The 54,816-nt window shown below is 70.8% G+C and carries 58 protein-coding genes and 1 pseudogene (2 of these 59 running past the window's edge); 25 read left to right on the forward strand and 34 right to left on the reverse strand.

Annotated features, from left to right (window positions below; genetic code table 11):
- Window positions 1-670: the 5' portion of a response regulator gene (locus tag Acor_RS22225; RefSeq protein ID WP_155338643.1), read on the reverse strand. It extends 2 nt beyond the left edge of the window; 670 of the gene's 672 nt are visible here — the first part of the coding sequence; it begins with the start codon at window positions 668-670; only part of the stop codon is in view: it crosses the left edge, with 1 base visible at window position 1.
- Window positions 667-2,244: a sensor histidine kinase gene (locus Acor_RS22230; RefSeq protein ID WP_155338644.1), complete on the reverse strand. Its 1,578-nt coding sequence runs from the start codon at window positions 2,242-2,244 to the stop codon at window positions 667-669. Before Acor_RS22230 ends, Acor_RS22225 begins: the two co-directional genes overlap by 4 nt.
- Before the next feature lie 126 nt (window positions 2,245-2,370).
- Here Acor_RS22230 and Acor_RS22235 point away from each other — a divergent pair, with 126 nt between their 5' ends.
- Entirely contained in the window at window positions 2,371-3,738 is a 1,368-nt protein-coding gene (locus tag Acor_RS22235; protein ID WP_155338645.1) for a cation:dicarboxylate symporter family transporter, read from the forward strand.
- A gap of 6 nt (window positions 3,739-3,744) precedes the next feature.
- On the opposite strand, the gene Acor_RS22240 is transcribed toward Acor_RS22235, so the two are convergent.
- From Acor_RS22240 to Acor_RS22290, 11 genes are all read right to left on the reverse strand, one after another.
- Entirely contained in the window at window positions 3,745-4,377 is a 633-nt protein-coding gene (locus Acor_RS22240; protein ID WP_155338646.1) for a response regulator, read from the reverse strand.
- Window positions 4,370-5,620: a sensor histidine kinase gene (locus tag Acor_RS22245; RefSeq protein ID WP_246238953.1), complete on the reverse strand. Its 1,251-nt coding sequence runs from the start codon at window positions 5,618-5,620 to the stop codon at window positions 4,370-4,372. Before Acor_RS22245 ends, Acor_RS22240 begins: the two co-directional genes overlap by 8 nt.
- 20 nt (window positions 5,621-5,640) lie before the next feature.
- Window positions 5,641-6,381 carry an ABC transporter permease gene (locus Acor_RS22250; protein WP_155338647.1) on the reverse strand — a complete coding sequence of 247 codons (741 nt, stop codon included), beginning with the start codon at window positions 6,379-6,381 and terminating at the stop codon, window positions 5,641-5,643.
- Between the two features lies 1 nt (window position 6,382).
- The gene (locus Acor_RS22255; RefSeq protein ID WP_155338648.1) at window positions 6,383-7,288 is read right to left on the reverse strand and encodes an ABC transporter ATP-binding protein; all 906 of its coding nucleotides are present in this window, start codon (window positions 7,286-7,288) and stop codon (window positions 6,383-6,385) included.
- A 97-nt stretch (window positions 7,289-7,385) separates the two neighbouring features.
- Entirely contained in the window at window positions 7,386-8,024 is a 639-nt protein-coding gene (locus tag Acor_RS22260; protein ID WP_155338649.1) for a helix-turn-helix domain-containing protein, read from the reverse strand.
- A 5-nt stretch (window positions 8,025-8,029) separates the two neighbouring features.
- Window positions 8,030-9,106 carry an FAD-dependent oxidoreductase gene (locus Acor_RS22265; protein WP_155338650.1) on the reverse strand — a complete coding sequence of 359 codons (1,077 nt, stop codon included), beginning with the start codon at window positions 9,104-9,106 and terminating at the stop codon, window positions 8,030-8,032.
- Entirely contained in the window at window positions 9,103-10,413 is a 1,311-nt protein-coding gene (locus Acor_RS22270) for an FMN-binding glutamate synthase family protein (protein ID WP_155338651.1), read from the reverse strand. Before Acor_RS22270 ends, Acor_RS22265 begins: the two co-directional genes overlap by 4 nt.
- 16 nt (window positions 10,414-10,429) lie before the next feature.
- Entirely contained in the window at window positions 10,430-11,104 is a 675-nt protein-coding gene (locus Acor_RS22275; RefSeq protein ID WP_218034418.1) for a GltB/FmdC/FwdC-like GXGXG domain-containing protein, read from the reverse strand.
- On the reverse strand, window positions 11,092-11,970 hold the full coding sequence (locus Acor_RS22280; RefSeq protein WP_155338652.1) for a class II glutamine amidotransferase domain-containing protein: 879 nt from the start codon (window positions 11,968-11,970) through the stop codon (window positions 11,092-11,094). Before Acor_RS22280 ends, Acor_RS22275 begins: the two co-directional genes overlap by 13 nt.
- A gap of 11 nt (window positions 11,971-11,981) precedes the next feature.
- Window positions 11,982-13,289, reverse strand: a complete 1,308-nt coding sequence (gene glnT / locus Acor_RS22285) for a type III glutamate--ammonia ligase (protein ID WP_218034419.1) — start codon at window positions 13,287-13,289, stop codon at window positions 11,982-11,984.
- Between the two features lie 88 nt (window positions 13,290-13,377).
- A complete protein-coding gene (locus Acor_RS22290; RefSeq protein WP_155338654.1) occupies window positions 13,378-13,845 on the reverse strand; it encodes a MarR family winged helix-turn-helix transcriptional regulator in 468 nt (155 codons plus the stop codon).
- 83 nt (window positions 13,846-13,928) lie between these two features.
- On the opposite strand from Acor_RS22290, the gene Acor_RS22295 reads away from it, so the two are divergent.
- The 4 genes from Acor_RS22295 to Acor_RS22310 all read left to right on the forward strand — a co-directional run bounded on the left by Acor_RS22295 (window position 13,929) and on the right by Acor_RS22310 (window position 16,827).
- Window positions 13,929-14,804, forward strand: a complete 876-nt coding sequence (locus Acor_RS22295) for a haloalkane dehalogenase (protein WP_308805679.1) — start codon at window positions 13,929-13,931, stop codon at window positions 14,802-14,804.
- 419 nt (window positions 14,805-15,223) lie between these two features.
- Window positions 15,224-15,643 carry a hypothetical protein gene (locus Acor_RS22300; protein WP_155338655.1) on the forward strand — a complete coding sequence of 140 codons (420 nt, stop codon included), beginning with the start codon at window positions 15,224-15,226 and terminating at the stop codon, window positions 15,641-15,643.
- 3 nt (window positions 15,644-15,646) lie between these two features.
- On the forward strand, window positions 15,647-15,871 hold the full coding sequence (locus tag Acor_RS22305) for a helix-turn-helix transcriptional regulator (protein WP_155338656.1): 225 nt from the start codon (window positions 15,647-15,649) through the stop codon (window positions 15,869-15,871).
- A 272-nt stretch (window positions 15,872-16,143) separates the two neighbouring features.
- Window positions 16,144-16,827, forward strand: coding sequence for a DUF4386 domain-containing protein (locus Acor_RS22310; protein WP_218034420.1), 684 nt, complete (start codon window positions 16,144-16,146; stop codon window positions 16,825-16,827).
- 439 nt (window positions 16,828-17,266) lie between these two features.
- Here the strand turns inward: Acor_RS22310 and Acor_RS22315 are convergent, their stop codons facing one another.
- On the reverse strand, window positions 17,267-18,322 hold the full coding sequence (locus Acor_RS22315; protein ID WP_155338658.1) for a saccharopine dehydrogenase family protein: 1,056 nt from the start codon (window positions 18,320-18,322) through the stop codon (window positions 17,267-17,269).
- A gap of 81 nt (window positions 18,323-18,403) precedes the next feature.
- Between Acor_RS22315 and Acor_RS22320 the strand changes: the two genes are divergently transcribed.
- Window positions 18,404-18,985: a TetR/AcrR family transcriptional regulator gene (locus Acor_RS22320; protein WP_155338659.1), complete on the forward strand. Its 582-nt coding sequence runs from the start codon at window positions 18,404-18,406 to the stop codon at window positions 18,983-18,985.
- Window positions 18,986-19,129: 144 nt separating this feature from the next.
- On the opposite strand, the gene Acor_RS22325 is transcribed toward Acor_RS22320, so the two are convergent.
- On the reverse strand, window positions 19,130-19,423 hold the full coding sequence (locus Acor_RS22325) for a hypothetical protein (protein WP_155338660.1): 294 nt from the start codon (window positions 19,421-19,423) through the stop codon (window positions 19,130-19,132).
- On the opposite strand from Acor_RS22325, the gene Acor_RS22330 reads away from it, so the two are divergent.
- Both Acor_RS22330 and Acor_RS22335 read left to right on the forward strand, forming a co-directional pair.
- The gene (locus Acor_RS22330) at window positions 19,418-19,687 is read left to right on the forward strand and encodes a hypothetical protein (RefSeq protein ID WP_155338661.1); all 270 of its coding nucleotides are present in this window, start codon (window positions 19,418-19,420) and stop codon (window positions 19,685-19,687) included. The genes Acor_RS22325 and Acor_RS22330 overlap by 6 nt on opposite strands.
- Before the next feature lie 1,452 nt (window positions 19,688-21,139).
- Window positions 21,140-22,555 (forward strand): xylulokinase, encoded by a 1,416-nt coding sequence (locus Acor_RS22335; protein ID WP_155338662.1) that lies wholly within the window; start codon window positions 21,140-21,142, stop codon window positions 22,553-22,555.
- A gap of 71 nt (window positions 22,556-22,626) precedes the next feature.
- On the opposite strand, the gene Acor_RS22340 is transcribed toward Acor_RS22335, so the two are convergent.
- Both Acor_RS22340 and Acor_RS22345 read right to left on the reverse strand, forming a co-directional pair.
- Complete coding sequence (locus Acor_RS22340) at window positions 22,627-22,848, reverse strand: hypothetical protein (RefSeq protein ID WP_155338663.1); 222 nt, start codon at window positions 22,846-22,848, stop codon at window positions 22,627-22,629.
- Window positions 22,849-23,169: 321 nt separating this feature from the next.
- Window positions 23,170-23,547 (reverse strand): hypothetical protein, encoded by a 378-nt coding sequence (locus Acor_RS22345; protein ID WP_155338664.1) that lies wholly within the window; start codon window positions 23,545-23,547, stop codon window positions 23,170-23,172.
- A 53-nt stretch (window positions 23,548-23,600) separates the two neighbouring features.
- Here Acor_RS22345 and Acor_RS22350 point away from each other — a divergent pair, with 53 nt between their 5' ends.
- On the forward strand, window positions 23,601-23,888 hold the full coding sequence (locus Acor_RS22350) for a hypothetical protein (protein ID WP_155338665.1): 288 nt from the start codon (window positions 23,601-23,603) through the stop codon (window positions 23,886-23,888).
- Here Acor_RS22350 and Acor_RS22355 read toward each other — a convergent pair.
- Together Acor_RS22355 and Acor_RS22360 are read right to left on the reverse strand one after the other, a co-directional pair.
- A complete protein-coding gene (locus Acor_RS22355) occupies window positions 23,874-24,767 on the reverse strand; it encodes a serine hydrolase (RefSeq protein WP_155338666.1) in 894 nt (297 codons plus the stop codon). The two genes, Acor_RS22350 and Acor_RS22355, sit on opposite strands and share 15 nt — an antisense overlap.
- Window positions 24,764-25,657, reverse strand: a complete 894-nt coding sequence (locus Acor_RS22360) for a LysR family transcriptional regulator (RefSeq protein WP_155338667.1) — start codon at window positions 25,655-25,657, stop codon at window positions 24,764-24,766. Before Acor_RS22360 ends, Acor_RS22355 begins: the two co-directional genes overlap by 4 nt.
- Window positions 25,658-25,825: 168 nt before the next feature.
- On the opposite strand from Acor_RS22360, the gene Acor_RS22365 reads away from it, so the two are divergent.
- Entirely contained in the window at window positions 25,826-27,967 is a 2,142-nt protein-coding gene (locus Acor_RS22365; RefSeq protein WP_155338668.1) for a transglycosylase domain-containing protein, read from the forward strand.
- On the opposite strand, the gene Acor_RS22370 is transcribed toward Acor_RS22365, so the two are convergent.
- A complete protein-coding gene (locus tag Acor_RS22370) occupies window positions 27,894-28,319 on the reverse strand; it encodes a hypothetical protein (RefSeq protein ID WP_155338669.1) in 426 nt (141 codons plus the stop codon). The genes Acor_RS22365 and Acor_RS22370 overlap by 74 nt on opposite strands.
- Window positions 28,320-28,417: 98 nt before the next feature.
- Between Acor_RS22370 and Acor_RS22375 the strand changes: the two genes are divergently transcribed.
- Entirely contained in the window at window positions 28,418-29,380 is a 963-nt protein-coding gene (locus Acor_RS22375; RefSeq protein WP_155338670.1) for a GlxA family transcriptional regulator, read from the forward strand.
- On the opposite strand, the gene Acor_RS22380 is transcribed toward Acor_RS22375, so the two are convergent.
- A complete protein-coding gene (locus Acor_RS22380; RefSeq protein ID WP_155338671.1) occupies window positions 29,309-30,193 on the reverse strand; it encodes a helix-turn-helix transcriptional regulator in 885 nt (294 codons plus the stop codon). The genes Acor_RS22375 and Acor_RS22380 overlap by 72 nt on opposite strands.
- Window positions 30,194-30,283: 90 nt before the next feature.
- Entirely contained in the window at window positions 30,284-31,372 is a 1,089-nt protein-coding gene (locus Acor_RS22385; RefSeq protein WP_218034421.1) for an AbrB family transcriptional regulator, read from the reverse strand.
- Between the two features lie 208 nt (window positions 31,373-31,580).
- Between Acor_RS22385 and Acor_RS22390 the strand changes: the two genes are divergently transcribed.
- Window positions 31,581-32,369, forward strand: a complete 789-nt coding sequence (locus tag Acor_RS22390) for a neutral zinc metallopeptidase (protein WP_155338673.1) — start codon at window positions 31,581-31,583, stop codon at window positions 32,367-32,369.
- Between the two features lie 277 nt (window positions 32,370-32,646).
- Here Acor_RS22390 and Acor_RS44580 read toward each other — a convergent pair whose 3' ends face one another.
- The 8 genes from Acor_RS44580 to Acor_RS22425 all read right to left on the reverse strand — a co-directional run bounded on the left by Acor_RS44580 (window position 32,647) and on the right by Acor_RS22425 (window position 39,826).
- Window positions 32,647-33,468: an ASCH domain-containing protein gene (locus Acor_RS44580; RefSeq protein WP_246238956.1), complete on the reverse strand. Its 822-nt coding sequence runs from the start codon at window positions 33,466-33,468 to the stop codon at window positions 32,647-32,649.
- Window positions 33,365-34,108, reverse strand: coding sequence for a hypothetical protein (locus Acor_RS22395; RefSeq protein WP_170317031.1), 744 nt, complete (start codon window positions 34,106-34,108; stop codon window positions 33,365-33,367). The genes Acor_RS44580 and Acor_RS22395 overlap by 104 nt, the downstream gene beginning before the upstream one ends.
- Before the next feature lie 7 nt (window positions 34,109-34,115).
- Window positions 34,116-34,688: an AAA family ATPase gene (locus Acor_RS22400; RefSeq protein WP_155338674.1), complete on the reverse strand. Its 573-nt coding sequence runs from the start codon at window positions 34,686-34,688 to the stop codon at window positions 34,116-34,118.
- Window positions 34,685-35,620 carry a hypothetical protein gene (locus Acor_RS22405; RefSeq protein WP_155338675.1) on the reverse strand — a complete coding sequence of 312 codons (936 nt, stop codon included), beginning with the start codon at window positions 35,618-35,620 and terminating at the stop codon, window positions 34,685-34,687. The genes Acor_RS22400 and Acor_RS22405 overlap by 4 nt, the downstream gene beginning before the upstream one ends.
- A gap of 365 nt (window positions 35,621-35,985) precedes the next feature.
- Window positions 35,986-36,408 (reverse strand): hypothetical protein, encoded by a 423-nt coding sequence (locus Acor_RS22410; protein ID WP_155338676.1) that lies wholly within the window; start codon window positions 36,406-36,408, stop codon window positions 35,986-35,988.
- 211 nt (window positions 36,409-36,619) lie between these two features.
- The gene (locus Acor_RS22415) at window positions 36,620-38,809 is read right to left on the reverse strand and encodes a hypothetical protein (protein WP_155338677.1); all 2,190 of its coding nucleotides are present in this window, start codon (window positions 38,807-38,809) and stop codon (window positions 36,620-36,622) included.
- A 91-nt stretch (window positions 38,810-38,900) separates the two neighbouring features.
- Window positions 38,901-39,302 carry a hypothetical protein gene (locus tag Acor_RS22420; RefSeq protein WP_155338678.1) on the reverse strand — a complete coding sequence of 134 codons (402 nt, stop codon included), beginning with the start codon at window positions 39,300-39,302 and terminating at the stop codon, window positions 38,901-38,903.
- A gap of 8 nt (window positions 39,303-39,310) precedes the next feature.
- Window positions 39,311-39,826 (reverse strand): DUF2231 domain-containing protein, encoded by a 516-nt coding sequence (locus Acor_RS22425; RefSeq protein WP_155338679.1) that lies wholly within the window; start codon window positions 39,824-39,826, stop codon window positions 39,311-39,313.
- A 111-nt stretch (window positions 39,827-39,937) separates the two neighbouring features.
- On the opposite strand from Acor_RS22425, the gene Acor_RS22430 reads away from it, so the two are divergent.
- Window positions 39,938-40,642: a helix-turn-helix transcriptional regulator gene (locus Acor_RS22430; protein WP_155338680.1), complete on the forward strand. Its 705-nt coding sequence runs from the start codon at window positions 39,938-39,940 to the stop codon at window positions 40,640-40,642.
- Between the two features lies 1 nt (window position 40,643).
- Here Acor_RS22430 and Acor_RS43365 read toward each other — a convergent pair whose 3' ends face one another.
- The 3 genes and pseudogenes from Acor_RS43365 to Acor_RS42320 all read right to left on the reverse strand — a co-directional run bounded on the left by Acor_RS43365 (window position 40,644) and on the right by Acor_RS42320 (window position 41,203).
- The gene (locus Acor_RS43365; RefSeq protein ID WP_218034422.1) at window positions 40,644-40,799 is read right to left on the reverse strand and encodes a hypothetical protein; all 156 of its coding nucleotides are present in this window, start codon (window positions 40,797-40,799) and stop codon (window positions 40,644-40,646) included.
- Window positions 40,800-40,827: 28 nt separating this feature from the next.
- Window positions 40,828-41,025, reverse strand: a pseudogene (locus Acor_RS46350) (hypothetical protein); the annotation flags it as partial.
- Window positions 41,026-41,053: 28 nt separating this feature from the next.
- Entirely contained in the window at window positions 41,054-41,203 is a 150-nt protein-coding gene (locus Acor_RS42320) for a hypothetical protein (protein WP_170317032.1), read from the reverse strand.
- Between the two features lie 189 nt (window positions 41,204-41,392).
- Here Acor_RS42320 and Acor_RS22440 point away from each other — a divergent pair, with 189 nt between their 5' ends.
- A complete protein-coding gene (locus Acor_RS22440; RefSeq protein WP_155338681.1) occupies window positions 41,393-42,424 on the forward strand; it encodes a DUF4331 family protein in 1,032 nt (343 codons plus the stop codon).
- A gap of 4 nt (window positions 42,425-42,428) precedes the next feature.
- On the opposite strand, the gene Acor_RS22445 is transcribed toward Acor_RS22440, so the two are convergent.
- Window positions 42,429-43,160 carry an SRPBCC family protein gene (locus tag Acor_RS22445; RefSeq protein ID WP_155338682.1) on the reverse strand — a complete coding sequence of 244 codons (732 nt, stop codon included), beginning with the start codon at window positions 43,158-43,160 and terminating at the stop codon, window positions 42,429-42,431.
- Window positions 43,161-43,338: 178 nt separating this feature from the next.
- On the opposite strand from Acor_RS22445, the gene Acor_RS22450 reads away from it, so the two are divergent.
- The 11 genes from Acor_RS22450 to Acor_RS22500 form a co-directional block, all read left to right on the forward strand.
- Entirely contained in the window at window positions 43,339-44,253 is a 915-nt protein-coding gene (locus tag Acor_RS22450; RefSeq protein ID WP_246238958.1) for an N-acetylglucosamine kinase, read from the forward strand.
- Window positions 44,250-45,734 (forward strand): glycoside hydrolase family 3 protein, encoded by a 1,485-nt coding sequence (locus tag Acor_RS22455; RefSeq protein WP_308805680.1) that lies wholly within the window; start codon window positions 44,250-44,252, stop codon window positions 45,732-45,734. Before Acor_RS22450 ends, Acor_RS22455 begins: the two co-directional genes overlap by 4 nt.
- Before the next feature lie 5 nt (window positions 45,735-45,739).
- Window positions 45,740-46,618 carry a MurR/RpiR family transcriptional regulator gene (locus Acor_RS22460; RefSeq protein ID WP_155338684.1) on the forward strand — a complete coding sequence of 293 codons (879 nt, stop codon included), beginning with the start codon at window positions 45,740-45,742 and terminating at the stop codon, window positions 46,616-46,618.
- 109 nt (window positions 46,619-46,727) lie between these two features.
- On the forward strand, window positions 46,728-48,509 hold the full coding sequence (locus Acor_RS22465) for an ABC transporter substrate-binding protein (RefSeq protein ID WP_155338685.1): 1,782 nt from the start codon (window positions 46,728-46,730) through the stop codon (window positions 48,507-48,509).
- The gene (locus Acor_RS22470) at window positions 48,506-49,507 is read left to right on the forward strand and encodes an ABC transporter permease (protein WP_155338686.1); all 1,002 of its coding nucleotides are present in this window, start codon (window positions 48,506-48,508) and stop codon (window positions 49,505-49,507) included. The genes Acor_RS22465 and Acor_RS22470 overlap by 4 nt, the downstream gene beginning before the upstream one ends.
- Window positions 49,504-50,400: an ABC transporter permease gene (locus Acor_RS22475; RefSeq protein ID WP_155338687.1), complete on the forward strand. Its 897-nt coding sequence runs from the start codon at window positions 49,504-49,506 to the stop codon at window positions 50,398-50,400. Before Acor_RS22470 ends, Acor_RS22475 begins: the two co-directional genes overlap by 4 nt.
- A gap of 7 nt (window positions 50,401-50,407) precedes the next feature.
- On the forward strand, window positions 50,408-51,418 hold the full coding sequence (locus tag Acor_RS22480; protein ID WP_155338688.1) for an ABC transporter ATP-binding protein: 1,011 nt from the start codon (window positions 50,408-50,410) through the stop codon (window positions 51,416-51,418).
- Window positions 51,415-52,422, forward strand: coding sequence for an ABC transporter ATP-binding protein (locus Acor_RS22485; protein WP_155338689.1), 1,008 nt, complete (start codon window positions 51,415-51,417; stop codon window positions 52,420-52,422). Before Acor_RS22480 ends, Acor_RS22485 begins: the two co-directional genes overlap by 4 nt.
- Entirely contained in the window at window positions 52,419-53,294 is an 876-nt protein-coding gene (locus Acor_RS22490) for a GNAT family N-acetyltransferase (RefSeq protein ID WP_155338690.1), read from the forward strand. Before Acor_RS22485 ends, Acor_RS22490 begins: the two co-directional genes overlap by 4 nt.
- A complete protein-coding gene (gene murQ / locus Acor_RS22495) occupies window positions 53,291-54,187 on the forward strand; it encodes an N-acetylmuramic acid 6-phosphate etherase (RefSeq protein ID WP_155338691.1) in 897 nt (298 codons plus the stop codon). The genes Acor_RS22490 and murQ overlap by 4 nt, the downstream gene beginning before the upstream one ends.
- 125 nt (window positions 54,188-54,312) lie before the next feature.
- A protein-coding gene (locus tag Acor_RS22500; protein ID WP_218034423.1) for an AraC family transcriptional regulator crosses the window boundary here: on the forward strand, window positions 54,313-54,816 show its 5' portion. 390 nt of this gene lie beyond the right edge of the window; only the first 504 of its 894 coding nucleotides appear in the window; its start codon is at window positions 54,313-54,315; its stop codon lies beyond the right edge, outside the window.

The raw sequence follows: 54,816 nt of genomic DNA on the forward strand, positions 1-54,816 counted from the left end.
AGATGAGCTGGTAGAGCAGCTCGGGCCGGCCGAGGTTGCCGTACTGGGGGAGCCGCCGGGTGACGCCGGTCTCGGTGAGGTGTTCCAGGTAGCGGCGGGCCGTCACCCTCGACACCCCGACGGAGGCGGCGACCGCCTGGGCCGACAGGCCGTCGGTGGTGTTCCTGAGTTCGGCGACCACGGCTTCCAGGGTCGGCCGCGTCAGCCCTTTCGGCAGGTGCGAGCGGGTTGGGCCGCGCAGCGCCGCGAGCGCGTCGTCGACCTCGCCCTGGCCGCTCGCCTCGCCGGACACGTCGACCGAGGAGCGGAACCGCGCGTACTGCCGGAGCTTCTCGCTGAGCGCGGCGAAGGTGAACGGCTTGAGCAGGTACTGCGCCACGCCCGCCGACACCGCCGACCTGACCACCGACAGGTCGCGGGCCGAGGTGATGACGATGACGTCGCAGAGGATGCCGGCGCCCCGGACGGCGCGGCAGACGTCCAGCCCGTGCATGTCGGGCAGATACAGGTCCAGCAGGATCAGGTCGACCGGACGCCGGCGCAGGAAGCGCAGCGCCTCGCCGCCGGAGCGGACCACGCCGGCGACCTCGAAACCGGGCACCCGCTCCACGTAGACGCGGTTCGCCTCGGCCGTGATCTCCTCATCCTCCACCACCAGCACCGAGATCATGACGTGCTCCGTTCCGGCAGCGGGAGCCGTACCGTGAAGACGGCGCCGGGATCGCCGGTCACCTCGATCGTGCCGCCCAGGCGGCGCACGGCCTGCGCGACCAGGGACAATCCGAGGCCGCGCCCGCTGCCCTTGGTCGTCCAGCCGCGCTGGTACGCCTCCGTGACCGCGGCCGGGTGGAGTCCCCGGCCGCTGTCGGCGACCCGGATCAGGCAGCTCCCTTCCGACGCGCCCAGATGTACGGTCACCCGGGCGGGCGGTGTGCCGGACATGGCCGCCTCCACCGCGTTGTCGATCAGGTTGCCGAGGATCGCCACCAGGTCGTGCGCGTCCAGCCCGACGTCGTCCAGCTCGCTCTCCTGGCTGATCGACAGCTCGACGCCGCGCTCGCCCGCCTGGGCCGACTTGCCGAGCAGCAGCGCCGCCAGCACCGGCTCGCGGACGGCGGCCACGACCCGGTCGGTGAGTTCCTGGGCGGCCCGCAGTTCCTCGGTGGCGAACGCGACGGCCTGTTCCGGGCGGCCCAGTTCGACCAGGGTGATCACGGTGTGCAGGCGGTTGGCCGATTCGTGCGCGGCCGAGCGCAGCGCCTCGGCGAAGCCGCGTTCCGCGTCGAGCTGGCCGGTCACGGCCTGGAGTTCGGTGTGGTCGCGCAAGGTGACCACCGTACCGAGGGAGCGGGCGCCGGCACGCACCGCCGCGACGCTGACCAGCAGGACGCGGTCGCCGGTCAGGTGGATCTCGTCGGTGCGGTCGCCGCCGGAGGCCAGCTGTTCGGTGAGGGACGGCGGCAGGCCCAGGGCGGTGACCTGGCGGCCCTCCGCGTCCGGGGGGAGGGCGAGCAGTTCGCGGGCGCCGTCGTTGCACAGGGTGAGCGCGCCCCGGCTGTCGACCAGGAGCAGTCCTTCGCGGACGGCGTGCAGGATCGCCTCGTGGTAGTCGTACATCCGGCCCAGTTCGGTCGGCCCGAGGCCGTGCGTGTGCCGCCGCAGCCGCCGCCCGGCCAGGTAGGTGCCCGCCGTCCCGGCCGCGAGGCCGAGTAGCGCGGCGATCCCGGCCGCGCCGACCTGCTCGCGCAGCCTGTCGCTGATCTTCTCGACCGTGATTCCGGCGCTGACCAGCGCCCTGACCCGGCCCTCGGCGTCCCGGACGGGCGTGACCGTGCGGATGGAGGGGCCGAGCGTGCCGGTGTAGGTCTCGCTGACCGTCCGCCCCTCCCGCGCGGGCGCGATGGTGCCCAGGTAGCGCCTGCCGATCTCGGCCGGGCGTGGGTGGGTGTAGCGGATGCCGTCCGGGCTCATGATGGTGATGAAGTCGACCTTGGTCTCCGCCCGGACCCGCTCCGCGTACGGCTGGAGCGCCGCGGACGGATCGGGATCGGCGAGCGCGGCCAGCACGGACGGGGAGCCGGCCACGCTGACCGCCACCGCCCTGGTCACCGCGGTGGCGTCCGCGGCCACCAGATCGCGCGCCTGGAAGAAGCCCATCGCGGAGCCGGCGGCCACGGTCACCGTCACGACGATGATCTGGAGGGCGAGCATCTGCCTCGCCACACTCCACTGCCGCAACCGCATCCGCCGGCTCACTTCCTCGGGCTCACTTCGGTGATGAACGAAATGTACGCAATGGTGACCGCTGTCAGCGCCCGGGCGCATAGTCGCTCAACTGACCACCCCTTCTCCACCGGGAGAGTGAGCGCCATGTCCGCCCCCACGGAAGCCCCCCAGGCCCCGGTCCCCGAACGCCGGGACCGGACCCGCTACCTCTACCTCGCCGTCATCGTCGCCGCCCTCGCCGGGATCGCGGTCGGATTCATCGCCCCCGACCTCGGCAAGGAGCTGAAGCCGCTGGGCACCGCGTTCGTGGCGCTGATCAAGATGATGATCAGCCCGATCATCTTCTGCACCATCGTGCTCGGCGTCGGCTCGGTCGCCAAGGCCGCCAAGGTCGGCCGGGTCGGCGGCCTGGCGCTCGGCTACTTCCTGGTGATGTCCACGGTCGCGCTCGCCATCGGCTTGGTCGTCGGGAATCTCGTCGACCCGGGGCAGGGGCTGCAGCTGACCGACGAGCTCCGCCAGGCCGCCGCCGCCGAGGCGGCCAAGGGCGGCGAGAGCGACACGACGGCGTTCCTGCTCGGCATCATCCCGGCCACCATCGTGTCGGCGTTCACCGAGGGGCAGGTCCTGCAGACCCTGCTGGTCGCCCTGTTCGCCGGTTTCGCCCTCCAGGGCATGGGGGAGCGGGCGGCGCCCATCCTCACCGGCATCGGGCACATCCAGCGGCTCGTCTTCCGCATCCTCGCCATGATCATGTGGGCGGCCCCGGTCGGCGCGTTCGGCGCCATGGCGGCGGTGGTCGGCGCGACCGGCGTGGACGCGCTCACCAGCCTCGGCGTCATCATGCTCAGCTTCTACGCGACCTGCCTGCTCTTCGTCTTCCTCATCCTGGGCCCGATGCTCCAACTGGTCGCCCGGATCAACGTGCTGTCCCTGTTCGGGTATCTGCGGCGCGAGTTCCTGCTCATCCTGTCCACCTCCTCCTCCGAGTCGGCGCTGCCACGACTGATCGCCAAGATGGAGCACCTGGGCGTCAGCCGCCCGGTCGTCGGCATCACCGTGCCGACCGGCTACTCCTTCAACCTGGACGGGACCGCCATTTACCTGACCATGGCCACCCTGTTCGTGGCCAGCGCCACCGGCGCCCCCCTCGCCATCGGCGAGCAGCTGTCCCTGCTGGCCTTCATGATGATCGCCTCCAAGGGCGCGGCCGGGGTGACCGGCGCGGGCATGGCGACCCTGGCCAGCGGCCTCCAGTCGCACCGCCCCGAACTGGTCGACGGAGTCGGCCTCATCGTCGGCATCGACCGCTTCATGTCCGAGGCCCGCGCCCTGACCAACTTCGCCGGCAACGCGGTGGCCACCGTCCTGGTCGGCAGCTGGACGGGCGAGTTCGACCGCGCCAGGGCCGTGGAGGTCCTCGCCGGCCGGGACCCGTTCGACGAGACGACCCTCCTGGACGAGCACGACTCCCCGGCGCAGGAGCCGGTGCCCGCGTCCCACCCGGGCTGAGCCCGGTCAGCCGAGGACGCCGCGGTCGTAGGCCGCGGCCACCGCGGCGGCGCGGTCCTTGACGCCGAGCTTGGCGTAGATGTGGGTGAGGTGGCTCTTGACGGTGGCCTCGCTGATGAACAGGATCGCGGCGATCTCGCGGTTGCCGGTGCCCTTGGCGACCAGGTGCAGGACTTCGCGTTCGCGGCCGCTGAGCGCGGCGCTGACGGGGGCCCTGACCCGGGAGACCAGGCGGGAGGCGATGGCGGGGGACAGGACCGTCCGGCCTTCTGCCGCGGCGCGGACGGCGGTGAACAGTTCGTCGCGCGGGGCGTCCTTGAGCAGGTATCCGGTGGCGCCGGCCTCGATCGCGGGGATGGTGTCGGAGTCGGTGTCGTAGGTGGTGAGCACCAGGACCTTGGCGCGCAGGCGGCGGCGGGACAGTTCCTTGATGGCGTCCACGCCGCCGCCGCCGGGCATCCGCAGATCCATCAGGACCACGTCGGGGTCTAATCGGGTGGCCAGGTCGACCGCTTCGACGCCGTCCTGGGCCTCGCCGAGGACGCGGAAACCGGCCGAGGAGGCGAAGATGCCGAGCAGGCCGTGCCGGACGACGGGATGGTCGTCGACGATCAGGAGGGTGATGACGGGTTCAGTCATTGCGCAACAACGGTACCCGGGCCGAGACGGCGGTGCCCGTCCCCGGCTCCGACTCGATCTCGACGGTGCCGGCCACGCGTTCGGCCCGGGCGCGCATGCCGTCCAGACCGAAACCGCCGAGGCTGCCGCGCGGGGGGACCGAGCGCGGGTCGAAGCCGCGGCCGTCGTCGCGGACGTCCAGGCTCACCTCGTCGTCCATGTAGGACAGGGTGACGCCGACCCTGGCCGGGCGGGCGTGCCGGCCGGCGTTGGCGAGCGCCTCCTGGGCGATGCGGAGCAGGGCGGCCTCGATCTCGTGGTGCAGCTGTTCCGCCGCTCCGGTGACGGTGAAGCCGGCCCGGACGCCCGTCGACTCCGACCAGGCCACCACGATCTTCTCCAGCGCCTCGGGCAGCTCGTCGTGCTGCAGCGGGGCCGGGCCGAGGTTGTGGACCGAGCGGCGGGCCTCGCCGAGGCTCTGCCTGGCCAGGACGGCCGCCCGCTCGATGTAGTCGCGGGTGGTGGCGGGCTCGGCGCTGTCGGCCGCCGCCTGGAGCTGGGTGACGATGCCGGCCAGCCCCTGGGCGATGGTGTCGTGGATCTCGGCGGCCAGGCGGCGCCGCTCGTCGTGCACGCCCGCCTCCCTGGCCTGGACGAGGAGCTGCGCGTGCAGGCCGGCGTTCTCCAGCAGCGCCTGCTCCAGCTTGGCGTTGGCGCTCCGCAGTTCCGCGATGGTGTCGGTCTTGGCCTGGGTGTTCTCGCCCGCCTTGACGGAGAAGTGGTGGAGCAGCAGGACGAACGCGCAGCTGATCGCGAAGAGCGCGGCGAAGCCCGCCCACTCGTTCGCGCCGGTCAGCGGGAATCCGCCGACGGTGGCCCCGGCCATCGGCACCGCCGTGGCGAGCAGCCCGGCCCGCACCCGGCGGGGCGGCAGCCAGCGGTCGGCGTCGTAGTAGCCGATCAGCGCGTAGATGGCGAAGATCGGGTTCAGCCAGGAGAGGGTGAAGGAGAGCATGTACCGGATGGCGTAGTACGCCTGGCTGGCCGCCCCGATCCCGGCCCGGCCCGGGGCGGTCCTGCTCCACCACAGTTGCAGCGCGAGCGCGGCGCCCGCCAGCGCCACCGTCCAGTTCCGCTCGGCGCCGGCGCGGAGCAGATCGGTGGTGGCCGCCGTGGCCACGGCGGCGATGCCCAGCAGCAGGTACGGCGCCCACCGGTAGAACTGCTCCCAGCGCGCCTCCACCGGCACCGCGTCACTCGTCACCGGACCAGTCTGCGGGCTGATCATTCCCAGCGGAACCATCGGACGGCGGCGGCGATCAGGACGACGGTCCAGCCCGCCATCACGCCCAGCAGCGACCAGCTGGGCCAGCCGCCCCGCATCGCCTGGTCGAGCGCCTGCGCGGCCGCCCCGAACGGGGTGAGCTCGATGATCCGCTGGGCGATCTCCGGCAGGACCTGGACGGGTCCCCACAACCCCGCGGTGATGACCAGCGGGAAGAAGGCGATCGTGCCGGCCGTGGTGGCGAGCCGCGTGGTCGGGACGATCGCGGCGATGATCGTGCCCAGCGCGAGCGCCACCAGGACGGCGAGCACGAGGGCCACCAGGTAGCCGGGGAGGTGCCGGGGGAGCGGCACGCCGTGCAGGATCCCGCCCAGGGCGAGCACGAGGACGGCCGAGCCGAGGGCGATCCCGGTGTGGACCAGGATCTGCGCCGTCAGGAGGGTGAGCGGCCGTACCGGTGTGGTGGACATGCGCCGCAGGATTCCCTGCTCCCGGTAGCCGACCAGGAACCCCGGCATGACCTGCGTCCCAGACATGATCACGGCGAGCAGCAGCAGCGCGGGGACGTAGGCGTCGACCATGCGCAGGCCGCCCAGCGCCGGGTCGGCCGCCCGGAAGGACGGCAGCAGGCCGAGGACGGCCAGCAGCAGCGGCGGGAAGGCCACGACCCAGAACACCCCCGCCCGGTTGCGGCCGATCAGGCGGGCTTCTGTGGTCAGTACGGCGGTGGCGGCGGACATGTCAGTTCTCCCGCTCGGTGAGGTGGAGGAAGGTGTCGTCGAGGGTCGGCGTGGTGACCTGGAGCTGATGTGCCGTGATCTGGTGCCGGGCGAGCAGGGCGATCAGCGTCCCGACGGTCTCGTCCGTGCCGCGTACGGTCACCTGGCCGTTCTCGGCCTGCCGGACGGACACGACCGCGGGCAGCGCGGCCAGGTCGAGGTCGCCGACGGGCTGGGAGGGGGTGAAGGTGATGACCGTGACTCCGTCGGTGTGGCGGATCAGCCCGGCGGGTGTGTCGAGGGCGACGACCTTGCCGGCGTTGATCACGGCGATCCGGTCGCAGAGGTGCTGGGCTTCCTCCATGAAGTGCGTGACCAGCAGGACGGTCACGCCCGAGGCCCGGACGTCCTCGACCAGCTGCCAGGTGTCGCGGCGGGCGCGCGGATCCAGCCCCGTGGTGAGCTCGTCCAGCACGACGATCCTGGGGGAGCCGATGAGGGCGAGCGCGATGAACAGGCGCTGCTTCTGCCCGCCGGAGAGTTTGCCGAAGCGGATGTCGAGCCGGTCGGTCAGGCCGAGCGTCTCGGCCAGCGTCCGCCAGTCGGCCGGGGCCGGATAGAAGGCGCTGTAGAGCACCAGCGCCTCGCGCACGGTCAGGTTCTCCTGGAGCGCGCTCTGCTGGAGCTGCACGCCGAGGAGCTGGGTGACCCGCTTGCGGTCGGCGAGCGGGTCCAGCCCGGCCACCCGCACCCGCCCGGCGTCGGGCACCCGCAGCCCCGCGACGCACTCGACGGTGCTCGTCTTGCCGGCGCCGTTCGGGCCGAGCACGCCGAAGATCTCGCCTTCCTCGACCGCGAAGGAGACCCCGTCGACCGCGGCCCGGCCCCCGTAGGACTTGCGCAGTTCGGTGACTTCGATGATGGGCATGCGTCAATGATCACGTCCGGCGTCCCGGCCGCGCATCGGCCATCGCGCTCGCCCCGGCATCATCCGATCGGATGATCGCGGGGTACGACCCGGGCGGTCAGCCGTTCGGCTGGTCGCCGTAGGCGGTGACGGAGAGGAAGCGGATGGGGAGTTCCACGAGTTCGTGCGGGCCGTGGGCGCCCTCGCCGTCGAGCTGGAGGGCGTCGCCGGGGCGCATGGTGTACTGGGCTTCGCCGTGGCCGTACACCATGACGCCTTCCAGCAGGTAGATGAGTTCGGTGCCGGGGTGCTGGAAGAGGGGGAAGACCTCGCTGGACTCGGTGAGGGTGACCAGGACGGCTTCCATGCGTTTGTGGGGGCCGCGGAGCGCGCCGAGCAGTTCGTAGAGGTGGCCGACCCTGCTGCCCTGGCGGACGATGCGCGCGCCGTGACCGGCCGGGACGAAGACCGCTTCGCGGGTGGTGTCGACGCCGCGGAACAGGGCGGTGACGGGGATGTCGAGGCCGGCGGCCAGCCGGGCGAGCGTGGTCAGGCTGCACGAGGTCTGGGCGTTCTCGATTTTGGAGAGCATCGCCTTGGAGATGCCGATGCGGGCGGCCATCTCCGCCACCGACAGCCCGGCGGCGGTCCGGTAGCGGCGGACCTGCTGGGCGATGGCGGCCTCCAGGCTGGCCGGTCCTGTCTCCTGATCGGGGTCGATCTCGCGGGAGTCGTGGGGCTGACGGTCGGTGGCCATGGCCCTCATCCTGCCGTTCCCGCCCGGAAGCGGCGCAACGCGAAGCGGGGGTGCGGGTCGGTGTCGCCGAGGGCGAGGTCGGCGGCGAGTGCGCCGATCAGCGGGGCGAACTTGGCGCCGTGCCCGGAGCAGGGGGAGACGATCACGATCGGGCCGGTGCGGTCCAGGATGAAGTCCTCGTCCGGGGTGGTCGTGTACAGGCAGGTCGCTTCGGCCACCGGCCTGGGGTCGAGGCCGGGGAGCCGGTCGGCCACCCAGGCGCTCACCAGCGCCCGCGAGGCCGGGCTGACCACGCCGTCGCGGGTGGCGGCGGTGGTGGGGGTGCCGCCGTCGTGCTGGGCGACCTTGTAGGCGGGGGCGGTGCCGCCGTCGGCGCCGGACGGGAGGCCGAAGATCTGGTCGCGGTCCTTGGAGACCAGGATGGGCCAGGCGGTCGTGGGGTCGCGCAGGGGGAAGTGGAAGACCTGCTGCTGGGTGACGGTGAGCGGGATCTCCGGCTGGAGGTCGGGGAGCCAGGATCCGGCGGCGACGATCACGCGGTCGGCCAGCAGGTCCTCTTCGCCCAGGTGAAGCCGTACTCCCTGGCCGGCTCTTTCGATCGCGGTGACCCGCGTTCCGGGACGGAATCGCGCGACGCGCCGCACGCAGGCCGCCACCATGGCGTCGGGGTTCACCACCCCCGCCTCCGGGTGGTGGAGCACTGGACCGTCGAAGCGGATCTGCGGCCAGCGTTCGGCCGCCGCCGCGGCCGTCAGTAGTTCGTGCGGAACCCCGCCCGCCGCCAGCACCCGGGCCAGGCCCTCCGGGTCCCGGCCCGCGCCCAGATCCAGGCCGCCGGTGACCTGGAGCAGTTCCGCGCCGGTCTCGTCCTCCAGTTCCCGCCACGCGTCGCCGGCCCGCCCGGTCAGCTCCACGTAGAACGGGTCGGCGTACGCGCGCCGGTAGATCCGCGACGTGCCGTGCGAGCTGCCGTGGCGGTGGCCGGCGTCGAAGGCCTCGATCAGGGTGACCTCGTGGCCGCGCCGGGCGAGCTGCCAGGCCGCAGCCGCGCCCATCAGGCCCGCGCCGACGACGACGATCACCGGGTTCTCCCCGGAATCCAGTCGGTGCCCGCCAGCGGGACGCGCGCCATCGCGGCCGACTCGATGGTGAGCGCGACCAGGTCCTCCGGCTCCAGGTGGTGCAGGTGCGCCTTGCCGCAGGCGCGCGCGATGGTCTGCGCCTCCATGGTGAGCACCCGCAGGTAGTTGGCCAGCCGCCGCCCGCCCTCCTCGGGGTCGAGCCGGTCGGCCAGTTCGTCGTCCTGGGTGGTGATCCCGGCCGGGTCGCGGCCGTCCTGGAAGTCGTCGAAGAACCCGGCGGCCGAGCCCAGCGCCCGGTACTCGGCGTCGTAACGCGGGTGGTTGTCGCCGAGCGCGATCAGGGCGGCGGTGCCGATGGCGACCGCGTCCGCGCCGAGGGCGATCGCCTTGGCGACGTCGGCCCCGGTCCTGATGCCGCCGGAGACGATGAGCTGGACCTTCCTGTGCACGCCCAGTTCCTGCAGCGCCTGGACGGCCTGGGGGAGGGCCGCGAGCGTGGGGATGCCGACATGCTCGATGAAGACCTCCTGCGTCGCGGCCGTGCCGCCCTGCATGCCGTCGACCACGACGACGTCGGCTCCGGCGTGCACGGCCAGCTTGACGTCGTAGTACGTACGGGTGGCGCCGACCTTGACGTAGATCGGCTTCTCCCAGTCGGTGATCTCGCGCAGTTCGACGATCTTGATGGTGAGGTCGTCGGGGCCGGTCCAGTCGGGATGCCGGCAGGCGCTGCGCTGGTCCACGCCCACGGGCAGGGTGCGCATCCCGGCGACCCGATCGGTGACCTTCTGGCCGAGCAGCATGCCGCCGCCGCCCGGTTTGGCGCCCTGGCCGAGCACGATCTCGATGGCGTCGGCTTTGCGCAGGTCGTCGGGGTTCATGCCGTACCGGGATGGCAGGTACTGGTAGACCAGGTGTCTGGACTGGCCGCGCTCCTCGGGGGTCATGCCGCCGTCGCCGGTCGTGGTGGAGGTGCCGGCCGCGGTCGCGCCCCGGCCGAGGGCCTCCTTGGCGTTGGCGGACAGGGCGCCGAAGCTCATGCCGGCGATGGTGACGGGGATGTCCAGGTGGAGGGGGTGTCTGGCGTGGCGGGTGCCGAGGACGACGTCGGTGTCGCAGCGTTCGCGGTAGCCCTCCAGCGGGTAGCGGGACATGCTGGCGCCCAGGAAGAGCAGGTCGTCGAAGTGGGGCAGGCGGCGTTTGGCGCCCCAGCCGCGGATGTCGTACACGCCGGTGGCGGCGGCGCGCTGGATGGCGTGGATGGTGGCCCGGTCGAACGTGGCGGACTCCCGCAGACCTTCGTTCACGCGTGTGCTCCCCGGATCAGTAGGCGTTGTCGATCTTGAAGTGGTAGAGCCGGCGGGCGGAGCCGTACCGGCGGAAGGCGGCGGGGTCCTCGTCGAACTCGGCGGCTTTGAGGAGTCCGGCCAGTTCTGTGAGGTGTTCATCGCGCATCGGCTTTTCCACGCAGTCCGCGCCCAGGGATTTCACGGCGCCTTTGACGTAGAGGCGTGCCTCGTACAGCGAGTCGCCGAGGGCGTCGCCGGCGTCTCCGCAGACGACCAGGCGGCCGGCCTGGCCCATGAAGGCGCTCATGTGGCCGACGTCGCCGCCGACCACGATGTCGACGCCCTTCATGGAGATGCCGCAGCGGGCGGCGGCGTCGCCCTCGATGACCAGCAGGCCGCCGTGCGCGGTGGCGCCGGCCGACTGGGAGGTGTTGCCGCGGATCCGGACGGTTCCGGACATCATGTTCTCGGCGACGCCGACTCCGGCGTTGCCGTTGACGGTGACCGCGGCGTGCTGGTTCATGCCGGCGCAGTAGTAGCCGACGTGGCCGTCGATCTCCACTGAGAGCGGCCGGGTGAGGCCGCAGGCGATGGCGTGCGCGCCGCGGGGGTTGCGCACCCGCCAGCGCTGTTCGGGTTCCGGGGCGTGGAGGGCCTGGTTGAGGTCCCGTACGGGGGTGGCGGCCAGGTCCACGGTCATCGGGTCCACACGTACACCTCTTCCGGTTCCGGTTCGAAGATGCGGGCCGCGTCCACGCCGGGGAGGACCGCGAGCGCGCGGTATTCGGAGGCCATCGCCACCCACTGGGGGGTTTCGGCGATCAGCGCGGGTTTGCAGGCGATGGCGTCCCGTACCACGGCGAAGGAGTCGGCGGTGGACACCAGCAGGGTGTAGAAACCGTCGAAGCGCTCGCACAGCAGCCGCAGCGCTTTCTCCAGGTCGGCGCCCCGCGCCAGCTGGTGGGTGACGAAACGGGCGCCCACCTCGGAGTCGTTCTCGCTGTCGAAGACGACGCCGTCGGCGCGGAGCTCCCGCCGGATGGTGGCGTGGTTGGCGAACGAGCCGTTGTGCACCAGGCACTGGTCGGGGCCGACGGAGAAGGGGTGCGCGCCTTCGGGGGTGACGGCCGATTCGGTGGCCATCCGGGTGTGGCCGACGCCCTGCCAGCCGGTCATCCCGGCCAGGCCGAGGCTTCTGGTGAGGTCGGCGGGGTGGCCGGTGCCCTTCATCACGGCGACGCCGGTGCCGGAGCCGATGACCGTGGCGCCGGGGAGGGTCGCTGTGACGGCTGTCAGCAGTGTGTCGGTGGTGACCGGGGCGTGCACGAGGGTGGTCTGTCCCAGCGGGATCGTTTTGACGTCCGGCAGGTGTTCGCTGAGCGGCGTGGTGTCGGATACGTGCAGCAGGGAGACCGTGCTGCGGCCCGGTGGGGTGAGCACGGGGTCGCCGTAGACGGCCACGCCCGCCGAGTCCGGGCCCCTCTCGGCGAGCTGCCCCAGCATGGCGGCGAGCAGCTCGCCCAGCCGCGGATGGAGCGTTGGTTCCCGCAGATGGAGTCCGACGATGCCACACATTCCTGTCTCCTTCAGAAGGCGGTCAGGTAGCGGTCCAGTTCCCACTGGCCGACGGTGCCGTGCCAGTCGAAGAACTCCTCCCGCTTGGCCTGGCCGAAGTAGTTGCTGACGCCCGGACCCGCGGCGTCCAGGGCGCCGCTGACCACGGAGTCGGCGGCCAGCGCCTCCACCGCGTGGAGCAGCGTCTGCGGCAGTTCCGTTTTCCCCGCTCCAGGGTCGCCGGGGTCGAGGGCGTTCAGGACGCCGTCCAGGCCGGCGGTCAGGGTCGCCGCCATCGCCAGGTACGGGTTGGCGGACCCGTCGCCGCCGCGTAGTTCGACCCGGTTGCCGTCGGGGACGCGGATGAAATGGGTTCGGTCGTTGCCGCCGTACCCGGCCCGGCGGGGGGACCAGGTGGCGCCGGAACGGGTGGAGGCCGCGCCGGTGCGCTTGTACGAGTTGACGGTCGGGGCGATCACCGCCTGCAGGGCGGAGGCGTGCTCCAGGATGCCGCCGATGAACGCGTACGCGAGGGGTGATAAGCCCAGCTTGCGGGGGTCGGCCTGGTCGGGGAACGTGGGCTGGCCGTCCCGCCAGAGGGACAGGTGGAGGTGCATGCCGGTGCCGGTGCGGTCGCCGAACGGCTTGGGCATGAACGTGGCGATCATGCCGCGCTGCTCGGCCAGTACGGAGATCAGGTAGCGGAGGGTGATGACGCGGTCGGCGGTGGTCATGGCGTCGGCGTACTTGAAGTTCTGCTCGAACTGGCCGTTGCCGTCCTCGTGGTCGTTGGCGTAGTTGCCCCAGCCGAGGGCGTTCATGGCTTTCGAGACGGTGGCCAGGTGGTCGTACATGCGGGTCACGCCGCGCGCGTCGTAGCAGGGCTGGTGTGCGGTGTCGCGCGGGTCGGCGACGGTTAGTGTGCCGCGTTCGTCGCGGTTCACCAGGAAGTACTCGATCTCGGCGCCGACGGCCAGGGACAGGTTGCTGCTGGCGGCCAGGTCGATGGCCTTGCGGAGGATGACGCGCGGGGCGTACGGCCAGGGGGCGCCGTTGACGTGCGGGTCGCAGTGGACGAGGGCCAGGCCCGGCCGGACGAAGGGGATCGGGGTGTAGGAGGAGACGTCCGGGATCGCCATGATGTCCGGGTCGCTCGGCTGCTGCCCGATGAGCCCGGCGGCGTAGCCGGCGAAGCCGACGCCCTCGTCACGGAGTTCTTCTACGGCCTCGGCGGGGACGAGCTTGGCGCAGGGTTTGCCGGCCAGGTCGACGAAGACGGCCAGGATGAATTCGACGTTGTCGGCGCGGACCAGCTCCGCCAGATCAGAGGTTGCCTGCACTGGGTTTCCCATCGTGAGACATTGTCTCTTGGGAGTAGACAGCCCGAGTGTTACCGCCATATTGCGCCGACGCAAGGAGCCTGTGTCGTCAGTTCGGGCGGTGGGTCAGGAGCCGGGTGAGGAGGTCGACGAGCTGGGTGCGTTCCGCCGGGGTCAGGGGAGCGAGCGCTTCGTCCTGGAGGGTGGCGAGCACGTCGTCGAGCCCGCGCAGCCGGCGGATGCCGGGCTCGGTCATGGTGATGACGTTGCGGCGGCGGTCGGCGGGGTCCGGCGCGCGCTCCACGAAGCCGCGCCCGGCCAGTTCGTTGATGACCGCGACGATGTCGCTGTGGAAGATGCCGGTACGGCGGCTCAGTTCCGCCTGGCTGGACGGGCCGAACTCGCGCAACGTCGCCAGTACGGCGTAGTGCCACTTCCGGGCGTCCTCGCGGGCCAGCCCGTCGTTCACCAGGCGATCGCACTGCATCGCGGCCAGGGACAGCAGCCGGGTCGGCATGTTCCGCAGCCGGGCCGGGACGGCGTCCATGTGGTCGCCCGGGTGGGTCTCGCCGTTCATGCCCGCGATCCTATCCCTTTGCGTTAGTCGCACTAACGATGTATTTTTGTTAGTGGAACGAACGTTAGTGTGACTAAGGATTCATGATGCCCTCGATCGATGCGCTCGACTCGACGATGTACTACGAGGAGACCGGCGGCGGCACGCCGTTCGTCTTCCTGCACGGCAACCCCGGGTCGTCCCGGGTCTGGCGGAACGTCCTGCCCGCGCTGCCAGGCCGCGCGCTCGCTCCCGATCTCATCGGCATGGGCCGGTCGGGCAAGCCCAGCGTGCCGTACCGGTTCGGCGACCACGCCCGCTACCTGGACACCTGGTTCGACCGGCTCGGCCTGGACGACGTCGTGCTCGTCGGCCACGACTGGGGCGGGGCGCTCGCCTTCGACTGGGCGGCCCGCCACCCCGGCCGCACCCGCGGAGTGGTCTTCTTCGAGACCATCGTCCGCCCGATGTCCTGGAGCGAACTGGGGGACGGGCCCCGCGCCCGCGCCGAGACCATCCGCAGCCCCGCCGGCGAAGCACTGGTCCTCGACCAGAACTTCCTCGTGGACACCGCCTTCACCGGCGGCGTCCTGACACCGCTGAGCGAGGAGGAACTGGCGCACTACCGGGCCCCATACCCCACCCGCGAAAGCCGTCGCCCCCTCCTGGAATGGGCCCGCTCGCTACCCCTCGACGGCGAGCCCGCCGACGTGGCCGAACGCGTCGCCCACTACGGCAACTGGCTCGCCACCAGCCACGACGTCCCCAAACTCCTCCTCACCTTCGACTCCTCCCCAACCCTGCTCATCACACCGGAAGTCACCGCCTGGTGCGCCGCGAACATCGCCGCCCTCGAAATCAAACACTGCGGCCCGGCCGGCCACCACGCACCGGAGGACCAGCCCGGGGCCATCGCCGCGGCGATCCTCGCCTGGACGTCCCGGAACCTCACCCGAACGCCGGACTCACGACCCATCTGAGCCCGGCCGCGATTTTGTTGATGCAGGCGTGCAACCTCGAAGGCGTTAGGCGCACACTCCGCACCGCCTCGCCCGCGATCACCGCCGCCCGCCAGGTCGCCACACCCGCCCGCCGTGCTGCCCAGGCCCCGACACCGAGGTCGCCACCCAGCACCTAACCCACGCCCATCAGGGACTGGACAAGTTCGACGAACTGGCCGAACCGCCAGCCGCCGACTAGCCCGCGCCATCGGTGCCCGAAGACGGACCGGCCCCGCGTGGCTCCGCGAGGTGTGCCGGCACGGCGAGTTCATCGTCCCGATCTACCCTCGACCGCCGGGTGGCAGACTCGCGCCGGAAGGCGGAGTAAAGAATTGTTGACATCGCGTCTGTGCTGCTTTACCTTGGCTATGTCAAGTTTGTTTGACATGGGAGCGGTCATGTCCTCCGAAGAGAAGCGCACGTGGATCTACGTCGTGGTCGGGGTTGGCGTAGCCGTGGTCTACTTCGCGACCGTCCTGTCAAAGGTGCCGGGAACGGACGTGGCGACGATCGCCTACGTGTGGCCGATGCTCACCGCGATCGGTGTCGGGATCGCCGCGAATATCGTCCTGAACATCATGGCCGCGATCCTCGCACCGAGGGAGGCCGACAAGACCGACGAGCGCGACAAGCAGATCAACCGGCTGGGCGAGTACGTCGGGTTCTACGTCATGAGCGTCGCCGCGATCGTCCCGCTCGGCCTGGCGATGGCGAAGATCGAGCAGTTCTGGATCGCCAACACGCTCTACCTGGCGTTTGTCCTGGCCGCCCTCGCCTCCTCAATCGTGAAGATCGTCGCGTACCGGCGTGGCTTCTAGCCCATGGTCAAGCCCACCAGGGTCACCAACGCGATCCGAGCCCTGCGGTTCGCCCACGGGGAGATGACGCAGGCCGAACTGGCCGACCGCATCGGCGTAACCCGCCAGACCATCATCGCCATCGAGCAGGGCCGCTACTCGCCGTCATTGGAGATGGCCTTCCAGATCGCCCAAGTGTTCAGGGCACCGCTCGACGACGTCTTCCAGTACCCCGACACCGAGGACTAACCGCCACACCACTACCACCGGCGCGCGGGGACACCGCCCCGCGGCCTTCCTCCGTCACACCCAAACCAAGGGAGAATCATGGACACCCCTCAACGCCTCGCCCGGATCACAGGCCTGTTCCGTTTAACCGTTGCCCTCCGCGCCATGGTCGACAGGCCGGTGGCCGCCGACACCGTCGCTGAGTCGGGGGTCGTCGGATGATCATGGGACCCGCACGAGCCGACGCGACAGCTGAAGGGGCCGGCACGGCCGAGATAGTCCGCACCGCCCGTATGACCGGGCTGTTCTATCTCGGTATGGCCATCACGGGCGTGCTTGGATTTCTGGTCATCCGGCCGCGGCTTTTCGCGGCCGACGATCCCAGTGCGACGCTGGCGCACCTGGTCGGGAACGGGTCGCTCGTGCGCGCCGGGGTCGTGCTGGAGATGCTTATGGTCCTCACCCAGGCGCTCACCGCCATGTGGTTCTACCGCCTATTCCGCACCGTGGACGCCTTCGCCGCCGGCGGCATCGCCGCCTTCGGCCTGGTCAACGCGGTCATAGGCCTCGGCAGCGCGGCGTTCCTGGCAACGGCGGCCGAGATCGCGTTCGGCCCGGTCGGCGACGCGCCGACAACCGTCTACCTCCTATACCTGGTGAGCGGCAACCTGTGGGGCGTGGGAGCGATGTTCTTCGGCCTGTGGCTCATCCCCATGGGCTTGTGCGTGCTCCGCTCGGGGTGGATGCCCCGGCCGCTGGGCTGGGCGCTCATCGGAGGCGGCGCCGGCTATCTGCTCGGCGCGTTCATCGTGTACCTCGCTCCCGAGGCACAAGTCGTCGCTGAACTTGTCGCGATACCCGCGCACGTAGGCGAGTTCTGGATGGTCGGCTACCTGCTGGTCCGCGGCGTCCACCGTCGCGCGCTCCAGGAAGCACCGCGAGACGACGCCCACATGGCGCTGCCTGCGGCGACGTGACCTTCATACATCGATCCTCGATACCCTTCGCCCTTCCCGCACTGGCACGGAAGCGACTTGGGACGCCCTGCTCGTCCAGGTTCCGGCGCCGGTTCACCGACAGGCGCTGCGCGACAGGGGGCTGACATATAGCGCGTTAGCGAGGAACGCGGGTTGAGTGAGATGCGTGCGAAACCGCTATCGGTTGATCTTGGTAGGTGGGCTGCTGTCGAGGTCAGTGGGGGTGTTAGCTCTTGTGGAGCATCGGAGCGTCGCTTTGGGAACGCGCCGATACTCAGAAGTGCGGGCAGAGGTGCTGCTTTCGGTCCACGGGCTGTCGCTGCCTTGCCGGTATCGCTCGTAGAAGCCCTTGGCATGTCGTGCCCTTGATGGACATGCTCACCGAGACCTGCCTGCAGACGGGCTGCCTGAACATTCTCACCCCGGTCGGGACCGCCCTTTAGTCCGTGACCACGAACTCGGCGCCGGCGGCCAGCGCCACCTCGGGGCCGAAGAGCCTGGCCGGGGTGAACGCGCCGGGGTGGCCCTCGCCCTTGGCCAGGCGCTGGGCCACCTCGGTGACGGCGCCGACCGTGAACGCCATGCCCTCGCCGGTGCGTAGCCAGCCCTCACGCACGCGACCGGACGGCCATTCGACTCGGGCGCGGGCCCAGGACGATCGGCGCGGGCGTTCCTTGGCCGTGGTCGTCGTGATGCGGGCCAGCCGCCGAGTGGCGAAGCCGGCCAGGCCGGGCAAACGCAGCACGCGAATGATCGCCGGCAGAGCCGCTCGGACGGCCGGGCTGGCCGGGACGAGGGCCGAGGCGCCGATCACCGACGGGGCGCCGCTGGCCTGCCAGGCCGCGAAGAGCTCGCCGCTGCCCAGGGAAGCGGTGGTGACCACGTCGCCGTCGGGGGTGGTCAGTCGCTCGGCGGAGCCGCCGGCCCGGGCGCGTACCATCCGGCCCTGCCGCACCTCGCGGCCGCCGTCGAGCAACGTGTGCACGATGGTGGCGGCCAGGGCTTCGCCGAGGGCGCCGGGTTCGATCGCGACTGAGGCGACGGCGTCGACGCGTACGCGCGAAGGCTTTTCCTCGCCCGCCAGCAGATGCAGCAGGATGCTCTCGGTCGCGAGCACGCCGAAGCCCGCTCCGGAGACCAGCGTGCGGCCGGTCGCCGCCGCCTCCCGGTCCATGCCGTGGAGCAGTTCGAACGCGCTCAGTTCGTTGGCGACGTCGAGGTAGTGGGTGCCTGGTGGGCAGGCGCGCGCGACCTGCGGCGCCGTGACCGCAAACGGGCCCACCGTGTTGATTACGACGGTCGGCGCCTCGGTGGCCAACCGTGCGCAGACCTCCTCGAGCGAGCCGGTCACGGCCCGGGCGTCCGGACTCATCTGGGTCAGCCGCTCCCGATTGCGGCCGGCCACCACCACCTCGGCGCCCGTCTGCTGCAGACGCTCCACCGCCTCCCGGCCGACCCGTCCGGTCGCGCCGAGCACCCAGATATCACCCGTCATGTTCGCCTCCATCAGTCATGGCACGTCGTGTCATCACTATCGCATGGCACGACATGACGTGTCATCACTAGAATGTGCCGCATGGGTCGATGGCAGCCGGGTGCGCGAGAACGGCTCGAGCAGGCCGCGCTCGATCTCTTCCTCGAGCAGGGCTTCACCGAGACCACCGTGCCGCAGATCACAGCGCGGGCCGGACTCACGACCCGTACGTTCTTCCGGCACTTCGCCGACAAGCGTGAGGTGCTGTTCGCCGGCGAGGAGTCGGTGCCCGAGCGGGTGGCCCGCCTCATGGCCCAGGCCCCGCCCTCGCTCGGCCCGATGGAACTGATCACCGAAGGCCTGGCCCCCGCCGCGGCCGAGATCTTCCAGGGCCGCAGCCTCGACTACCTGCTACGCCGACGGGCCGCGATCGACGCCGAACCCGCCCTGCATGAGCGCGAGCTGCGCAAGTTCTCGCTGATGTCGGCGGCTCTGGAGCAGGGCTTCCGCGACCGCGGCGTCGACGACTTGACCGCCCAGCTGGCGGCCGAGATCGCCGTGACCGCGTTCCGGATAGCGGTGACCCGCTGGCTCAACCAGCACGGCGACCCCGACCTCCCGGCCACCATCAACCAGACCCTGGCGGCGATGAGGCATCTGACGAATACGCCGTCGCTTGGTTGAGGGGCAAGAAGCCATGGGCCAGGGCTGTCGAGGACAGGCATTCAGACACTTTCGACATCCGACGTCGCCAGAGCTCCCCACCCAGGCCGACCTCGAAGACGCCGGCAACCGACCAGTAGGGCACCGCTGGTTCGTCCAGGGCCCCTACATCGCCGACGGGATCGCCGCCGACACCCTCATCCAGCTGGCCCAGATCGACGACACCACGCTGTCGCCCCTCGACCTGGGCGAGCCCTGCCCGCAACCGACAGCGACAGCGATGTCGGCGGCGTCGTGCCCTTCATCGGGGAACTGGAGCGTCAGGTCTCCCGCGCGGTGCGCGGGGAACAGGATCGGCTCAAACGGCAGCCGCTGCCCGGACGCACCGGGGTGTGCGCTGTGCGGCCGGCACTTCGAACGTGGCCTGCTGGTGGCCGCGCACATCAAAAGCGCATGCACTGCTTGGAGGAGGAGCGCCGCGACCTGGCCAACATCGCCATGCTGAACTGCGTCCTGGGCTGCAACGCCCTCCACGAACACGGCTACATCGCCGTCGGCCACGGAGGCCAGATCTTGATCAGTGACGCCGCGCTCACCAGCGCCGGCCTGGCCCGGCACATCGGCCAGTTCCTCAAAGGCCGCACCGCGCCCTGGTGGAACCAGACCCGCGAGCCGTACTTCGCCTGGCATCGCATCCGCACTTTCAAAGCCGACATTCCCTGACAGGCATTCGGCGGCGCCCCACAACCCCGAGGAGGCGCGTCCCGCCGGGCGGCCATACGCCCGCCCCCGCCACCTCCCGGCGGGCCGGAACGCGCGCTTACAGGTGACCTCCAGCGGGCGGGCAAGGCTCCCAGCTCAGGTAGCGGCCGGGAGTTCTTGTAACCCTCCAGGTGGGATTCGCAACTGGACCAGCGACGGCCGATACGGTCGATGACGGTGTACCTGATCTCCTCGACACAAGGGTCGTCGGGGCCGTTTCCGCCCCAGGTGCAGCGGCTACGACTGACCCGGCCGGGCGCGAAGTCGCCCGGATCCCACGGCTTGATGTGCGCGGCTTCCATCCCAGGCTCCTCAGCAGGGTCGTAGCGAGTCATCGGGCGCGGCGTCGGCGGCCGAGTCAGGTCCGTACTGTAACCAAGGGTTGAGTGCCATCCGGTGTCGGCGCGAGGTGGCGCGAAGGTGTGGAGAGGTGAGTGCCAGCGCTCGGTTGTCCTTGCCGGCGTGGAGGTGGTCCAGCCAGCGTTCGTACCAGCTCAGGAAGTCGGCTGCGGAGGAGAAGCCGGGCCCCAGAAGCCGTCGGCGTTTCCGGTGAGGACGCGACCGGTGAGCGGGCCTGTGATCGCGAGCAGACACATGTCGGTGCAGCCCATCTCGACGATGTGCAGGAACGTCGCCTTGGTCTCCGCTTCGGGCCCGCCGGAAGCCGCGTGGGCCTTCTGCGGACTTTGGAGGGTTCATAGTGTGCAGCGAGCACTCCTCCAGCGCGATGAGGCCGTAGAAGGGTGCGGCGCCGGTGCCGCCGAGGTGGACAAGGAACTGCTTGTAAGCGCGGGGAGTTTGATCCGGTGCCCGGACTCAAAGGAGGCGACGCGTGCGGGAGGAAGCTTGGGGCCCAGGCGGTACTTGTGGTGTTCTTCACCGAAGGAGTGACTGCGCTGCGGCTGGAAGGGCGGCGCGGCCAGCTTGCGGCGCAGCCGGGGAACGCGAGGGTCCATGGCGCTTCTTTTCTCGTCCGCCGCAGGCTACCGTTCTCAGTCGGGCCTGGCGTTTGAAAGCCGCAAAGCCAGTGGAGGACCTCCACCTGGCTATGAAGGTGTGGATCTCACTTACAAAGCCCACTGACTATGTGGCCGGTCAGGCGCAGGTCGAGCCGGCGTTGTCGGCGTACGTCGACCGAAGACGTGCTGGCTGCCAGGCAGTTGTTGACGTCGCTGATGATCAGCTTCGGTAACCCGCTGCGGGCTGCGTCGTGATCTTGACAACACACCTGGCGCAGCCGAAATAATTCAGCCACTCGACAAATAAACCCAAAGCGTTCTAGAGCTTCGCCCCCAGACACGGTCGGCGCCGAGGGCTTCGGATTCAACCAGCTCGCCGTCAACCACCTGGTCCGCGGCCCCCGCTGACCAACCGCGCCGCCTGACCCGCAGCAGAACAACCCCCGGAGGACCGGTGCCCCTCGTCGCCGGGGTCGACTCGTCGACCCAGTCGTGCAAAGTCGTCATCCGCGACGCCGAGACCGGGAAGCTGGTGCGCGAAGGTCGCGCACCACACCGCGCCGGCACCGCCGTGCCGCCGGCCGCGTGGGAGGCCGCGCTGTCCGACGCGGTCGCGCAGGCCGGCGGACTGGAGGACGTAGCGGCTGCCTCGATCGCCGGGCAGATGCAGGGCATGGTGTGCCTGGACGCCGGCGGCGCGGTGATCCGGGACGCCGTGCTGTGGAACGACACCCGCTCGGCCGGCGCCGCCGCCGACCTGATCTCGGATCTCGGCGGCGGTGCGGCGGGACAGCGAGCATGGGCGGAGGCGGTCGGCCTGGTACCGGTGGCCAGCTTCACCGTCACCAAGCTGCGCTGGCTGGCCTCGGCGGAGCCGGACAACGCCGCCCGTACAGCCGCGGTGTGTCTGCCGCACGACTGGCTGACCTGGCGACTGTCCGGCGCGCCGGGGCTCGATGCGCTGCGCACCGATCGCAGCGAGGCCAGCGGGACCGGATACTGGTCGGCCGCGACCGGTGAGTACCGCCTGGACCTGCTCCGGTTGGCGTTCGGTCGCGACGATGTGCTGCTGCCCCAGGTGCTCGGGCCGACCGGTCAGGCCGGGCACCTGCGCACCGGCGCGCCGCTGGGCCCCGGCGCCGGTGACTGCGCCGCAGCGGCGCTGGGTGTCGGTGCCGAGTCGGGCGACGTGATCGTGTCGATCGGCACCTCCGGCATAGTGTCCACCGTTTCCGACGTGCCGGCCGCGGACCCGAGCGGGATCGTGGCCGGGTACGCCGATATGACCGGCCGGTTCCTGCCTCTGGTGTGCACGCTCAACGCCGCCCGGGTGCTGGACGCGGCCGCGACCATGCTGCGAGTGGACCACGCAGAGCTGTCGGCGCTGGCGCTGTCCGCACCGCCGGGCGCCGACGGGCTGGCCCTGGTGCCCTACCTGGAGGGCGAGCGCACACCGAACCGCCCGCACGCCACCGGAGCCGTGCACGGCCTGACCCTGCGGACCTCGACCCCCGCGCACCTGGCCCGCGCGGCGGTGGAGGGCATGCTGTGCGCACTCGCCGACGGGTTGGACGCGATGATCGCGCAGGGCATGACGGTCAACCGGGTCATCCTGGTCGGCGGCGGCGCCCGCTCGGAGGCGGTGCGCCGGATCGCTCCTACAGTCTTCGGCCGCCCCGTGCTCGTCCCACCGCTGGGGGAGTACGTCGCCGACGGCGCCGCCCGTCAGGCGGCCTGGGTGTTGTCGGGCGGGCAGCGGCCGCCATCGTGGACGGTCGGGCAGGTTGAGACGCACGAGGCGGGCGCCGTGCCGGCGATCCGCGAACGGTACGCCGTGGCCCGCGCGAACGTCCTGGACCGCGCTGGCTGACGGCGGCAGAGGCCCCGGCCGTTGCCGGTCGGGGGCTCTGCCGTGTCGGGCGCGGTGAGATCCCCGGGCGCTCAGGAGGCGTTCTCCGTTGGCCAGGGCAGCGGGTTGGGGGCAGGCCGCGCGTCGTCGCCGGCGCCGAGTAGTTGTCGTCCGGGCTGCCGCCATTCCGGGTCGTGCGCGATGGTGATCGCGTCGTCGAGTTCGGCGGTCGGCAGGCCCTCGTCGACGAGTGAGGCGATCAGTTCCGGGCCGCATTCGGTGCACAGCGGGCAGGCTTCCAGATGGGTGACCATCAGCCGCACGTCGGCGGCGCTGTACCGGCTCCGTCATGCCTCCGAACCTTCCTGCGCGTCGGCGGCCGGGCGCGGGTGGCCGGGCGCGGGTGGCCGGGCGCGGGTGGCCGGGCGCGGCCACCTCCTCCAGGCGGGCCAGGCCCTCATGGGCGTGGGTGAGGTGCTCACCGGCGGTCTCTGCGGCGGTGCCGCCGGTCAGCCGCTTGGGCGGCCCCGCGGGCGGATGCGGCGAGCTGACGGGCGGCGGCGACCGCGGGAGGGGTGGTCCGCGCAACCCTCCCGGAGGTGTCCCCGGAGAGGGCCGGGGACACCTAGGGGCGGTCAGAACTCGCCGTCGGTGGCGATGTGCATGTTGACCAGCGTGTTGGCGTTGCCGGTGTTCTTGGCGCACACCGTGTAGTCGCCCGCGCCCGGGAACGGCGGCACGCTCGTCGAGGTGAGCCCCTGCACCCAGCCGGTGACCCGGCCCGGGGTCGCGTACGCCAGGACGCCGGACCGGTAGATGAAGAACTTCGCGCCGTCTCCGGTGGCGGTGCCGTCGCCCTGGACCTTGGTGCCGGCGTACTGGCCGACGCAGGCGACGCTGCCGGGGGTGAGCGTGCCGCCCCAGCCGGCCAGGGCGTGGGCGGGCGAGGCGGTGGTGAGCACGCCGGCTCCCGCGGCGAGCGCGGCGAAACCGAGGGCGATACGACGGATCATGGTGTGACTCCTTCGAGACGAAGTGCTTGAGTCCCGAAAGCTAGGTGCGCGGCGTGGTCGCTTCCGAGACCACTCCGCGCCCGAAAACGGCCCGATCCTGGTTCAGATGCCCCGCGGAACCGGAACAGCCGTCGCTCACCGATGGCCTGGAGGCCGCCGAGGCGGCCGGAGAGTTCTCCTGCGGCGCCTGCAAGACCTACCAAGTCCCCATCCGCCACATCGACGAGCTGACCCGGCTGTCCTTCCACACCTTCCCCGACGCCGACCCCCTCACCCGAAACGAAACCGCGGCCACCATCGCGCGGGAGATCAGCCACCCCCGGGCTCTACCGGTGCCGTAGGTGATCGCGGAGGGTGCGGGCGACCTGCGCCATCAGTGCCTCGGCCCCGGGCTGGCTGATGGCGGGGACGCGGGACTCGGTGAGTACGGCGACGCCGAAGCACTGGCCGTCGGCGTGCTCGACGACGCCGACCTCGTGGCGCAGGTTCAGCAGTGTTCCAGTCTTGGAGGACCACCTCGACGCGTCGGAGCTGAAGTCGGGCGCCAGCCGGTGCCGCAGGACGTTGTCGGCCATCAGGCTGCGCACGCGCGCGGCGACATCCGCGTCGATCGGAGACGGCGTCCACAGCGCCTGCACGAGTTCGAGGAAGGCTCGCGCGGTTCCCGAATTGGCGTGGGTGATGTCGAGTTGCGGGACACGATGGCCGCGTCCGGCCGTGCCGGCTTCGATGGCGAGGAAGTGGGCGAGGTGGCTGTCCTCGGGGTCGAGGCGTTCCACCGGAGTCTCCATCAGTTCCTGCATGGTGTGGCGTACGGTGATGCCGCGCAGCCCCAGGCCGTGCAGGATCGCCGCGACCTCGGCCGGTGGGGTGAGGGCGAACAGCGCGTCGGCCGCCGTGCCGTCGCTGACGGCGGTGCTGAGGTAGAGCAGGTCGTCGACGGCGACGCAGGCCGGATGCCGGAACTTGCTCAGCCCGGTCGGGCCGGGCGTGGTGATGCCGCCCGGTTGCACGAGGACGCGCGCCGAGCCGTCGAGTTCGCCCCTGCGGATACGTTCGAGCGTGGCGAGGGCGAGGGGGACCTTGACCAGTGAGGCGATCGGGAATTCGAGGTCGGGCTCGATGCCGAGTTCGTCGCCGGAGCGCAGGTCGCGGACCAGGAACGAGCCGCGCAGCCCGGCGTCGTCGAGGGTGCGCCGGAGCTCGCGGATCAGTTTCACGTCGTCTCCTCGTTCGGGTCGCCCGCGCCGAGGCAGCGGGCGATGGCGGGCCACAGCCGGGTCTTGATGCGTTCGGCGTCGTCCCCGACGGCGGCGGCGATGCCGAAGCCGCGGACGGGGTCGATCTCGCCGACGGGACGCCAGTGCAACCCCAGTTCGACCGCCTGCCCCGGCGAACACAATAGGAGGTCCTCGGAACCGAGGACCTCTGCGGTGGCGGCGGTGAGGGTGGCCGCGACGCCGACCTGGGCGGGCTGGAGGCCGACGGCATCCCGGGTACGGAACATCCGGTCGCGGATGTGGGGGACGTCGTCCTCGGGCTGGATCCAGATCCGGCGCCGCCGCGACGACCGGGTGGCGCGGCCGGCGCGGAGGGTTTCGACGTAGACGGTGCGCACCGGGAGGTCGTCGGTGGCGGCGAGGCCGAGCCGTACCGACCAGGTCGCGTCGCCGGCCGGCACGGCCACCAGGGCGGCGCGGACCTCGCGGGAGCGGACGAGTTCGGCGCGTTCGGCCGGGGCGGCGGGGTGGAGGTCGAGGTGCACGCCGTTCCGGCGGGCCTCCGCGGCGAGCCGGGCCAGGTCGCGGACCGGGCAGGCGTCGGGGACCGCGAGGCGGAGGGGACTGAGCCGGGCCTGTTCCGCCTCGTGTTCCATGTCGTCGGCCAGCCGGACCAGACGCTGCGCCGACGGGAGCATGTCGCGGCCGAACTGGGTGAGTATCGCGCCGCGCGAGGACCGGTCGAAGAGTCGTTCGCCGAGCAGCTTCTCCAGGGCGGCGATCCGGCGGCTCGCGACCGACTGCGGCACCCGGGTGGCCGCGGCGCCCTCGGTGAAGCTGCCCCGCTCGCTCACGTTGACGAACGCCCGCCAGGCGCCGAGGAGGTCCACGACCACAGATTATGTTATTTCAGCATTGAACCCTCCATTTCAGTCTTTGACGGCATTTATTCAGGACGCGAGACTTCCCTCTCATCCGATCCGCGACGGAGGTCCGCCATCGATGCCGGTCATGTCGAACACCAACCGCAGGGTCGCCCGCGGCCTGGGCAGGCTTTGATGGCGCGCCGGAACGTGCTGCGCCTGGCCGGGGCGGCGATGGTGGCCGGGCTGCTGGCGGCCGGGCTCGCGCTTCCGGCGGTGGGCGGCGCCGGGGCGGTGATCGTGGCCGCTTCCGACGAGCTGAACCTGAACCCCGCCGAGCTGGTCGAACCGCCGCTGGCGGAGACGACGACGGTCCTGGACGCGCGGGGCAAGAAGATCGCTCAGTTCTACGACCAGTATCGCGAGGTCGTGCCGCTCGATCGGGTGGCCGAGGTGATGAAGACCGCGATCATCTCGATCGAGGACTACCGCTTCTACCAGCACGGCGCGCTGGACCTGGAGGGCACGCTGCGCGCCCTGGCCGGAAACCTGAGCTCCGGCCAGGTCGGCCAGGGCGGATCGACCATCACCCAGCAGTACGTGAAGCAGGTCCTGCTGAACGCCGCCACCACCAGGCAGGAGCAGGAGAAGGCGCTGGAGACCAGCTACACCCGCAAGCTCAACGAGCTGCGCTACGCGCTGGCGGTGGAGGAGAAGTACACCAAGGACCAGATCCTGGAGAAGTACCTCAACATCGCCTACTTCGGGGCGGGGGCCAACGGCGTACAGGCCGCGGCCAAGAGGTTCTTCGGGGTTTCGGCGGCCCGGCTGAGCCTGCCGCAGGCGGCCACGCTGGCGGGGGCCGTGCAGTTGCCGACCAGCACCGACCCCGAGGGCGGCCGGGAGAATCGGGCGCGGCTGCTGGAGCGGCGCAACGTCGTGCTGGATCGCATGGCCGAGCTGGGCGAGATCACCCCGGCGGAGGCGGCCAAGGCCAAGGCCGCCAAGCTCGGTTACAAGGGCGTCCCGCTGCCCGGGGGGTGCGAGGCCAGTCCGTACCCATATTTCTGCCTGTACGTGTACCACGAGGTGCTTAACGACCCGCGTTTCGGCGAAACCAGGGAGATCAGGGAGCGGGCCCTCAAACGCGACGGCCTGACGATCAGAACGACGCTGGACCCCGGGAAGCAGGCCGCGGCCGAGCAGGGCATCGCCAAGTGGGTCGGCCCCACCGACAACGCGGTCGCGGCGCAGGCGCTGGTCGAGCCGGGCACCGGGATGATCAGGGCGATGGCGGCCAGCCGGAAGTACGGCACCTCCGCCCGCAAGCACGAAATGTCGTACAACCTGGTCGCCGACTCCGCGCACGGCGGCAGCGGCGGCTTCCAGGCGGGCTCGACGTTCAAGACCTTCACCCTGCTCACCGCGCTGGCGCAGGGCATGCGGGCCGACGACGGCTTCACCGTGGGCAGCGGCTACCGCGCCCCCGACTACGCCGCATTCAAGACCTGCGCCGGCGGGAACATCGGCGACCCGACGCACACCGTCACCAACGACGAGGGCTCACCCGGCTTCAAGACGCTGCGGACCGGCACCTGGGGCTCGGTCAACACCTTCTTCATGGAGCTGGAACGCCAGGTCGGGCTGTGCGCGACCGTGCAGACCGCCCGGTCCCTGGGCATCAAGCGCGCCGACGGCAAGAAGCTGGAGGAGTACGAGACCTTCACCCTCGGCGTCAACGAGATGGACCCGGTCACTGTGGCCACCGCCTACGCCGCCATCGGGGCGCGCGGCAAGTACTGCGCGCCGCTGGCCATCAGCCGGGTCACCGACCGGAACGGCGCGGCGACGGACTACCTGCCGAAGTGCCGTCAGGCGCTGGATCCGCAGGTCGCCGACGCCGCGGCGGACATCCTGTCCGGGGTGTTCACCAACGGGACGATGAGCGCCGTCGGCGGGATCGGCCGGGACGCGGCCGGGAAGACCGGCACCAACGACGACCAGTCGAGCGCGTGGTTCGCCGGGTTCACTCCGGATCTGGCCGGGGCGGTGAGCATCGGCGACCCGCGCGGGGCGATCGCGCACAAACTCAACAACGTCACCATCGGCGGCAGGTACTACGGCGCGGTCTTCGGCGCCACCGTCCCCGGCCCGATCTGGCGGGACACCATGATCGCCGCGTTGAAGGGGGTCCCGGCCACCCCCTTCACCCCGATGGACACCGCTCGCTTCGGCGGCTGCGGTCAGTACTGCGGGCAGCCGGTCACGAAGGACGAGAGGGCTGATGAGCGCAACCCGCGTACTCGTCGAGACGGTGGAACATGGCCGCCAGCATGAGCGGGAACATCGCCACGTGCGCGGCCACCATCAGCGTGCCGCCGTCGATGAGGCCCAGCCACAGCATGGGGAAGAGCGGCACGATCGGGACGAACATCGCCGCGCACATCTCCAGCGTCGACGCCCAGCCGTGGCCGCGGATCCGCATCCACACGGCCATGCCGACCGACATGTTGAACGCCATGATCAGGTATCCCAGCTCGGGGTACTCGCGGTGCGAGACGCCGAGGCCGAGAACGTCGAGAAGGGCGCCGAGCACGAACATCCCGGCGAACATCGCGATGATCATCTCGGCGTAGTGGAGGGCGAACCTGCCCCACCGGCGGCCGGTCTTCGGAGCTGTCGTCGTCATGCCCCGACTGTGTCCGTGGCCCAGGATTCGCGCCAGGGAGGCCGGCCGGAGTGGTCCGAAACCTTGGGATCCTCGTCCATCGGACCTACAGTCGGGGTATGGAGACGCGGCGGGTGGTCGTGGTCGCGTACGAGGCGGTGGGGCTGCTCGACCTCGCCTGCGTCACCTCGACCCTGGAGGAGGCCAACTGGCAGGGCGCCGCGCCGTACTACGAGGTGCGGGTGGCCACCCCCGGCGGGCACGCCGTCACCTGCGGCACCGGCCTGACCGTCCAGGCCCAGCAGGCGCTGGAGCGGATCACCGGGCCGCTCGACACGCTCCTGGTCTCCGGCGGGATCGGCCACGAGGACGCCGCCGCCAACCCGCTGATCGTCGCCCACGTCCGCAGGCTGGCCCGCGAGAGCCGCCGCGTCGCCTCCGTCTGCACCGGAGCGTACGTGCTGGCCGCCGCCGGCCTGCTCGACGGGCGGCGCGTCACCACGCACTGGCAGCAGGCGCGCACCCTGGCCGCCCACTTCCCCCGGGTCACCGTCGACCCGGCCCCGATCTTCATCAGGGACGGGAACGTCGCCACCTCCGCGGGCGTCACCGCCGCCCTCGACCTCGCTCTGGCCTTCGTCGAGGAGGACAACGGCGCCGAACTGGCCAGGACGGTGGCCCGCAACCTGGTCACCTACCTGCAACGGCCGGGCAACCAGGCGCAGATGAGCATGTTCGTCAGCGCCCCCTCCCCGGCCAACGACCTGGTCAAGCGCACCACCGAGTACATCACCGGCAATCTCGCCGCCGACCTGACCACGCCCGCCCTGGCGACCGCCGCCGGCGTCAGTGACCGGCACCTGACCCGGCTGTTCCTCAAGCATCTGGGCCTGCCGCCCGGCCGGTTCGTCCGGCAGGCCCGCACGGAGGCCGCCGCCCACCTGCTGGCCGCCACCTCGCTGCCGCTGGCGTCCATCGCGGCCCGGTGCGGCTTCGGCACGGCGGAGACGCTACGGCAGGCGTTCCTCGGGCGGTACGGGATCCCGCCCTCCCGCTACCGGCTGACCCAGAGCGCCGGCTAGCGCGCAGAGCTTCTCCGCGGACGGCGAGCTGGGCGCGGCGGTGTAGACGATCAGGTACAGATCCGGGTCGGCGGTCGGCGCGAACGACTCCCAGTTGAGTGTCATCACGCCCACGTCGGGATGATGGAAGCGCCTGGTGCCGTACGTGCAGTACGTCACGCGATGCGCGGCCCAGTACCGGACGAACTCGGGCGAGCACGCGGTCAGCTCGTCGACCAGCTCCCGCGGCCGGGGGTTGTCGCACAGGCTCAGCGCGCCCCTGAGCCGGGCAGCCGACTCCACCGCGAACGCCTCCCAGTCCGGGAAGACGCTCCGCGCCTTGGGGTCGAGGAACACCCAGCGGGTGAGGTTGCGCTCGGCGCGCGGCATGGCGTCGAAGTCATGGATGATCACCTTGGCCATCCGGTTGACGGCCACCACGTCCAGGACCGCGTTGTACAGGGCGGCAGGCACCGGGTCGAGCATGTCCAGCATCATGCGCAGCGACGCCCTCGGCCGGACCGGCGTGGGCACCGGCGCGACCGCCTCGGCATGCCTGGTCTTGATCAGTTCGCGCAGGTGGCGGCGCTCCTCGGAATCCAGCCGCAGGACCCCGCCCACCGCGTCCAGGACCTGGTCGGAGACGTTGCCGATCCGTCCCTGCTCCATCCGGGTGTAGTAGTCCACGCTGACCCCGGCGGCCAGCGCCAGCTCCTCGCGGCGCAGCCCCGCCACCCGGCGGCCGTTGGCGCGCCAGGGCAGGCCCACGTCCGGCGGGGTCAGGCGCGCCCTGCGAGAACGCAGGAACTCACGCAGCTCGTCCTGGCAGCCCATCCGGCCATTGTCGCATATGCGCAGGTAGAGACATGATCATTCTCGCTGGGCGGCGGGTGTCGAGCTTCGGCCGCCACGCCGCCCTGGCCCTCACCGAACGTCTCCACGGCCCGTGACGGATGAGGCCCGCCCGCGGGTGGTCAGGCGGATCAGGACAGGTGCCAGTAAGGCCATCTCGAAGAGGCGGAGGCTCTGGACGCTGGAGATCAGCGGCAGGTTCGCGTGGGCGGAGGAGGCCGTCGCGAGAACCGCGTTGATGCCGCCGGGGGTGGTGGCGAGATAGCTGTCCCCGAAAGGGATGTGGGTGAACACGGACAGCGTCCAGGCGAGGGCCGCGCACGCGGCGCTGATGGTCACCGTACAGACCAGGGCGGCCGGCAGGATCCGGCGCAGGCGCCCGATGGCCTGCCGGGAGAACCGCAGGCCCACATCGAGTCCGATCATGGTGAACAGCAGGGTGCGGAGGATCCCGCTCGGCGCGAATCCATGCGCGAGGCCGGTCGCGGTGACGACGCCGGACACCAGCATGGGGCCCAGCATGGCCGGGCTGGGCAGTCTCAGGCGGGAGCCCAGGAACAGGCCGAGGAGCGCGAGGGACGCGAGCACGACCAGGCCCTCCACCTGGTTCGGGCCGCTGACCAGCTGCCAGGCGCCGCCACCGGCAGCGCCGCCACCGGCTGCCGCCCGCGGCGGGAGAGTGATCCAGTTCAGCAGGACCGGCGTGCTCGCCATGACGAAGCCCAGCCGCAGGTACTGCATGAACGCCACCATGCGGCCGTCGGCCTTCAGATCTTCCGCCGACGCCACCGCCGCGGCCGACCCACCGGCGATCATGCCGAGCGTGGCCGTGGCCCGGTCCATCCCGCCGAACCGGACCATCGCGTACGCGGCCACCTGGCACAGCAGGAGCGTCGCCAGGGTCACCGCGGCCAGCGGCGCGATCGATCCGGCCACACCGCTCAGCGCGGGCACATCCAGGTAGGTCCCCATCAGCACCCCGAGCAGCACCTGCGAGCCCCGGTTGAGCGGGCCGGGCGGGTGGTGGCGGACCAGCCCGGTCAGCGCGATCACCAGCCCGAGCAGCAGGGGAATCAGCATGTGCGGCGACGGCACGGCCGGTTCGCCCAGCTCCCCGGCCAGCACCATGATCGGCAGAACCGCCGTCCACGCGACGAACACGCCGACTCGCCTGACATCGCCCCCGAGGGCCCAACCCACACGCAAGCCCTGTCGCCTCCCGCGATGCCGAGCTGAGGTCAGGCAAATGACGAAGATCGCAATGGAGCCGGGGGCGTCCGTCCGCCGCGGCCCTGCTCCATCGAACGTAGCACCGGCCCGGCAGTGCCCGACGCCCGCCGGCGCGCGACCAAGATCCTAAGATGTCCGCATGCGCCTCTCCCCCCTCATCGCCGCCTGCGCACTCTCGCTGCCACTGTTATCCGGTACGGCTGCCGCGAGCTCCTACCCCGTCAAGGACCGCACGCTGACCCACAACAAGCTCTACCGGAGCGGCCCCCTCAAACCAGCCGCCTGCATGGTGGACGTGATGCGCCGGCATTTCGACCCCCCGGTGTCGAAAACATACGGCCAGGCGGTCCTGGACTGCGTCAACAGCGTCTGGGCCGCCTACGCGAAGAAAGCGCACCTCCCGTTCGCCAAGGCCAGAGTCACGTTCACTTTCGAGCGCCGGCGCTTCTGCGGCTCCCCGTGGCCGGAGCACGCGGCGGCGTTTTACTGTTCCGCCGAACGGCGCATGGTAATCCTGCTCAACAGGGTTACCGTCGACGAGCCCTGGGGCCTGCACTTCCTGAGCACCATCACCCATGAGTACGGCCACCACATTCAAACCATCACCGGAATAATGCGGGCCCACGACAACCATCCGATCCGGGGAACGCGCGAACAGAAGGAACAGTCCCACCGCCTCGAACTCCAGGCCGAGTGCCTGAGCGGCATGATCATGCGCAGCATGTGGCCCGCCCTGGACAGCACGCAGACCGAGTGGGACGACCTGGTCGACAAAACCAAGGCGGGCGCCGAGTACTACGAACGAACGTACAAGATCAACGACCACGGCAAAGGCCGCAACCTCGCCTACTGGCTCGAACGAGGCTTCCAGACCCCGTCGCCGTCCTCCTGCAACACCTGGACGGCCCCACCCGCCAAAGTGGCCTGACGCGCGGCCTGCTGGACTACGACACCTGAAGGCCCAGATCCCCCTCGTCCCGAACCGCGAGGCGTGGGACGGCAAGTCGGCCTGATCACCGACTCCGCCTCGGCCTGCTCGACCTCGGCTGGGGAGCGGAGAAGGTCGGCCAGCAGCTCGGCGGCGGGCTCGGCGTCACCGGCGTTGCCCGCGCTCACCACGGTCGCCTCTGTAGCCACAAGACCTGCACGGCACGATTCGTCCGACGTGATGCAGGTGCGGGCCTGGCGGGGAAGTGACGCTTAGCTCACCCTTGTGGGATGGCGGGCCCAGTGAGCTCGATCTTGATGGCCAGCAGGCCGAGGGCTTCCTTCTCCGGGCCGTAGATGCGACGAATGTTGGCCAGCTGCTGCTCGCGGGGGCTGTCGGGAATGACGTTGGCGGGCCCTTCGGCATCGAGCATCTGCTCGAAGCTGCCGTAGTGGGCCACCCGCTTGACGATGGTGAGGACGTCGTCGTGGCCACACACGAACCGGATGTAGTCACCGGCCTTCAGGGTGCGCAGGTTGGGGTACTGCACGCGCACCTCAATGGTCTTGCGACCGGCGGCGACCAGGTCGAAGTAGCGGCGGTAGAGGTTCATCTCGCGGGCGCGCACATTTGTGGGGCTCGCGGATCGTGCGGTCATGACACGGTCCAGTTCCTGGGTGGTGTAGGAGCGGTAGAAGTGCTTGGGGTCAGCGAGTATCTTGCCGACCAGCCAGACCATGGCGTCGACGTAGTCGTCGACGCTGCCTGGCCATTCGGTGACGTCCAGCATCCAGGGCTTGGCCCCCGGCGGCGGTGGGACCTTCCCGTCCCTGATCAGCGACTTCGACAGTTTTGCGCCGGTGTCGGTGAGAACCATCGGGGTGAACACCCGTGGTGGCGGTGCCAGGCCGGGCAGCTGGGCGAAGGCCTCATCGACGAGCTGGCAGCCATAGGCCCAATCGCCGCCCTTCACCATCACCGACAGCGTGACGTGATCACGGACGGCCAGCCGCTCCTTGACCAAGTTCCGATAGAGAGTAGCCAGGTCCAGATAGGCGGCGGTGACGGCGACCTCGTAGTCGCCGTGATCGGTGCACACCGCCGCGAAGTCGGGCGCCCCCAGACCCGGTCCGTAGCAGCCGGGTGCGCTCAGCACGTTTCTCGGCACACCCGCACTCCGGGCACGGCAGCCGCAGGTGGACCTGGCCATGGGAAGGCGCCAGCGGCCAGCGAATCTGGTCCGGACGGCCGAGCGTGGCCAGGAACTCGTGGCGGAAGGCAGGGTCGGACTGCTGGGCGGAGTACGTCTCGATCTCGTAGTCGACGCCGGTCGCATCGGCCAGGGAGTCGAACATTCCCCGGTAGTACTTACCGATCAGGTCGCCGACCGCGTCGGCGCCGAGAGCGTGGAAGTAGGTCTGCTGGTAGGCGTGGTGCGTCTCGGGGTCCAGGCGGACATCGTGGGGTGCATTGTCCAGCGCACCGAAACGCACTACGGCGTCCACGTTGAAGGTGCGCTTGGTCGCCTTGGCGAGCAGGAACGCCGCCGTCTGCACCAGTGAGGTGCCCAGGTGCGGGGCGCCGTTGATCTGGGTGCCGACGCAGAAAGCGACCCGGTCGGGATTGGCGGCCTGCAGGCGGGGCCGGACCATGTCGACGCTGCGCAGCATCGCGTTGGCCAGCACATTGTTCGGGCTGATGATATCCACAGGGTCGGTACGGCCGGCCATCATCAACACCTTCTCCTCACGGCGCGGGGACGGGCAGTTGAGCCAGCACGAAGTCGACGCGACGGCTGCTCTCGTCTGCGGGGACGAAGATCGGTCGGTACCTGGCGTCGTAATAGCCCTGGATGATCAGCTCGTGAACGCGGCGGATCTCCCGTTCCTTGGCCCACACCAGGTCGTCTTCGGAGCCGAAGTCATCGAGCCGGTCGAGCACGAACACCGCGTCGTAGCGGTAGATCCGCGCGGCCTCCTCCAGTTCGGGGTAGAGGCCCAAGCCGAAGAAAGCGTCCCAGCCGTATCCGTCGGGGATGCCGCGGTTGTAGAAGCGCAGCCCGCGCTTGTGCTCGCAGTATTCGGCGACGAACGCCGCCAGGACGTCGCGGGAATAGTCGCGCCGATCGGCCACCTGCAGATGGCGGCCGAGTCGGTCGCGGTGCTTCCGGTAGATCTCTCGCGCGGGTTCGCCTTCGGTGGCCGGGATGGCGCGCGCCTGGAGCTCTGCGAGCACGGCCTCCTTGCCCGCGGACGGGCCGCCGGTGATCACGTAACGACGGGGCGGGGTGGCCGGGTTCAGCAGTTGATCGAGACTCATGCCTGTTCCTGTTCATCGTCGCTGAGCTGATGATTGCGGTCGGCGCCATGGCCGGTCAGCGCCTGCCGCCAGGAAGCGGCCAGGTCAGGGCCGCCGCGGGCGGTGGCCAGGCGGGCAGTGAAATCGGCCCGGCCCTCAGCTGGGTCGGCGAGTTCGGCCAGCAGGAGTTCCTGGGTCGGAGTGAGGCTGGGGGTCCAGCCGGCGAACGAGGCGAGCTCGGCCGGGCCGAGGGCGGTCGCCGGGTTCAGCAGGACCGCCCCGTAGGCAGCCTGGTAGGAGCGGGCGGCGTGCAGAACCTGGGCATGCCGCCACAGTGCGGAATTGGTGGCATCGGTGACCTCATGCTCGGCGGCGGTCATGCTGACCAGTCGGGCGACGGTCAGCAACTCTGCGCGCAGTTGGTAAACCGCCCCCCACAGCACGGCCAGGACGTGCTGGTGCTCGGCGGCCTCCCACGCGAACACATCCGCTGGCAGTACCAGCCTCCTGCTGGCGCTGTGCAGTTCGGGCGGCTGCGCATGCCTGGTGGCGAACTGTTCGCTGTCGCGGCGCAGCTGCCAGGCGATCAGCTCGACCAGCTTCGGCTCGATCCGTTTGCGGAAGTGATGCACTTCGTAGTCCGCCGCCGCGGCCGCCGCCGCTCTGCGCGCCGTCAACGTCGTACCCGACGTTGTGGCATCGGCTCCGAACAACAGCCGGGTCGCCGCCGCGAGCTCGCCGTTCTCCAGCCGGTCGAGCTGCTCACGCAGCAGACCGTCCAGCGCCCGCGCCCGGCTGTCCGACTGCTCTGGCCGCTGAGCGCGTGCCTTCACCCCGAGCAACCCGAGCAGGGACGGCCCGCACTGATCCGCCCGGACGGGCAGCCCGGCGCGGAGCAGCACGCGAATCTCCTCCGGTAGCTCGTCGCTCGTCGCGACATCTGGTCGGGTCATGACCCCAGCATCTCAGAGATGCCCAGGAAAAGCCCACATCTATGCCCAGGAAAAGCCCACATTCTCCAGGAACTCGTCACAATGAGAGCAAGTCGCCGGTGCGGCACGCGTGCAGTCAGCGTTCGTACGCTGTTGGTTGATCAAAGTCACCGCTATCGCATTGCTGGCCGGCTCGCCCCGCCCAGGCGCGCCGATATCAGCTCGGAGATCGGCGAGTACGGCGAAGTAATGGTGCCGCCGCTGGCTGGCATGCCGTACCACGAGAAGGGTGAGCCTGGCCGGAGACGCAACACGGTAGCCGGGTAGGCAATCGACGTGGGCGCGGCCAGGGCATGGACGGGGAGGTAATGCGCGCCCGTCGCGGGCTAGAAGCGCTTGTGGACCTCGTTTGACTTGACTGTGTATCTGGAGCCATTCGGTCTGACGAACCTGTTTTCCGTGTAGACCTCGTCGCTGCCGGTGAAGTCCTCGTCGAAGTAGGCTCCGACCGTGGTGAAGGTGTGGTTCATGGTGGGGTATCTGAAGTCGATGTTGAGGTAGTCGTCGACGTCGGGCCAGTCGGCTCCCCAGTAGACGGACTGTACGAGTTTGTCGCTGGGCGAGGCGGGTGCGCAGTTGTTGTTGGCTCGCCAGAAGCCGGGGCTGTAGGCGTCTGCGGTGATGGTCAGGACGCAGCGTCCTGACGCGGCCCGCGCGGGCGCGGTCATGGCGGCGATGGCCGTCAGGGTGGTGAGCGCCGCCAGGGTGGCCATTCCCACGGCCCGCTTGCGGGTCGCGAAAGTATTCATGATTGTTCCTCTGGGTCTCAGTGTGTGCGCCAGCGGATCCGATGGCAGCTCACGTAGCTTGGGGCCGGTGCCTTTAAGCCTGATTGCGGCCCGCTTGCCGACGGTGTGGCGAACGAGCTCACCGAGAAGGGCCGGCGGCTGTTTTGGATGCACGCCTCGACCTCGCCGCGGCATGCGCGGTTGCCTTTGGAGTGGCCTCTTCGCGCCGTTTCTAGTGCGGGGCCGGTGTCACGACGTGGACGCGGTGTCTGCTGTCCAGGACCATCGCGCACGGCAGGCCGTGGAGGAGGTTTTCGAGTCTTCCGCTGGTGATCGTGGTTGTGGGGGATGGGGGGTCCCAGCGGGACCATCCTCCGCCTGTCGTGGAGGTCAGCCAGAGCTGCTGGTCGATTCCGATGACCGCGATGAGGGAGGCCGCGGGGTTCCCCGGGTCCTGCATGGTGCCGATGGCGCCGCGTGGGCGGGCGTCGGCGGGGCGGCCGTGGGCGGTCCATTGGGAGGTGCCGTCCGGGGACCAGCGGTGGCTCCACACCTGGCCGCTTGGCGAGCCGAGTACGACGATGCCCAGCGTGGCGGAGCCGTTGGGGACCGACACGTCCGAGACGCCGATGCCGGCGACGATCTTCTCGGTGGGGGCGGGGGTGCGCAGGTCGATCCAGCGGGAGGTGGCGCCTTCGGGGAGGTTGAGCCACAGGTGCCCGTCGCCGGTGATGGCGGCGGCGACGGTGAATCGGCCCGTGGCGGAACCGGCGGGTTGCGCGCCGACGATGTCGAAGATCAGTTGGCCGGGGGGTACGCCGCGATCCGTCCAGAGCCATCCGTTGTCGGTGCGGGAGCGCATCCAGAGTCGTCCGTCGTCGGCCAGTACGTGAACGATGGGGGAGGCGAAGGGCGGCTTTCTGAGCGAGATCGGGGGCACGCCCGCATTGATCGATCTGCCGGGTGGGGCGCCGTGGTCTACCCAGGTCCAGTTCTCGGCGCGGTCGGCTGTCCGCGCCCACAGATGGCCGTCGCTGCCGATCGTGAATATCCAGGTGCCGCCGGGCGGCGTGCCTTTGGGAAAGGCGAAGAGTCCTACGCCGGCCGTACAGGTGACGCCTGGAGCGGGGCGGCCGTGGTGGGTCCAGAATTCGAATCGGCCGATGAAGCCCGCGCCGGGGTCCATCAAGCCGGTGCCGGGGCGGCCCAGCACCCGGCCGTTCCACAGTGCGCCGTTCTCGTCGAGTACGGAGATCGCGACCGGGAGGGCCGAGGAGTCAGGCTCGGGGGAGTCGTGGTAGGCCCCGACGATCGAAGTCACGGAGCCGGGCAGGCCGTGGACTTCCCAGCGCGCGCCGCCGGCGTCCGTCTCCAGGGTCCACAGATCGGCATCCCTGGAGATGCCGGCGGTCAGCACGCGTTCCCGGCCGTCGGCCGTGGTGATTTCGACGGCGGAGGTCAGGTCGACGTCGGACGGTGTGGCACCCAGGTCCTGCCAGCCGCCGGTCAGCGTACGGGTCCAGACGTTGTTGAGGGCGCGGGCCATGATGACGGGTTCGCCGGGCCTGGGGTCGGGGCCTTTGGCCACGACTACGGCCGAGACGATGAAGCCCGAGTCGCCCGGGGCGTCCGGCTGCCCGAGATCGAACATTCGCCAGTCCCGGCCCGAACCGATGAGCATGTCAGCGGTGCCATTGAAGGGCATGGGAACGGCGCAAGCTTGGAGTCGCCCGCTGCCGTCCAGGAAGGCGGTCACCGTCAGTGCGGACATGAAGCCGGGGACCGAGCCGACGGGATCGATCCAGGTCCAGAGCGAGTTCTCGGGTATGGCGACCTTGAATCTGAACTCGAGGCTCTCGCGGTCGCTCGCCAGGGCGAAGACGTGCGGTTGCGGGTCCGACCCGGGTGCGATGGAGGCGAAGACCGTCGAGAGATCCCAGGCGACCCAGTCGGTGTTCACGGCGATGGGGAACCAGACGGCGTCAGGGTGGAGGCCCTGGCGTATCCACGGCCGTCCGGCCGGACTGCTGATCACGAGTGTATGCCTGAGCCCGGCGCCCTGGCGGATGGCGCTCGCGTCGCCGGAGACCGTGGAGAAGCGCGGCTCCACATCCGGCGCCGGGCCGAAGAGCGCGGTCCACGGCGTAGCCGCCCCTGGCGGGCGCAGCCAGGCTTTGACGTCGCCGCCCACCACGACGGGCACGACCCCATCCGACCCGTCGACGGGGACCAGCGCCGCGTCGGGCACGTTCTCGGCCCCGGGCGGGACGCCGAGAAACTCCCACCGCCATCCGGCTCCCGTACGCCTGCGCAGGTAGAACTGGCCACCCGCGGTGCCGGCCGCGATGGTGGCGGCGTCGCCCACCTGCGCCCACCTGACCTCGCCGGGACCGCCGAGCCTGGTCCACGCCACGGCCGCCATCAGTGCGCCCCTGTGCCCACGGGGTAACTTTAGGTCAACAGGCCGTGTATCGGACCATCCGGCAAGGATCGGTTTTTCACTGCGGCGACTGTCAGCTGCGGAGCGCGGTGAGCAGCACCAGCACAAGTGTGATCACCGCGAACAGGCCGTGCCCGATCACGACCGCGACCGGGAAGGCTCGCTCCGCGGGCGCGTCGGCGGCGGTGGCGTCGCCCGCGCGGGCACGGAGCCAGCGGGCCAGCATGACGAAGCCCAGCAGGGCGACGGGCAGCAGGATGACGAAGGCGACCCAGGCGAGCGCGTCGATGTCCGCGATCACATAGACGATCCACACGATCAGCCCGGCGGCGGCCAGCAGGAAGTGGCCGAAGAGCACCGGGGCGGGCAGGTGGGTCGGCCGCTGGCGGAGCCCGCCGCGGGATATCCAGATGCCCAGCATGACGAAACCGCCCACCGCGGTGATCAGCCAGGTGATGAGTGCGGCGATGCCCATGATTGCCCCTATTCGTTATGTGTGACGGTGAAACCCCGCGCCTGGGTCGCCTCGTCGGCCACCCGTACGCCGTACAGAAAGGCGAGCTTGCCGCCCAGGAAGCCGGCCGCCGACAGGGCGGCCAGGCTGATCACCGACAGGGCGATCTGACCCACGCCGACCGCGTGCAGGTGATCTCCCGCCAGCCGCCAGGCCCACGCCGCCGCGTACGCCGCGGTGACGGCCAGGTTCAGGCTCATGTGCACCAGGCCGGTACGGAAGGCGGGCGTGCCCTGCTTGATGGCCAGCAGGTCGAGGAACCCGAACATGGCGGCCACCAGCGCGCCGAGCACGCCGATCGCGATGAGCCAGAGCGAGCCCTCGGCCAGGAAACGCGGCTCCTTGACCGCCTGTGACGCCAGATCGAAGACCAGGCTGGTCACCCAGGCGCCGATCGGGACGGTCACCAGGATCGGATGCAGCGGATGCCCGTAGGGCCCGGCGAGCACGCTCACCGGATCCTTGCCTCGGCCCGGCTCGGCCATCGGATCCCCTCCCTATTTCACTAACAAGTCTTAGCGATATTGCGTGACAACGTCAATGCACATGGCGATATATCATGTTTTGCCCGGGGCAATCGGTGTTAATCTAGGCAGGTGACCCCCGATCCTGAAGCGCTGGAAGCGGTCGCCGTGCTCAGCGACGACCTGCGCCGCCGCATGTACGCGTTCATCCGCAGGGCCGGCCGCCCGGTGACGCGGGACGAGGCCGCCGAGAGCGTCGGGATCTCCCGCAAGCTCGCCGCCTTCCATCTGGACAAGCTCGTCTCCGTCGGCCTGCTCACCGCCGGTTACGCCCAGCCGGGCGGACTGCGCCGGGTCGGCCGCGCGCCGAAGGTGTACGAACCGGGCGGCGCGCAGGTCCAGGTGAGCATCCCGCAGCGCGAGCACGAGCTACTGGCCGGAATCCTGCTGGACGCACTCCGGCTCCAGGAACCGGGCGAGAACGGGCGGGAGACCTCGATCCGGGTGGCCGCCGGGCGGGGCCACGACCTGGGGACGGCGGAACGCGCCGACCTGAAGCCCGGCCGGCTGGGCGCGGAACGCGCGCTGACATACGCGGGCCGGATGCTGGAACGCCACGGCTTCGAACCGGTACGCGCGACGCACACCCTGGTCCGGCTGGAGAACTGCCCCTTCCATCCACTGGCCGCCAAGGACCCCGACCTGGTCTGCGCGATCAACCACGCCTTCCTGGCCGGCTTCCTCTCCGGCCTGGGCGCCCCGACCGTCCACGCGATCCTGGCCCCCCGTCCCGGCTCCTGCTGCGTAGAACTGAGCACCACCGGGACCGCCAGCTGAGTCAGGGATTGGCGGCGAGGAAGAGGAAAGCCGCGCAGATGGACAGGTGAAGGCCGGCCTGCAGCACGGTGGCGCGGCCGGGCATGATCGTCAGGATCCCGACACCGGCGGTGAGGGCGAGCAGGACGATCTGGGTCGGGCCGAGGCCGAGCAGCAAGGGGCCCGTGGAGCCAGATGGAGGAGATCGCGATGGCGGGGATGGTCAGGCCGATGCTGGCCATGGCGGAGCCGAGGGCGAGGTTGAGGCTGATCTGGACGCGGTCGTGGCGGGCGTTGCGGACCGCGGCGAGGGTTTCGGGGAGCAGGATCAGCAGCGCGATGGCGACGCCGACGACGCCTTGGGGAGTCCCGCGTCGGCGACGGCGGCCTCGATGGTGCGGGATTCGACTTTGGCGAGGCCGACGACGGCGGTCAGGGCGGCGACGAGAAGCAGGAGGCCGCCAGGGCCAGCAGCGGCACGACGACGGTCACCCGGCGCAGGGACGAACCGGGCGAGGCGACTGGTGGCGGCGGCAAGATGTCCCCTTCGGTGCGGTGGCGACGCCCGAATTCGAGACCCATCAGGCCCGCGCCTCTCCTTGGACGGATTATCTCCTCGCAGCTCAGCGCGCTCTGCTTGCCCACGGGCCTTTGGAACAATCATCGACTGGTCATAGCCCGGCGGCCGTTCCGTCACGCCATCCTGGATAAGTCAGAACAATTCCGGACCCCTCAGCCTGCCCGGACCGCCCGAAGAACTGCGAGGACGGCATGTCGCATCACCTCGACTCACCTCTCGCCAAGCAGGACCCCCGCCTCGACATCACCGACCTGTACGTCTTCCGCGGCGAGCGGGGCACGGTCTTCGTCACCAACCACAGCCACTCGTCCGCCGGCCTGGACATCCCCCGGGGACTGCATCCGGAGGGGAGATACGAGGTCAAGATCGACGGCAACGGGGACGCCGTCGAGGACCTGACCTACCGTTTCACCTTCGACGCGCGTGACGAGCACGGGAACCAGGCTTACCGGCTGTGCCGCCTGGCCGGCCTGGACGCCCGCGACGTCTCGGCCGAGGGCACCGTGATCGCCGAAGGCCGTACCGGCGCGATGGCCGAGGTCGACGGCGGCGGCCGGGTGTGGGTCGGCAAGGCCGGCGACCCGTTCTGGATCGAGCCGGACGTCCTGCACGCGGTCGGCCGGGCCTTCCACGACGGGACCACGATCGATCTGTCGGGCTGGGACCCGGCCCAGGCGAAGAACGCGTTCGCGGGGGAGAACGTCTACTCCATCGTCCTGGAGGTCGGCGACCGGGAACTGCTGCCGTTCGCCGGTACGGACGGCAGGATCGGGGTGTGGGGCCTGACCACGCTGGCCACCGACGCCGGCGGCTGGCGCCCGATCAACCGGGCCGGCCATCCGATGATCTGCCCGCTGTTCGTCCAGCTCGACGGCGACCTGGGCGACTGGCTCAACAGCACCGCGCCCGCCGAGGACCTGGAGATCCATGGCAAGATCGTCGGCGACATGGTGGCGGGCGTCGTGCGCGCCTACGGCACCGCCGAGGACCCCGGCGCGTACGCGAGAACCGTCATCAACCGGATCTTCCCCAACATCCTGCCCTACACGGTGGGCACACCGGCGGTGTACGGCTTCGCCGAGTGGAACGGCCGATCCCTGACCGACAACACGCCGGACGTCATGTTCTCCTTCGCCGCCAACACGCCCGTCACAATCGGCCTCACCAGGGATTCGATCACGTCGAAGCCGACCCGGTCCTTCCCCTACGTCCCGGCGCCCTGAGCCGTCAGCCGAAACGCTCGGCCATCCAGGCGTCCCACGCCCCCTGGTCGTCCCGGCCGGCGAAGTTCTGGTGCCCGAGCACGAGGGCGTCGCCACGGTCACTGCCCGAATGGATGAACCGGTACAGACCGTCCGCTGTCCGTACGCCCAGATTGACCGGCAGGTTCGCGTAGTAGACGACTCCGGCGGAACCGTCCGGAAGCCGGACGGCGTCGCCCTCGCCGACCTCCGGGGTGACGCCCAGCGACTCCGTGACGGTCTTCCAGACCGCGTCAGGGCCGCCCGCCCCGGGCCGGAACACCGTGGCGACGGAGGGGACGCGGCCGGTGAAATGCGCGAGGTACTGCTTGAGGGTCTCCAGGTAGATGGGCCAACCGGCCTTCATCGCCTCGAACTCGGTCTCCCAGTCGTCGCCGAGCATGCCGCTGTGCACGAGCCGCAGCACGGTCGTGCCGCCGCCGCGGCCCTCGATCAGGTACTCCATCGCCATGAACTGGCCGTTGGGGGCCTCCGCGCTCCGGGTCGCCAGGCGGCTGCCGGGCTCGAAGGCGGTGATCGTGGCCCGCTCGGTGCGGCCCAGCATCGTCAGGTCGGCCGGACTCCCGGCGGCCGTGCCGAGCTCGGTGCGCCCCATGAACCAGGAGTCGACGCCAGGCCCGGTCGCGATCGCGTCCCAGACCTGCTCGGGCGTGGCGCCGAGCTCGATCTCCTGACTCAGCTCGAACGGGTGCGTCATCGGGTTCCCCTCTTGATCATGGCGAAGTCCTGCATCGGGGAAATTATGCAGCGAATCTCACCCCCCACGGGCTTCCGGGCTTCCGTGATCGACTTCATGGTCCCGGCGCGTTGTAGGAAATCTTCACTCTCTTGTAGGTTTTTGGAGGGTATCTACACGGGGGGCGATAGTGACTGCTTTGATCATTGGAGTGGACGGCGGGGGCACCAGCACGCGGTGTGTCGTCGTCAGTGAGCGCGGAGAGGTGGCGGGGCGCGGGCGTGCGGGCGGCACGAACGTGGTCTCCGTCGCCGACCCGGCCGCCAACGTGGTGGCGGCCCTGCGGGCGGCGATGGACGGACTGGACCCGGCCCGGGTCGTCGGGGGCGTGCTGGGCCTGGCGGGTTCGGGCGCCGAGCGGGCCGGGCTGATGGCGGGGGAGGCGTGGCGTTCGGCCGGGCTCCCCGGACGGCCCTCGGTCGTGGCCGACGTGCTGGTGGCCTTCGCCGGCGCGACCACGGAACCCGACGGGGCGGTCCTGCTGTCGGGAACGGGCGCCGTGGCGGCGCGGATCGCGGAGTGGGAAGTCGTCCAGGTCGCCGACGGACACGGGTGGTTGCTGGGCGACGAAGGGTCGGGCGTCTGGATCGGGCGGGCGGCCGTGTCGGCGGCGCTGATGGCGCTCGACGGCCGCGGCGGGCCCACCGTGCTGGTGGACGGGCTCGCCCCGCTCGGGACGTCGGCCGACGCGATCGTCTCCGCCGTGTACGCCAGGATCGCCGAATCCGGACCGGCCTGGCTGGGCACGCTGGCCCCTCTCGCGGACCAGGTCGCCCGCGCGGGCGACCAGGTCGCGGGCGCCATCCTCGACGACGCCGCCCGCCGCCTCACCGCCACCGCCCGCACACTCGGCCGCCACGGGGGCCCGCTGGTGCTGGCGGGCTCCCTGCTCACCGAGCCCACCGAACTGGCCCGCCGGGTGTGGGCCGAACTGGGCGACGACACCCGCCCGATCACGGCCCGCGACGGCGCCGCCGGGGCCGCCGCGCTGGCCCTGCGGGCCGCGTTTCCCTCAGCTGAACTGCACCGACGGGTGATCGGGGAGAGCGCGTGACAACTCTTGAGCGCATGGCGATGAGCGTGCTGCAGCCGGGCTTCGACGGGACGGAACCACCCGAATGGCTGCGGCGGGCACTCGGGGACGGCCTCGGCGGGGTCGTCCTGTTCGCGCGCAACGTCGTCGACCAGGCGCAGACCGCGGAACTGGTGACCGCGCTCAGAAGAGAGAGCCCGGACGTCATCGTCGCGGCCGACGAGGAAGGCGGCGCGGTCACCCGCCTGGAGGCGGACACCGGCAGCTCGTGGCCGGGCAACAGAGGGCTCGGCGTCGCCGACGACCTCGCCGCGACCGCGCGGGTGGCCCGCCAGATCGCGCGCCTGCTCGCCGCCGCCGGAGTCACCCTGGACTACGCGCCGGTGGCCGACGTCAACGCCAACCCCGCCAATCCCGTCATCGGCGTCCGTTCGTTCGGGCCGGACCCCGATCTGGTGGCCCGGCACACCGTGGCCTGGATCGACGGGCTGCAGGGGGCGGGGGTGGCGGCGTGCGCCAAGCACTTCCCGGGGCACGGCGACACGGTCGCCGACTCCCACCTGGAGCTGCCCACTGTGAACGCCTCGCGCGAGACGGTCGAGCGCCGCGACCTCCCGCCGTTCCGGGCCGCCATCGGAGCGGGCGTAAGGGCGATCATGTGCGGGCATCTGCTGGTGCCCGCGCTCGACGCGCTGCCCGCCACGCTGAGCCGTGCCGTGATGACGGAGCTGCTCAGGGAAGAGATGGGCTTCGAGGGCCTGGTGGTGACCGACGCCATCGAGATGCGGGCCGTCGCGGCCTTCCACGAGCCCGGCGAGATCGCGGTGCGCGCCCTCGCCGCGGGGGCGGACGCCGTCTGCGCGGGGATCACCGCGCCCGACGGATCCACCGTGTACGGGCTCCGCGACGCCATCGTGGCCGCCGTACGCGAAGGACGCCTGCCGGAAGAGCGGCTCTCGGAGGCGGCGGACCGGGTGCGGCAGCTCGCCGCCTGGCACGCCGACCGGGCCCCCGAGCGGGCCGGCGCCGCGGCGGAACCCGACGACGACCTGGGCCTGCGAGCCGCGGGCGCGGCCCTGCGGGTGGCGGCCGGCGCGTGTGAGTGGCCCGTGCTCGCGCGGGCTCCGCTGGTCGTCGAGATGGCGGAGCGGCCGAGCGAGGCCATCGGCGGCATCGCGCCGCCGGGGCTCGCGGGAGCGCTCGCCGAGGTGCTGCCGGGCACGCTCGGGGTCTCCGTGGACGCCGGGGGAGCGCTCCCCGACCTGAGCGATCACGATCGGCCGCTGGTGGTCGCGGTGCGGGACGCCGCCCGGCACGGCTGGATCAACGAGCTCCTGGCGGAGGCCCTGCGGGTCAGGCCGGACGCGGTCGTCGTGGAACTGGGCCTGCCGGGGTCACCGGTCGGCGCGGTGCACGTGTCCACGCACGGCAACTCCCGCGCGTCGGCGCGTGCCGTCGCGCGCTGGCTCACGAGTCTGAACCCCCCAACAGAAGAGAGCTGACCCCCATGAACGGACCCACGGCCGCGAACCTGGTGGCGAGCGTGCGCGCCGTGCTGCCCTCGCTGACCCTGTCGGCGCGGTCGATCGCCCGGCTGATCCTGGAAGATCCCGCGATGGTGGCCCGGAGCACGATCACCGAGCTGAGCGCGGCGTCGGGGACCAGCCAGGCCACGATCGTGCGCACGGCGCGCGCCCTCGGCTTCTCCGGCTACTCCGAGCTGCGGCTGGCGCTGGCGGCGGCGTCGGGGCGCGGCGAGCAGGACCGGCTGGTCCCCGGCGACCTGGCCCCCGACGACCCGCTCGCCGACGTGATCGCGAAAGTGACCCGGGCGGAGTCGGACGCGCTCGCGGACACGGCGGCGCAGCTCGCGCCGGAACGGCTCGGCGCGGTCGTGGACGCCCTGACCGGCGCGCGCCGGGTGAGCGTGCTCGGCGTCGGCGCGTCCGGCCTGGTGGCGGCGGACATGGCGCAGAAACTGATGCGGATCGGCGTGTTCAGCCACCCGTTCGCGGAGGTGCACCTGGCCCTGACCGCGGCGGCGCTGGCCGAGCCGAGGGACGTCTGGGTGGCGGTGAGCTGCACGGGCGAGACGGCGGACGTGGTCGAGCCGGTCAGGATCGCGCGCGAGGGCGGCGCCACCACGGTGGCGATCACCAACAATCCGCGCTCCTCACTCGCCGACCTGAGCGACCACGTGCTGGTCTCGGCGGGCCGGGAGACGGCCTTCCGGCCGGGCGCGCTGGCCAGCCGGATCAGCCAGCTACTCATCGTCGACTGCATCTTCGTGGGCGTCGCGCAGCGCACCTTCGAGGTGTCGGACGCGGCGCTGCGTGTCACGAAAGGTGCTCTCGACAGGTACGGTGGACGACGTATCCGCAGCTAGATGGCCAAAGGTAAAGATTAACTCCACACCTGCCATCGCGGACGAAAATAATTGACGCTGCCTGCCTGCCCCACGTATCGTCCTGGCAATCGGCTACCAGGAGCAGTTCATGAAGCGACTCGCGGCGATCACGGCCGTGGCGGTGATCTCCACCGCCTCCGCTTGCGGTGGTGCCGGGGGGTCCGCCGGTTCGGACGTCTACACCACGATCGACGGCGCCAAGCAGATCGACGCCACCGCGCCGATCAACCCGTTCAACCCCCAGGGCAACACGTTCCTCGGCTACGACGCGATGTCGCTGGCGTGGCCGAAGAACGACCCGGTCGACCCCAACAGGTTCTACCCGGGGATCGCCGCGACCTGGACCGTCACCCCGGACCAGGGAGAGGTCGTCGTGCGCCTCCAGCCGGCCGCCCGCTGGTCCGACGGCAAGCCGGTGACCAGCGAGGACGTCCGCACCTCGATCGGCCTGGCGTATACGCAGGGGGGCACGGCCTACGCCGTGGACCCGAAGGCGGCGGGCTCGGCGGCCGACGTCCAGGTGCTGGACGCCAAGACCGTCAAGGTCACCCAGGGGGCGAACAAGAGCAACCTGTTCCTCCGCAACGTGCTCTCCACGGTCGTCGTCCCCGCGCACGTCTTCGGCGGGCTGCTGCCCGCCGACTTCTGGGCCACGCTCAAGGCCGCCCGGGGGTCCGGGCCGGCCGCCGAGAAGGCCAAGACCGCGATCACCGGGCTGGCGCAGAAGGTCATCTCCTTCGCCCCGGCCAAGGACGTCTCGGCCGGCCCGTTCGTGCTGGAGCGGGTGAACCCGGGCGAGGCGCTGCTGGTGCGGAACAAGTACTTCTACGCGAACCAGAACGTCGCCCCCGAGCGGGTCAAGGTGCTCAACTACACGGGCAACCAGCAGATCTGGAACTACCTGATCTCCGGCAAGCTCGACAGCGCGCCCTTCACGGCGGTGCCGACCGACGTGCTGAACCGGATCCGGCAGACCCAGGGCAACGAGGTGCGCAAGGGCTTCTCGCCGGTCGCGGTCTCGATGGCGTTCAACCAGACGCACAAGCCGTACGACAACGTGCACGTGCGCCGGGCGCTGGCCTACCTGATCGACCGGAGCCAGGTCACCAAGGTGGCCTCGCCGGAGGCGGGCACGCCCGCGGAGACGACCACCGGCATCCACGCGAAGTCGGCCAAGTCGTGGCTCGGGGACGGGCTCGGCGACCTGGACGCCTACCAGGTGAACCCGGCCAAGGCCGCGCAGGAGCTCAAGGCCGCCGGAATGACCCAGCAGGGCGGGAAGTGGGCGATGCCGGATGGCTCGCCGTGGCAGGTCGAGATCCACGTCCCGGCCTCGTTCTCCGACTGGGTCTCCGCCGCCAAGGCCATCACCAGCCAGCTCAACGACCACGGGATCGACGCGAGCGTGATCACGGCGGCGGACTACACGCTCTATCTGGACGAGCTGTCGTCCGGGCGGTATGACATCGGGTTCTGGCTGATGGCGCTCGGGCCCTCGCCGTACAACATCTTCCAGCGGATCTACGGGTCGGCCAACGGCTGGCAGCTGCTCGCCGGGCAGCTCACCCGGGTGCCGCCGGGCACGCAGGGCAACTGGATGGGCGGTCCCGAGACTCTCGACGGGGTGAATCCTGGCACGCTGACCGGCCGGTTGAACGCGGTCTCGCCGGAGGAGCAGCGGCGGATCGTGGGCATGCTGGCGAAGGTGACCAACCAGGAGCTTCCCGTCATCCAGCTCTACGACTACGTCAACACCCAGTTCGTCAGCACCACCCGCTACACGGGCTGGCCCAGCGCCGACAGTGATGTGCTGCGGCTGCCGGCGGGGGTGTGGATGCAGCTCGGAATGATCAAGAAAGGTGGCCGATGAACACCGTCCGGCGGCTCACGGGCCACCTGGCCCGCGGAATCGCGATGATCTGGGTGGTCACCACGATCAGCTTCGTGATCATCCGAAACATCCCCGGTGACCCCGTCATGGGTCAGTACGAGAAGCTGATCGAGCAGGGCATGGCCCCCGACCAGGCCGAACGGGCCACGGCCGCGCTGTACGGCTTCCTGCCGACCGGCAGCCTCTGGGACCAGTACGTCGGCTACCTGAACGGCCTGATCCACCTCGACCTCGGCCAGTCGCTCAGCACGCCGGGCGCCGGCGTGGCGACGATCATCGGGTCGGCGGCCAAATGGACCATCCTGCCCGTGCTCGGCGGCACGCTGCTGAGCTTCCTGCTCGGCGTCACGATGGGCGTCTACGCGGCGATCAAGCGGTCCGGCAAGCTCGGCGACGTGCTCTCGATCTCCGGATCGCTGCTGCACGGCGTGCCGCAGTACGTGATCGGGCTGCTGGTCACGGCCATCTTCACCACGCTGTGGCCGATCCTGCCCGCGGGCGGCCCGGTGGACATCGAGTACGTGCCCGGCTTCAACGCCGGGTATCTCGTCTCGCTGGTCCAGCACGCCACCCTGCCGGTGCTGACATACGCGCTGGCCAGCTACGGCGGCTGGATCCTGGCGATGAAATCGAGCGTGGCCACCGTGCTCGGCGACGACTTCATCCTCGCCGCCGAACTGCGCGGGCTGAAACGCGGCGTGCTGTTCCGGTACATCGCGCGCAACGCGATCCTGCCGCTGTTCACCATCCTGGCGCTGTCGCTCGGCATGCTCTTCGGCGGCGCGATCTTCATTGAGACGATCTTCAACTATCCGGGTCTCGGGCTGCTGCTCGTCAACAGCATCGGCGCGCGCGACTACGCGCTGATGGGCGGCACCTTCCTGGTGATCACCGTGGCGGTGGTCGCCGCCAACATCGCGGCCGACCTGATGTACGCCGTGATCGACCCCCGGGTGCGCAGCGGAGGTGCGGCATGACGGTCACCCAGCTCAGCCCCGCGCCCATCACCCTGCGCCGCAACTTCTGGCGCGGCGTGCTGCGGGTGCTGCGGCGCAAACCCAGCCGGCTGGTGGGCGTCGGCATCGTCACGCTGTTCGCGTTCATGGGCGTGGCCGGGCCGCTGCTCTACCCGAGCCCGCTCCCGCGCGACGACCACGCGCTCTACGCCGCGCCCAGCCTGGCGCACCCCTTCGGCACCGACTTCGAGGGCACCGACGTGCTCGCCCTGGTCGTCACCGGCACCCGGTACGTGCTGCTGGCGGGCCTGGCCACGGCCGTCATCACGGTCGCGCTCGGCACCGCGATCGGGCTGCTCGCCGGGTTCCACCGGGGCCGCTGGGACACCGTGCTGATGCGCCTCACCGACCTTCAGCTCACCATTCCCGGGCTGCCGCTGCTGCTGGTGCTGTCCACGGTGTGGAAGTTCACCAGCCCGCTCGAAATGGGCGTGGTCCTCGGCGCGCTCGGCTGGGGCGGCATCGCCCGCGCCGTGCGCTCACAGACGCTGTCGCTGCGGGAACGCGGCTTCATCGAGGCAGCCAGGGGCCTCGGCCTCTCGACCCGGCACATCGTCGGGCGCGAGCTGCTGCCCAGCATGGCGCCATATATCGCGATGAACATGCTGATCGCCGTGACCGGGGCCATCTACGCGCAGGTGGGGTTGTTCTTCCTGGGTGTGCTGCCGTTCGACGCCAACAACTGGGGCGTGATGCTGAACCTCGCCGTGTTCGGCGGCGGGGCGCTGACCAGCGCGGCGGCGCTGCCGTACCTGCTGGCTCCGCTGCTGGCGATCCTGCTGCTGACGCTGGGCATCGTGCTGGTCGTCGACGCGATGGACGAGATCTTCAACCCACGGCTGCGTGAGGAGTAGGGGCATCATGACCGAATCTTTCGCGCCCGGCGTGCGGGTCCGCGACCTCACCGTCGTCTACCGCACGCCCGCGGGCGAACTGCCCGCCCTCGCCGGCGTCGGCCTCACGCTCGCGCCGGGGACCATCACCGGGATCGTCGGCGAGTCCGGGTCGGGCAAGTCCACGCTCGCGCTGTCCCTGCTCAACGCCGTCCAGCCGCCGGGCCGGATCAAGGCCGGCAGCGTCGACATCGACGGCCTCGGCGACGTCGTCCAGCTCGGCGGCGACGAGCTGCGGCGGGCCCGCGGCCGGCAGGTGGGGTATGTCTTCCAGGCCGCGCAGAACTCGCTGAACCCCCTCAAGACGGTCGGCAAGCAGCTGCTGGATCTGGGCCGCTCGCATGACGTGGCCGACCTGCCCGCCCTCGTCGGCGAGGCCAGGGCGCTGCTCGGCCGGATGGGCCTGGACGGCGGACGGGTGCTCGACTCCTATCAGCACGAGCTGTCCGGCGGCATGCGCCAGCGGGTCGGCATCATGCTCGCGCTCGTGCTCAACGCCCACCTGGTCGTGCTGGACGAGCCCACCACCGCCCTCGACATGATCACGCAGGCGACCATTCTGCGGATCGTCAAGGAGGTGCACCGCGAGCGCGGGCTCACCACGCTGATCGTGACGCACGACATCGGCGTGGCCGCCGAGGTCACCGACTGCCTCGCCGTCATGTACGGCGGCCGGGTCGTCGAGCACGGGCCGACCACGGCGGTGCTCGGCTCGCCCCGGCATCCGTACACGCGGGGCCTGATCCGGGCCATCCCGCGCCTGTCCGGCGACATCGACGAGGCCAGGGCGCTGCCCGGACGGCCGCCCACGCTGGGCACCATCCCGGCCGAGGGCTGCGTGTTCCGGGAGCGCTGCCCGCTGCGGATGGCCGTCTGCGACACCGTGGACCCGGCCCCCGCCGCGTACGGCGAGCGCACGGTCGCCTGCCACGCGGTCGGGCAGCCGGTCGCGCCCGCCGTACGGAAGGAGTACGTGTGATCATCGGAACCGGCATCACCAAGACCTACCGGCAGCGGGGGAGCGTCCTGGACGGGCGCGACGTCCTGGCCCTGCGCGGGGTGGACTTCGCCATCGCGAAGGGCGGGGCGGTCACATTCATCGGCGAGTCCGGCTGCGGCAAGACCACGCTCGGGCGGATTGTGGCGGGGCTGGAGACCTACGACTCGGGCGAGATCATCATTGATGGCACGCCGTTGTCGCCGTTGCGTCATCGGCAGCGGCAGGCGCAGTTCCGCCGGGTGCAGCTGATCCATCAAGATCCCTACTCCGCGCTCAACCCGACCCGCACCATCCACCAGACCCTGGACGCGCCGCTGGCCCTGCGCGCCCGGCGGATGGGCAGGTCCAAGGCGTGGGCTCAGGAACGAGCGCGCGAACTGCTCACGCTGGTGGGCATCGACCCCGGCTACGTGCTCCCGCGCTACCCGCACCAGCTGTCCGGCGGCATGCGGCAGCGCGTCGTCATCGCACGGGCTCTCACCGTCGACCCGGAGGTGCTCGTCGCCGACGAATCCGTCTCCATGATCGACGTGTCACTGCGGCTCGGCATCCTCGCCCTACTCAAGGACCTGCGCGAACGACTCGGCGTAAGCGTGCTGTTCATCACCCACGACATCGCCACGGCCCGCTACATCGGCGCCGACGGCGAACTGTATGTGATCTACCGCGGCCAGGTCGTGGAACGCGGCCCGACCGAGACCGTCATCGCGGCCCCCGTGCACCCCTACACCCAGTCCCTGCTCTCAGCCATCCCCGTCCTGCGCGGAGTCGAACAGCCGGGACCCGACCTGGTCCTGCCCACCGAGGCCCTCGACGAGAGCCACACCGACACCGGCTGCCTGTTCGCCCGCAGATGCCCGTTCCGGACCGACCACTGCGAGTCAGAACGACCTTCGCTCGGGTACGGCGAGGACACCCCGCAGGAGCACGCCTGCTTCCACCCCCGGCCCCGCAGCGTCATCCCCGTGGAGGTGAGCGCATGATCGGCGTACTCCCGTCCCCGCTCGACGCGGCCGAACTGGCCCGGAACACCCTCACCCTCGACGACGACGCCCAGGCGATCGTGGCCCGGCTGGCGACCCCGCCCGAGGGGCGCAGGTGGACCGCGCTCGCCACACCCGGCCTCGACGGCGTCGTGTTCGCCTCGATGTCCCAGCTCCGCGCGGACGTCGGCCACCTGGACCTGCTCGCGGTCGACCCCGGCGCGCGCCGCAGCGGCCTGGGCCGCGCCCTGGTCGCCGCCGCCGAGGAGTGGCTGCGCGCCGAAGGCGCCGGCGAGATCCGCTTCGCGGGCAACCCGCCCTGCTACGCCTGGCCCGGCATCGACGTGCGCTACACCCCCGCCGTCTGCCTGGCCGAAAACCTCGGCTACGAGCGGTTCCAGACGGGCTGGAACATGACCGCGGACCTCACCGGCGACCTCACCGCCGACGCCGACGTGGCACGCCTGGCGGACCACGGGGTCACCGTGCGCGCCGCGCCCGCGGGGGAGCGCACGGAGGTCGCCGAGTTCGTCAGGAAAACATGGAACGACTCCTGGGCCTGGGAGGCGGAACAGGCCACCGGCTGCCACTACGCCGAACGCGGCGGCGAGATCCTCGGGTTCGCCGCCTGGGGCTCACGGCCGCACTGGTTCGGGCCCATGGGCACGGCCGAGGCGGCGCGCGGGCTCGGCGTCGGCCGGGTCCTGCTGCGGCGCTGCCTCGCCGAGCAGGCCGCCACCGGGCTGCGCAGCGCCCAGATCAGCTGGGTCGGCCCCACCCATTTCTACGCCAAAGCCATCGGCGCGCGAGTCGAGCGGGTCTTCTGGCTCTACCGCCGCGCCCTCGGCGCCCGACAGCAGGAGGGGTCATGACGCAGTCACTTGGCGCGCTGGTCACCGAGCAGAGCGACCCCCGGCACCGCCGGATCGACACGCTCCCCACCGACGAGATCGCCCGCCGCATGAACGCGGCCGACGCCACCGTGCCCGGCGCGGTGGCCACCGCGATCCCCGCCATCTCCGCCGCGATCGACGCGATCGCCGCGCGCCTGCTGGGCGGGGGCCGGCTGCTGTACGTCGGCGCGGGCACCTCGGGCCGGCTCGCCGTGCTCGACGCCTCGGAATGCCCCCCCACCTTCGGCACCGACCCCGAACTGATCCGCGGCATCATCGCCGGCGGCGAGGACGCGCTCACCCGATCCGTCGAGGGAGCCGAGGACGACGCCGGCGCGGGCGCCGCCGCCATCCGGGCCGAAGGCGTCGGCTCTCGTGACTCTGTCGTCGGCGTCTCCGCCAGCGGCCGCGCCCCCTACGTCGTCGCCGCCGTGGCCGAGGCCCGCCGCCTCGGCGCGCTGACGGTCGGTCTGAGCTGCAACACCGGCACCCCGCTGGCCGCCGCCGACCACGCCATCGAGGTCGTCGTCGGCCCCGAGGTCGTCACCGGCTCCACCCGCCTCAAGGCGGGCACCGCGCAGAAACTCGTCCTCAACATGATCTCCACCATCGCGATGATCAGATGCGGGCGCACGTACGGCAACCACATGATCGAGATGGCCGCGACCAACAGCAAACTCGCCGACCGCGCCGCCCGCATCGTCAGCGACATCACCGGCGCGGACCTCCGTACCGCCCGGGACACCCTGGAAGCCGCCGGCCTGGAACTCAAGACCGCCGTCGTCATGATCGAGCGCCGGGTGCCGGCGGACCGGGCCAGAGCCCTCCTCGCCGCCTGCGGCCAGCGCCTGGGCGGCGCCCTGCACGGCTGACACCTACCTGGGTGTGATCAACGGGGTTGATTCGACGGTGGGCGGCGGGGCTGAGACTATTCATGGGTGATCGTCCATAAAACCACAGTGTTCGTCTTGCCGAGTGAAGCGGTGCCATGGATGTCTTGAGCCTTGTGCTGCGGGAGTTGCGCTTCGAGAGTGCCGCCTATCGCCGGATCGAGCTGGGTGATCCGTACCAGATCGGGTTTGAGGAGCGCGGGGTGCACATCGTGGTCCGCGGGCGGTGTGACCTGGTTCTGCATGACGGCGGCGTTCAGCCGCTCGCGGCCGGTGACCTGGTCATTCTGCCCCGGGGGGACGCGCATGTGCTGCGGTCCAGCGGTGGCGGCGCGCGGCGGACCACGGTTTCCGGGCTGGAACTCGCGATGCGCGCGCCGGGCGGGTCCGGGGCCGACACCGTGCTCGTGTGCGGCGCGTTCGTCGTGGGTGAGCCCGACCATCCGGCTCTTCGCGGGCTGCCCAGGAGCATCCACATCCCTGGCGAACTCGGTCGCTGGCTGGGCCCGTTCGTCGACCTCCTGTCCGCCGAGGCGGCCGAAGGGGCGCCCGGCTCGGAACTGGTCACGGCCCGGCTCTCCGACGCGCTGATCGTGCGCGCGCTGCGGCAT

This window comes from Acrocarpospora corrugata, from assembly GCF_009687845.1.
GTDB classification, from domain to species: domain Bacteria; phylum Actinomycetota; class Actinomycetes; order Streptosporangiales; family Streptosporangiaceae; genus Acrocarpospora; species Acrocarpospora corrugata.

Excerpts from the sequence above, each read along its gene's own strand:
- Acor_RS22230 (WP_155338644.1), bottom strand. The coding sequence starts at position 2,244 with ATGCGGTTGCGGCAGTGGAGTGTGGCGAGGCAGATGCTCGCCCTCCAG.
- Acor_RS22235 (WP_155338645.1), top strand. The coding sequence starts at position 2,371 with ATGTCCGCCCCCACGGAAGCCCCCCAGGCCCCGGTCCCCGAACGCCGG.
- Acor_RS22240 (WP_155338646.1), bottom strand. The coding sequence starts at position 4,377 with ATGACTGAACCCGTCATCACCCTCCTGATCGTCGACGACCATCCCGTC.
- Acor_RS22250 (WP_155338647.1), bottom strand. The coding sequence starts at position 6,381 with ATGTCCGCCGCCACCGCCGTACTGACCACAGAAGCCCGCCTGATCGGC.
- Acor_RS22255 (WP_155338648.1), bottom strand. The coding sequence starts at position 7,288 with ATGCCCATCATCGAAGTCACCGAACTGCGCAAGTCCTACGGGGGCCGG.
- Acor_RS22260 (WP_155338649.1), bottom strand. The coding sequence starts at position 8,024 with ATGGCCACCGACCGTCAGCCCCACGACTCCCGCGAGATCGACCCCGAT.
- Acor_RS22280 (WP_155338652.1), bottom strand. The coding sequence starts at position 11,970 with ATGTGTGGCATCGTCGGACTCCATCTGCGGGAACCAACGCTCCATCCG.
- Acor_RS22290 (WP_155338654.1), bottom strand. The coding sequence starts at position 13,845 with ATGAACGGCGAGACCCACCCGGGCGACCACATGGACGCCGTCCCGGCC.
- Acor_RS22295 (WP_308805679.1), top strand. The coding sequence starts at position 13,929 with ATGATGCCCTCGATCGATGCGCTCGACTCGACGATGTACTACGAGGAG.
- Acor_RS22300 (WP_155338655.1), top strand. The coding sequence starts at position 15,224 with ATGTCCTCCGAAGAGAAGCGCACGTGGATCTACGTCGTGGTCGGGGTT.
- Acor_RS22305 (WP_155338656.1), top strand. The coding sequence starts at position 15,647 with ATGGTCAAGCCCACCAGGGTCACCAACGCGATCCGAGCCCTGCGGTTC.
- Acor_RS22310 (WP_218034420.1), top strand. The coding sequence starts at position 16,144 with ATGACCGGGCTGTTCTATCTCGGTATGGCCATCACGGGCGTGCTTGGA.
- Acor_RS22315 (WP_155338658.1), bottom strand. The coding sequence starts at position 18,322 with ATGACGGGTGATATCTGGGTGCTCGGCGCGACCGGACGGGTCGGCCGG.
- Acor_RS22320 (WP_155338659.1), top strand. The coding sequence starts at position 18,404 with ATGGGTCGATGGCAGCCGGGTGCGCGAGAACGGCTCGAGCAGGCCGCG.
- Acor_RS22330 (WP_155338661.1), top strand. The coding sequence starts at position 19,418 with ATGCACTGCTTGGAGGAGGAGCGCCGCGACCTGGCCAACATCGCCATG.
- Acor_RS22340 (WP_155338663.1), bottom strand. The coding sequence starts at position 22,848 with ATGGTCACCCATCTGGAAGCCTGCCCGCTGTGCACCGAATGCGGCCCG.
- Acor_RS22345 (WP_155338664.1), bottom strand. The coding sequence starts at position 23,547 with ATGATCCGTCGTATCGCCCTCGGTTTCGCCGCGCTCGCCGCGGGAGCC.
- Acor_RS22365 (WP_155338668.1), top strand. The coding sequence starts at position 25,826 with ATGGCGCGCCGGAACGTGCTGCGCCTGGCCGGGGCGGCGATGGTGGCC.
- Acor_RS22370 (WP_155338669.1), bottom strand. The coding sequence starts at position 28,319 with ATGACGACGACAGCTCCGAAGACCGGCCGCCGGTGGGGCAGGTTCGCC.
- Acor_RS22375 (WP_155338670.1), top strand. The coding sequence starts at position 28,418 with ATGGAGACGCGGCGGGTGGTCGTGGTCGCGTACGAGGCGGTGGGGCTG.
- Acor_RS22380 (WP_155338671.1), bottom strand. The coding sequence starts at position 30,193 with ATGGGCTGCCAGGACGAGCTGCGTGAGTTCCTGCGTTCTCGCAGGGCG.
- Acor_RS22390 (WP_155338673.1), top strand. The coding sequence starts at position 31,581 with ATGCGCCTCTCCCCCCTCATCGCCGCCTGCGCACTCTCGCTGCCACTG.
- Acor_RS22400 (WP_155338674.1), bottom strand. The coding sequence starts at position 34,688 with ATGAGTCTCGATCAACTGCTGAACCCGGCCACCCCGCCCCGTCGTTAC.
- Acor_RS22405 (WP_155338675.1), bottom strand. The coding sequence starts at position 35,620 with ATGACCCGACCAGATGTCGCGACGAGCGACGAGCTACCGGAGGAGATT.
- Acor_RS22410 (WP_155338676.1), bottom strand. The coding sequence starts at position 36,408 with ATGAATACTTTCGCGACCCGCAAGCGGGCCGTGGGAATGGCCACCCTG.
- Acor_RS22415 (WP_155338677.1), bottom strand. The coding sequence starts at position 38,809 with ATGGCGGCCGTGGCGTGGACCAGGCTCGGCGGTCCCGGCGAGGTCAGG.
- Acor_RS22420 (WP_155338678.1), bottom strand. The coding sequence starts at position 39,302 with ATGGGCATCGCCGCACTCATCACCTGGCTGATCACCGCGGTGGGCGGT.
- Acor_RS22425 (WP_155338679.1), bottom strand. The coding sequence starts at position 39,826 with ATGGCCGAGCCGGGCCGAGGCAAGGATCCGGTGAGCGTGCTCGCCGGG.
- Acor_RS42320 (WP_170317032.1), bottom strand. The coding sequence starts at position 41,203 with ATGGGTCTCGAATTCGGGCGTCGCCACCGCACCGAAGGGGACATCTTG.
- Acor_RS22440 (WP_155338681.1), top strand. The coding sequence starts at position 41,393 with ATGTCGCATCACCTCGACTCACCTCTCGCCAAGCAGGACCCCCGCCTC.
- Acor_RS22445 (WP_155338682.1), bottom strand. The coding sequence starts at position 43,160 with ATGACGCACCCGTTCGAGCTGAGTCAGGAGATCGAGCTCGGCGCCACG.
- Acor_RS22460 (WP_155338684.1), top strand. The coding sequence starts at position 45,740 with ATGAACGGACCCACGGCCGCGAACCTGGTGGCGAGCGTGCGCGCCGTG.
- Acor_RS22465 (WP_155338685.1), top strand. The coding sequence starts at position 46,728 with ATGAAGCGACTCGCGGCGATCACGGCCGTGGCGGTGATCTCCACCGCC.
- Acor_RS22470 (WP_155338686.1), top strand. The coding sequence starts at position 48,506 with ATGAACACCGTCCGGCGGCTCACGGGCCACCTGGCCCGCGGAATCGCG.
- Acor_RS22475 (WP_155338687.1), top strand. The coding sequence starts at position 49,504 with ATGACGGTCACCCAGCTCAGCCCCGCGCCCATCACCCTGCGCCGCAAC.
- Acor_RS22480 (WP_155338688.1), top strand. The coding sequence starts at position 50,408 with ATGACCGAATCTTTCGCGCCCGGCGTGCGGGTCCGCGACCTCACCGTC.
- Acor_RS22490 (WP_155338690.1), top strand. The coding sequence starts at position 52,419 with ATGATCGGCGTACTCCCGTCCCCGCTCGACGCGGCCGAACTGGCCCGG.
- murQ (WP_155338691.1), top strand. The coding sequence starts at position 53,291 with ATGACGCAGTCACTTGGCGCGCTGGTCACCGAGCAGAGCGACCCCCGG.